Here is a 41691-nt window from a genome sequence, read left to right on the forward strand (position 1 = left end):
GGCACGCCTCCGCCGCGATGACGGACGCCGTGCGCGGGTGGGCGTCCAGCACGGCCAGCTCCCCCAGCAGTTCACCCGCCCCCCGGACGGCCAGCAGAGTCCGCTCACCGTTCTCACCGGTCAGGGTCACGATGGCGGAGCCGGACTCCAGCAGGAGGACGTGCGTCCCTGGATCCCCCTGTCGCAGAAGGACACTTCTGGCGGGCCGTGACCGCAATGGGGCCAGACCACGCAGCTTCGCCCACAAGACCTTGTCGAACATGGCGACGTGCGGCTGATACATAGCACCTCCGATGTGAGGAAGCGTCAGAGGCGGGATGCTCTCAAGAGACGAAGCAGCTGATCAACACACCGATTCCGGCCACCCCCAGGGTAATGACCGTCAGATCCACGGCCACCTTGATGATCCGGAACTTGCGGTGCGCGATAGCGGCCAGCCGCGCTACGTTCCGGGCGTCCGCCTGGTGCCGTCCTCCGGCGGCCTGCCACGCCGCGGCGGCCACGACGGCTTCAGGAACCTCATCGGGACATGGTCCGTCCATCCCCGTAAGCGCCGTACCACCCGGCAGGACGGGGCGCAGAGCCAGGAGCGCCGCGACGAGCGCGGCGGCCGCCCCCGCGCACATCACCGCCAGGGTCGTCCTCACCACCCAGCCGGCTTCCGCGGCCACCGGCATCGCCGCGACCACGACGGCCAGGAGGGCCACGTCCAAACCGCACAGCACGGTCGCCTTGGTGTCGGCCCGCTGCACCTCCACGAACAACTCGGCCGTCCTCGTACGCATCCTGCCCACCGCATCGCAAGACAGAGCGCCTTCAGCCCGCACAACCGATCCGGACACGTCACCCGCCACCTTTCCGCCACAACAGGACCAGCCCTGTCACGAGACCCCAAGGTGCCAGGAAGCCGGATGCGGAGGTGCCCAGCAGAGGGCACGACGGCAGGCAACTGCGCCACACACATACTGATCAGAATCCCGTCAGTTCTGATCAATATGCACGTACACCCAGCAGACGAAGAATCTGCTGGCGCACAGACAAGGGAAACATACTGATCAGGGTGCCTCCGGCAGGCGTGGTGGTCGCATGTGGTCGCACGCTGAGGGTGACGGATTCTTCTCCGCCTCCGGGAGGCGATCGCCATGCGTACCATCGCCGGCCGCGGCCGTGTCTACCGTCGCTGCGGTTGCCGGGACACCCACCGCCACCAAATCGGTGCCCACTGTCCCCATCTGCTCGCCGACAGCAAGCAAGGGACCTGGACCTTTGCCGTCGATGTACCCGCCCCGGGCCACCGTCGGACGACGGTGCGCCGAGGCGGTTTCGCTAGCCTGGACTCGGCCGAAGAGGCCTTGCGGCGGTTCCTCGAGGGTGAGGCCGGCGGGTTCGATGCCGACCCGAACCAGACCGTCACCGCCTATCTGGACGCGTGGCTGGCCGCGAAGGCGCTCGTGCTGAAGCCGACGACGATGGCCCGGTACCGCGACTACGTCCGCAACGACCTCGTCCCCGCATTCGGCACCCTCAGGCTCGACCAGCTCGCCCACCGACACATCTCGGCCTTCGTCACCAGGCAGCTCGCCGCCGGCCGCAGACGCACCACCCTCTACCGGTGCCTGGCCACCCTCTCCAGCGCCCTTGGCGACGCCGTCCGCCATCATCGCCTCCCCCACAACCCGGCCTCTCCCCCAGTCCTGCGCCGGCCGCCGTCGCCGGAGCGGCGGATCTGGACGGTGCACGAGGCGGCCCGCTTCCTCGCCCACTGCCACCAGGCCGACCCCGAGATGGCCGATCTGTTCGAGGTCCTCATCGGCACCGGCATGCGCAAGGGCGAAGCCCTCGGCCTGCATTGGGACGACGTCCACCTCGACCAGGGCGCGCTCTACGTACGCTGCACGCTCTCCGCCGTCGACAACAACCATCTCGTCATCACCACACCCAAGACCCGGTCGAGCAGAGGCTGGGTCGCCATCTCACCCCGCGTCGCCACCGCTCTCCGCCGCCGGGCACGATCAGCACCCCGAACCCGCGGCGACCCCAACGACCCGTTCGCGGGGCTGGTCTTCTGTCGTCCCAACGGTGGCCCGCTCGGGCCGCACCAAGTGCTCGACCGGCTCCGCCGACTGTCCAAGGAAGCCGGCGTCCCCCGGGTCACGGTCCACGACCTGCGCCACCTCGCCGCCACCATCACCATCACCGCCGGCGTCCCGCTCACCGTGGTCTCCAAAACGCTGCGGCACTCCACCCTGTCGACCACCGCGAACCTCTATAGCCACCTCACCCAACAGGCCGCACACCAGGCCGTTGACACCATCGACCACACCCTCACCATGGCGGCACGATCCGCTGGCCGCCCGCCCCGGCCGACATGGCTGCGACACCGCGCGACCACATCCACCGCCTCCGCCTCCGTGCAGCTCTCCACAAGCTCCGCTCCCCCGCAACGCCCGCCGCCAGTGCCACGGCGAACCAGCCCAGGCTCGGGCCTGCGACCACACTGCGACCACCACGACCCCGGACGCACGAAAGGCCGCCCTCTCATGAATGAGAGAACGGCCTCCGACCTGCGTTTCCGCGTGGTCGGGACGACAGGATTTGAACCTGCGACCCCTTGACCCTCAGGGGTTATAGGAACTACCCGCACATATCAGGCAGAAACAGGGCGTAGAAGGTGCGTCCCCGCGCGTGCTGTTCAGGGCCGCGAGCACCGTGTGGTCCCCAAATGGTCCCCAGGACGGTGGTGACAGCGTGGGTATATGCCTGCCGTAGACCAATAGGTTCCGGACGGATCGAGCCATGCACGATGCGTGTCGCGGTCCCCGCAGGTCGCGCACCCGTCGTTCGTGCTCGTCGGCATCACTCACGACCAGCATCGTCCTCGGCAGCAGCGTGGAACTCGCGACGACTGCACTGCGCCCCCAGGACGGGTACTCCTGGCTGCACGGCGGTGGGGCAACAAGGCCGACATCACCTCCAGCGGGGCCCGTCAAAATGATCACTGCTTGCTGCCGAATGTGAAGGAAGCTCCGGCGCACGGTGCACAGGGTCTTCCGGAGAGGCCACAGACCACAGTCGGCCGTCCATCTCCGCGAGAGGCTTGCCGATCCCAGGCAGAGCCGGTACGACCCGCGCGCTGACGAACTCTCCTTCTCGAGGGACGGGAAGGCCGAGCTGAAGGGCGATGTGCCGGTGTGCATCGTAGTCGCCCATGATGATGATTCCTTCGTCCCGAAGTAGTGAGCGGGATCCGCCATTCCCGCGGACGCGCTTCATGTAGTCCTTCTGCTGCACCACGGTGCGGACCGCATTGCGTCCGATTCGGCGTCCCTGGGCGCGCCGGAACAGTTCGTTGAGTCGACCCTGACCGGACCTATTCCCGAAGACCGCCTCGAGGTCGGTGTCGGGCATGTGCAGCAGGATGTTCTCCGAGAGCTCGGCGTCGCGCCAGAGCCAGAGGATCTTGTCGCGGTGCCCGGCTTTGAGCGTGGCTCTCAGGTCCCGGTTGCGCGCAGTGTTGAGCCACTCCTCTTTGACGCGCAGCAGGCCGACACTCCACCGGCTCAGGTGATCGTCAGCCCAGACCAGAAGGCAGATGTGACCCAGCGTCCCGTGATGGAACGTCCAGCCGCCGAACGTGAGGCTGAAACGGCAGTCAGCATCGACGCCGACGATGCTGAAGTCCATCGCATGACCGTCCACGAAGACAAACTCCCGCTGGATCGCAATGTTGACCAGGCTCCCGAGGTGCGCCCGCTCTGCCTTGGTCAGATGCTTCAAGTCGTAACGACCCGTAACCTCGCCGTTTAACACCTCATCGATGGCATCCCGCAGGACCCGCCCCATACGTGTACCGTCCGGGTCCAAATCCCGCACTGCACGGTAGGTCGCGATGAGCTCCTCATCGTCTGCACCCGCACTGGTGAGCCTTTCCAGCACCTCGGCCGCGTTGGCCAGCCGATCCTCGGGGTTGATCGCTAGAAGGTCCGTGACTAGCGCTTCGAGCTCGGGAGGGAAGCCAGAGGGCAGTTCCGGTTGGGGATGCGAGCGTCGATGGACCTCTGCTTCGCGTGGGGTGAGCGCGGCCACGGCGGGCGGAGCGCCGGTGGCCATGGCGTATAGCAGACAGCCCAGTGAGTACAGGTCGCTTCGGTGGTCGATGGCGACGTTATCGGAGAGCTCCTCGTACGAGCGGTAGGGAGGCAGAAGCCCGAAGGGATCGGGGGTGGCTCGTATGTACCGACCTGGGTCAACGCGCGGCAGGCGGCGGACGCACAGACCGGGATCGGTCACAAGTACCCGACCGTCACGGCGCAACATTACGGCTGAGGGGCTGAGGTCTAGGTGAAGCAGCCCGTTCCGATGGAGATCGGCGAGCATCCCCGCGATCTGGCCGCCGATTTCTCTGATCTTTTCCAGGGGAAGAGTGCCAGGTGCAAGGTTCAGCAGTTGCCCCAAGTCCTCGCCGTCGACAGCATCCGTCACAAGGTACGGACGACCATCGTGTAACCCGTAGCCGCTGACCCGCACCGCTCCCTGAATGTCGAGTGCGGCCAGACGCTCCGCATCGGCGAGGAAGTCCTCTTCTCCGGGCCCCGTGCCTGCCCTCGGTGTGTCGAAGAGCTTGAGAGCGACCTCCCGGCCATGTAGCTCATCCGTCGCCCGCCAAGTGGTTGACGTCGTTCCGACGTACCGCTGCCGGGTCAGCCGGTAGCGTCCCTCGACCACCATTCCCGACTTGTCGGCGGGGATGCCCGGATCACGGCTCGGCTTCTGTGCGGGCTCCTCGGAAACCACGGCCAAGGGATCCCCGTGCGGTCGGCCTACCCCCGCGGTGTTCTCGCTCGGCACCGCGATGGGGAACTCCTGTGCGGGCGCCCGGTCGGCCGCCGGTCCTCCGGAGCCAAGGGCGAACGCCTCGGCCAGATCGCCGGCGGAGGGTCTGCGGGTGGGATCGTATTCCATACAACGCCAAAGGGACCGCAGGAGCACCGAGCTGATCCCGGAGTTGGTCAGTGGGTCATTTTCCGAGATGTCGACCGTCGGATCGCTCCACCGTCCCGAGAGAAGGGCCAGCAGCAGCGCCCCGACCGCATACATATCGCTCTGCGGCGTGAGCGACTGCCCTTCGTCGTCCGCCTCCAGGTAGGTGTCACTGAGGGGCAGCACGTCGCGGTGAGCGCTGTCGACTCCGTCGACTGTCGCCGTCGCCCAGCCGACGAGCCGGACGTCGCGGTCGGTCACGAGAACGGACCGGGGGGAGAGCGAGCCGTGCACCAGCCCCCGGGAGTGGGCAAGGGCAACTGTTTCCGTCAGGCCCAGTCCGATTCGCAGGAACAGCTCCTCTGGGACCGTCCCCCTGTGTTCGTCGAGGACGGCGCGCAAGTTTGGTGCGGGCGGTGAGGACGGCGCGTCTGCGCGGCGGTGGACGCAACTCGTCGCGACCCACGGCAGCTCCCCTGCGGTGTTCGCCGCCGCGCCGAGGAGTGCGGGGACAAGCGTGCCCTGCATGCGCGTCAGGCACTCGGCTTCCGTCCGGACGAGGTCCAGCGCGGTTCCCGGGTCGCGGGTATACAGCATGACCGGCGCTCGGACCATGGCAACGGTGCCGTCCTCGTCCTCGGCCAGGTACATCGTCAGGTGGGGCCAACCGTGGGCACTGCGTGCACGGAGCCGGAACCGACCGAGCTGTACCGGGTCCTCCGGCAAGAGCTCTATCCAGCCGGCTGGCAGGGTTTCACCGGGGACGTCTTCGTACGCCTCGTCAGTCCCGGCAGCTGAGTCCCGGGACCCGGCGGAACCCCCGGTCTCGCCCCCGGGGACACGGCGCCGTTCCGGCCCGAGCGCCACCGGCTCGGAACCGGCGGACGGGATGCCGAGCCGCGTTAGCACCTGCTCGCGAAGCCAGCCGAAGGAGCGCCCGGTGTCGTCGATGGCGGCCGGGCCGTTCGGGTGCCCGACCCATGCCGGGAAGACCGGGGCGCGGCCGACGGCGGCCTCAATGCGTCGCGTCACGGCCTCGGCGGTGCGCAGCAGTTCCCTCGGGGAGACGGCGCTGAGGAGAACCTGCCGGGCGTCGTCCGTGAAGTCGAATCGCCGGTGGTGCGGCAGACGATCCGCCCCCTCGGCGTCGAGCTCGTGCATCAAGCCCCCCAGGAACACCTCCATGAGGTGGCCGATGTCTGTCGGTGGCCCGAGGGCGGCCTGCACCAGGCGCATCACGGGCGGTGTGGCGGGGACGACGGCCGCCATATGGACCGCGAGCCGATACGCGTCGGCGGACGCAGCCTCCCTGAATCGGAGTACCGCTTCGTCGGCGTCGCCGTCCCGGGCGTCGGCCACGGTCCGGTTGGAATCGAGACGGCTGGCGTCCCAGAGCGGGAGGAGCGCTGTGCCGCCGGGCGAGGCGACGAGCCACGCCCAGTCGGCGACGGCCGCAGGGGTCGGCGCGAGAACGGGGACGGGTACGGAGTCGAAGCGGACGAGGTGCGGCGGCAGGTCCGGGTCGGTGACGTGCCAGGCGCGGGTGGGGCCGCCGCGGCGATGGGTGGTGACCTGCCAGCGCCGTGCGCCGATGCCGGTGCTCGCCCAGAGTCGGGAAGGCAGTGCCTGGATGATCGCGGTGGGACCGCAACGTCCCCAGTGGTCCATCACCTGGCGCATCCCACCGTCCCGCCAGGCTTCGCCCACACCGTCGCTGACGACCAGCACGAGGGTGTTGCCGGTCGGGTCGCACAGGGCCCCCGGCGTCAAGAGCCGACCGCGATAGCGGTACGGGCTGGTCCGCAGGGACGGGGTGCCATTGCGCGTATCAAGTCCGTACACGCGCACGTCTCGGAAGGCCCCGGCACGTTCCATCAGCGCCCGGACATCAGCGGCGAGCCGCTGCCAGAGGACCATGGAGACGCCGTCGTCAACTACGAGGGCCAGGGACAGCCAACGGGTGCGCACCGCACGCGTGACGGTCTCGGGCACGCCCGTGTCAGCGATGGCAGCGACGGTCCGTGTGAGGTCGAGTTCCTGCTGGCGCCGATCGGGGAAGCGCTGCCGCAGCGGCCGGAGGGACTTGCCGAGCCGGAGCTGCCCGGCACCGAGGGTACTGCTGTCCGGGGTGCGGACTGCGACCGCCGGCGACAGGCCCGCGGGCGCCTGCGCGTCTTCGTCGAGATTGGGCTGCGCCGAGGCCAGCAGCGGGCGCGCGGATCGCTTCTTCGTGGGCTCCGCAGCGGTCGGCTCTGGTGCGGGCTCCGCGGTCTCGGCCGCCGGCACCATCGGCCCATCGTGGTGTGACTCTCCGTGCCGCTCCGAGGTCGCAGCGGCCACGCCAGCGGAGCGCGCCAGGGGCCTGGAGTCTCGAGGCAGTTTCCCGGCGAGCCACATGGCGTCGAGGAGTTCCTCGTGGGAGAGCTCCACCCCGCTCTCGGCCAGAACCTTCGTCACGCGCGAGATCACGGCGTCACACGGCCCCGCCGAGACGGTGCAGGACGCCTTGGAGAAGGGAAGCCGCGTCGAGGTTCACACCACCCTTGCGGAGAAAAACGGCGTTGAGCAGCTGATCGGTGGCCAGTTCGCCCTCGGCACGGCGTTCGAGGAACTCCCGCAGTAGGTCGTCGGTGTCGTCCAGGGCGTCGGGACCGAGGTGCGCGGCGACAATCTCCCGAAGCCGTCGCTCGTTGGGCTCGGGGAGATCGAGGCGGACGCAGCGCCGCAAGAAGGCGGGCGGGAATTCCCGTTCGCCGTTGCTGGTGATGACTACGACCGGGAACTCACTGCAGCGGACGCGGCCGCGCGTGACCGGGGTGGTCTCATCCAGGTCATCGGTCCGAACGTGTACCGGTACGTGGCTCGCCGGCAGCCGCGTGAGTTCGGAGATAGCGAACTCACCCTCCTCGAAAACGGTCAGCAAATCGTTGGGCAGGTCGACGTCACCCTTGTCCAGCTCATCGATGAGCAGCACGCGGGGGCGCTCCCGGGGCACAAGCGCATTGCCCAGAGGGCCGAGCCGGATGTACTGGCCGATGTCCGGTTCCGTGCCGTCCCCGTCCCCGTCCCCGTCCCGCCGTAGGGTCGCCTCGCGCAGCCGGCCGACGGCATCGTAGTGGTAAAGGGCGTCCTGAAGAGTTGAGCGGCTGTTCACCGGCCACTGCAGGACGCGGCCGAGCACGAGTTCGTGAGCGATGGCGTGGGCCAGCGAGGACTTGCCCGTGCCAGGCTGCCCGGTCACCAGGAGGGGCCGGCGCAGGTGGAGTGCCGCGTTCACCACCTCCACCTCGTCGGGGTCGATGAGGTACGGCCGCGGATCCGGAACCCTGTCACCGGTCAAGGTCTCCTGACGGTCGAAACGGCGCCACGGGGGTGCAGCGGGGAACGGCGCCTCACGGCGTTCCCCGTCTCCGCGGAACAGCCACCAGTCATCGCCTTCGCCGTTGGAGGATGAAAGCCGAGGGCTTGTACCAGCCAGGGGCTCTGAGGTGGTCATGACGCGTGCGATCCTCTCCAGGGGTCTCTCAGTTGAAGCGACTCAGTCCGTGGGAGACAGCCTTCCGGTTCCCACACGAGGGAGGGCCGTGCCCGCCGCTCCGCCGGGCAAGCCGCCGAGTCGCTCCGGAAGACCCGGACCCGCTCGGGAAGTCCCTCCAGATCGCCAGCGGGAGCCAGGCCCTCCAGTCTGCCTGCGTCCTCGTAGCCGGTGGCCTCACGGTCCCACAGCACAACCGGGACGCCCAGGACGAGACATGTCAGCAACCAGGACCGGCGCTCGTTGGCAGGGCCGTGGAGGACCACCCGCGCGGTATCACGATGCTTGGTCTTCAGCAGATTCACGAGCTGCCTGGCGTCGCCGGACGTCTGGCTGGTGACGAGCACTGACGCGCGTCCGTTCTTCCACCGGCGTACCTGATCACCTTCGCGTTGCGGCCTCTGGTCACTGAGTTCCGGGCAGCTCAGGGAAACGCGGTAGTCCCCTCCGATCGGCCACGCGGGAAGGATGTTGTCGAGCGCTCCGGGCTCCCATTCGTCGACTGCCAAGTCGAGCCCCGCCCGGTCGACCACGACGGTCACCCACGGCGCATGGTCGCCTTGCCCCGGCTCCTGGGTCACGGCGAAGACTGCTTCGCTCAGGCTGCTTGCCGCCTCTCGCGGGGTCTTGGGCTCTGACTCCGCCTCCTTCAGGACGCGGTACGAACCGTCGTCGCGGACAAGCAGAATTCGGACCCGGTACCGGTCGCCCCCTGCGGCGGGGTCGTGTGCCAACTCCATCACGACCCGCGACACCGGCGACGCTGCCCGCTTCGCCCACTGGGCGGCGTCCGCACGCCGCTCACCCAGGGCCCCGGCGTGGATACCGAGCCGCCGGGCGGTCTTCCCTGACCACGCGCGCAGGTCGTCGCCCAGTCCGTCGCCCATGGCCGCCGCCACGTACTCGACGAGCCGCAGTAGCGCCGGCACCGGCGGGGCGCCCTCGGGGCCGCTCACACCGTCGGACAGATCCTCCAAGCCCTCGACCACGCCGAAGACATCGTCCTCGCCGAGCTGCGGACGGGTGAGGATCTCCGGAAGTACGACGTACCTCAGCGCCTCACCGGCTGTTCGGGGCAGCAGCGCCGGCTGCTTCTCGCAGACCTGGCGCAGCAGGCCGATCAGGGCGTCGTACTCGTTCAAGGAGAGCAGCAACCCGCAGTCGAGTGCCCTGGCCCACGAGAACAGATGAGTCAGAGCGGCGCGGGCCGTCCCCTGCACACTGCTCCCGAGGGCTTCGCCGAGCGACGCGAGCGCCCGGGGATGCGCCATGAGAAGCGCAACGAGGTCGGCAGCAGTGGGCTCATAGCCCTCGGCCTCGTAGCCCAGTTCGCGCGCCAGGGCCCGGGCGTGATCGACACGGACGCCGGGATACGAGAACAACAGTGCGAGCAGCTTCTCCAGTTCACGCTCAGCGGGCGTGCGCTCGGCGACGGGCCTGGCCTCGGGCAGGGTCGCGCCGATCGCACTCAGCTCGGGAGACCGACCGGTTTGCTCCTCGACATGGGACGCAAAGCTGCCGTCTCCAGAGAAGGAGGACACGGGCAGGGCAATCAGCCGACGGGCTCCGTAGGCGTGGTCCTCCTCGGTCACGACGCCGACGAGATGACCGCCGCAGAAGATCGCCGCCCCTGAGGCCCCGCCCCAGGCGTTCCCGCCGTCGGTACGGGCGGTGGGGGCCGGTCCCTGGTCGAGGACGTAACGGTCCTTACCTCCGGAGAGGACCGGTAGGACACCGCGCAGGTGCTCCGGCGCCCTGGTCTCCCCTTTGGCGGCCCATGGATAGCCAAGACCCTCGTACGGCAGTGGCGCGGTGCCTGCTGGGCAGCCCCAACGGACGGAGCCGGGCGGATCGATCTCACGGTCAATGCGCAGCAGCGCGACGTCCAGTCCGTCCGGGTGGGCCCAGAGCAGTTCCGCGTCCACGCGCGTCGTCTCGCCGTCGAGATGGTGGCCTACGCGCACGGTGATGACCGGCCACAGCATTCCCGTGTCGCGGTCCTCCAACACGTGGCGGGCGGTCAGCACAAGCCGCGGAGCGATCAGATAGCCGGAGCCGACGGTGAGGCGCCCCTCGCCTGTGTCCCCGCTGCGGATCAGCGCCAGTCTGCGCGGATCCATGTCACTCCTCGTCCAGCGATCCGAACTCATCGTCGCCGATCTCAGGGCGCGCGCCTCCGAGGGCCCGGTCCTTGACCGACAGCCTCAACACCAGCTTGTGGGTACGGACGGTGGATTGCTCACCCCCCGCGCCGATAGCAACCACGCCGAAAGCGAGCTTGCCGTCTCCCTTGGCGGACCTGCGCAGTTCGAGCTGCAGCTCCAGCTCCGCCTCTTCGACACCGAAGGCGAACTGTTGGTTGGCGCCAAACCGCTGAGCCTCGTACAGCTCTTGGCGCAGCTCCTCGATGGCTGCGGCCAGACCGATAGTCGACACCCTCGCCCCGCCCCCGGTTCAAGACACTCAGAAAAACACTAGGTCGCGAGTACGGTACAACGCTCGCGAGACGCTTCAAACCTCGGTCATGGACAATGGCTTGTGGAAGGAGCCGTCCACCGCATACCACCGCCCGAGAAGAAGTCCACCGACCAGGAGAAGAGGTTGCGCGCCTTCCACCCGAGGAGATCCAGGCGGACCTCACAGTGCCGACGGTCTGTAACGACCTGGACGTTCACTCTGAGGCGCTGCCCCGGAGGTACTCAGCGAGGGGTCCGTCGAGCAGCACGCCGTCTCGCGCACCACATTGTATTGACCGCCCTCTGTGCATTCGGCCCTGAGGCAACGTTGCTTCCTTTCCCTGCTCTTCACCGCAGCCGACGCTGCGAGGCAGATCCGTGCACCGAGCACTGGTCCCCATTGCTGGTCCCCAAGGCAATGTCGCGATGCTCTCTTGCTTGTTGAGTGGAGAGGCTCGCCTCAACGTCGACGGGGCAGCGTGGCGCACGCCCAAGGGCCGCTGCCTGGTCAGGAGGCCGGTTCGCCAGGGCCGGTCACGGCGTGAGTTCTCGTGGCCCTGCGCCTGAGCTCTCGGATGGTGTCCTGCCATTGCCAGGAATCACTGCTGCACCACTCTGCGTCCTCTACCGACTGCCAGGCCGCCAGTTCGTCCAGGCGAGCGATCACCTCGGAGGGTTCGGTGTCGGGAATTCCGGTGCCGCGATCGAGTCGCCTTTTGATGTCGTGCAGTCGGTGAGCCGCACGGTAGTAGGACAGTTGGGTATCGCTGAGCCTGCGCAAGGCGTAGCCGCCGCACTTGCTGCACCAGTCGAAGTCGGTGCGCGCCATGAGGTCGGCGACCGTGAGGAGGTCGTCGCCGGCCACGACAGCGCGTTCGTGGGCGTGTCGGCACAGCGGCGAGTGTCCCTTGCCCTCGATCAGAGAGCTTGCGTTGGTGGTGTAGAGCTGGACTGCGGCCAAGGACCCCAAAGGGAGGCCGCTGCCGCTTCGCCACCGGTCGCTGCCGGGCTGCCGAAAAGGCGCGAGGCTGAGGCGGTCCTCGGTGAGCAGGCCGTGCCATACGGCCACGGGTAGCCCGCCAGGCTGTCCGGCGTCCAGGCTTCGCAGGTCGTGCGCGCCGCGTGCCAGGGCCAGCAGGCGAAGATTCAGGTTCCGGTCTTCGGTGGCATACGTCTGGCGAAGGCTCCGGCGTGTGCCCTCGGCAAGACCCAGTCCTTCGCCGAAATCCGGATCGTGGACGCCCTGGCCGCGACCGGGCAGCTGAGCCTCACGCGCCTCCAGCTCGGGACTGCGTTCCGGCTCCTCCGGGCCAAGCACGCTTCCGGGCAGGTCACGGGCCCCTGCGATGAGGACGCCCAGCCACCCCTTGGCCAGCCGCTTCTCGATAGTGTCCAGAGGCAGTACTTCCGCTCCCCCGCTCGCCGAGAAGACAAGGTAGAGCTCGTCGGTACCGGGCCCAAGTGTGCGCAGCGCACGGAGGTGATCGAGGGCGACCGGGCGCCGGTCGAAGACCGGGGTGTCATCGAAGACACCCGGCCGAACGATGCCCTGCCGCCTTCCCGGACCGCCGTCACGTTCGGGCAGATCCGGCGCCGCGGCAGCTGGACTGCACGGAAGGCTGCTCACCGGGCTCAGCAGCCGTTCGGCGACGAGATCAGGCACTTCCAGGGTGAGGACGCCGTTACCCCAGTCGGCATCAACTGTCCACGTGAGCAGCACACCGAGCGTCCACGTATCCAGCCCGTCCAGGAAATCCCGCACACCATGACGTAGCATGGCTTCGGATGCTTCCGGCATCTGCGCCGTCAGCCGGCATCTCGGTGCCCGGTCGGCCAGCGTCGCTGCCTCCTGGGCCTGTTCCTCCCAGGAGGCAATCAGGCGCGCTGCCTCGGCTCGGGCCTCGTCGTAACCCTTCCGATTGCTGCGAATGCCTCGCACGATCTCGTACGACAGGTACGCACGCGTCCCCGGCCCTTCCCAGGGCCGCCCGGCCGCGCTCTGCCACCGGTGCCACAGGTCCACCAGTGCCCTGGACACCCGGCTGTTGCCGCCGAGCACCGCGAAAGCCGGATCCGCGTGCGGAAGCTCGGGCATGGGGAGAGCCGTTGCGGCAGCAGCCACGACAAGCTCCTCCGGGTCTACAAACCGCGCCGCCTGCGCCCGAAGCGTCTCCAGATACAGCGTCTTGACCGCCAGTGACGGCTTCGCCCACTCCTCCAGCCAGGGAAAGTGAGCAACGACGGCCTGTGCCCGATGCAGGCTCCGTCCCGCGCCGCGCCAGTGGGCAAAAATCAGACCGCGCAGCTCCTCTGCATCCTCACGTGCCTCCCGCCGCGATATGCCGCCTTCCACCTCCTCCTCGTCATCATCGGGGTCGACATCCTGTTCAGTGCGAAGGAGTTCGGCGGCTTCCCGTGCCTCGCGGTCGGTCCAGCGTTCGTCCTCGTCCGGCTCCACGTAGGACTGCAACTGGTACAACAGCCCCGTTCCGCCGAGAGCCCCGAGGAACATGCCCAGTCCGGTACCCGGCCGGCCCCAGACACCCCATGCCGCGCATCGCGAGCACAACCGCCGCAACATCGCCGTCTCCAGCGGCACGTCGGCGGTCCTCACCTCGGGCGTGCGCAACTGTCCACACTGCCTTGACACGTGCAGATTGGCCGCCTTGCTCCTGGCCGAATACACGGTGACCAACGAGCCCTCGAACGGCCCGAGCGGAACATCAGCCAACGACAGCTCGATACCCACAAGTCCCCCCGACTCTGCTTCTCGACAACTCGAATCCCGCAACACCGCTACCCCTTCCAGGCACCAGAACAGCGCCTCGTCCAATCTTTGAAGGACGCCGTTTCATCACTTGCATGCTCTTCATCAACACCGACACTGCGAGGCCAATGCGTGCACCATGCACTGGTCCCCAGGTCTGGTCCCCCCGACCGACGAGGCGCTTTCCCCCCTTCCGCGCGCACGCAGGCAGACGTCGCCTGGCGCAGACAAGGAGATCGCAATGTCCGTCAACGAACGCAGACAATGATCAGGAGTAGCGCCGGTTTGGCCAACCGGCGATCCCGTGTTATGGCCGCCACGCATAGCCGCCGACCGGGCTACCCAAGTGACGAATGCAACAGGCGGCTTCCGAGCACTTGGCGGCACGTTCGAGCCGACCGAGAGCGCCCAGTCTCCGCCCGTATGCGGGGGACGTTTCTGATCACAGCAGCAAGTCACGCACAGGAGACCTGCCAGGCCCGTCCCCAAAGAGAGCAGAAAGGGGCGGCGAAAACTCAACGTTGAAGCGGAACTCCACCACGTCGTCGGCTCACCGACTGCCAAGCTCCTCCTACACCTGGCGAACGCGGCCCTCGACTGCCGCCACCGAGACAGAGCAGGCGCCTTCTAAGCGCCTGCCCTATCACGAAGGCTCCTCGCCTAGACCCAATACCGGTGCTTTAGTGCTTAATTCGTGGGTTTGGGGATGTTTTGGTGGGTTCGACGAGGGTGACGGCGGGGGTGGCCGGGCGAGGTGGGTTGTTGTGTTCGGTGCGTTTGAGTGCCCAGTTGGACATTTTGCGTTTGATCACTCGCGGGTTGGACCGTAACCGCCGTGGTTCCAGGAGGCGTTCGGTGATTTCACGCAGGGTCTGCTTCAGTGCCCGGGTGAGCCGGGAGGGGAGAATCCCGCCTGGCTGGTGGTCTGCCGGCGGACAACGCGCAAGGTGCGGGTGAAGGACATCCGGTCCGGATCCTCCCTCTCCTGCCGGGCGACCTGGTGCATGAGGTCGCGCAGGGCGTGGTGCACCAGGAGGAACCCGAAGATCTCCTGCTCGGCCCCGACCGGATACTGGGAGCGCAGGACGAATCCGGGTCCGCCCAGGTGGATCTTGATCTCGTCGAAGGTCGTCTCGATCTCCCAGCGCTCGGCGTAGAGCGCAGCGAGCTCCATGGCCGGTGCGGTGGCCGGGTCCAGGAGTGTGGTGACCAGCCGGTAAACGGCGCCCTCCCCACCTGGGTCCAAGGCGTATTCGATGACGCGAACCTGTGCCGGGTCGGCCCGCCGGTTCTTGTCCCGGGCGGCAACGATCTCCGACAGATACGAGCCATCGGGCAGCGCGGCCACCACGGGCAGGACCGCGTTGCTCCGGACCCGCCACAACAGGTCCGCGCCGGTCGACGCGGCGGCCCGCCACAGATCGAAGCCGAGGAAGCCCCGATCCGCCAGGAGCAGCATTCCTCTGGTCAGCGAGGGGAACAGACGGCGGGCCAGGGCCGTCTCATGCACCGCCAGTGGCGCGACGTCGGCGGCGAACACGGCGTGGGTGCCGCACTCGACCAGGGCCACGGCCCTGGCCTGCGGATACGCGCTCCTGCCCTGGCCACGCCCCGTTCCCGGCCGTCCGAAAAAGGCGGCGTTGGCCTGTGTATCGGGAAGGTCGAAGGTCGTCCCGTCCACCGACACCAACCGCAGACCCCGAAACCACGCTCCCGTCGTCGCCGGGAGCGCCACGGGCCGACAGACCCTGGCGAACAACGCCTTCATCGGTTCCGCCCCCAGCCGCAACCGGGCCCGTCCAATCGCCCCGCTGGTGGGCACCCGCCACGTCTTCGACCAGCGGCGTTCGCGTTCCAGGCCCTGGGTGAGGAGCCGTCCGACCTCCTCATACCCCTGCCCCGAGAACAGGCACATCGCCAGCACGAAATACATCACCACCCGAGCGGGAAGCAGACGCTGACGTTCCTCGGTGCGTCCACACTCCGCCACCACCTCATCCACCAACTCCGGCGGAAACGCACGCGTGAGCACTCCAAGGGCGATGCGATCCGAAAACCGATCGCCCTCAACTACCTTCAACTGTCCGGGCCTTGGCACACCAACTCAACGAGCCAGCACTATCAAAGTCACCGGTATTGCGCCTAGACCTGTAGAGCGTGAGTCCGCGATGGGTGCAGGAATCAGTGTTCGGTGAGGTCCCGGACGTCCCAGCCCGTGCCGATCACCGCCTCCAGGCACCGGGATGCAGGGTCGAAGTAGCGGATGCCCGCTTCCCTCGCGGCGTCGACCGCCGCGGCCGCCACGTGGTTCTCGGTTGCGCGGTAGAGGTTGCCGATGGCGAAGGCGCCGGAGTTGGTCGCGGCTATCGCGGATGAACTGCCGGTCGACCAGGCCGGCTGCGATGGGCGTCTCATGGCGAGGCCGGTGGCGCCGATTGCCTGGCAGGTCGTGAATGGTGCGAGCTGGGAGGCTGTAGTGGTGCCAGGAGGGGGGAACGCTCCGCGGCTTGTGCCCCTCAGCTCTCGCCTACTCTGGCCATGATCATTCCCAGGCCACCCGCCGGTCTGCCCAGCGCCGGCCGGGGGAATGAACCCGCCCCAAACGCCCCGCTGTCCGTGCTGCCTCCGGGGCCTGACGGCGATACTGCCCCGGTGTATCTACACGCGGGCTCGGCCAGAGTGGCGCAGGAGTTGCTCCGCGGTCAGTTCGACGCGGAGGGAGTCCTCGTCGAACCCATACATGCGGGTGGGGAGGTTCAGGTACTCCGACTTCGAGGGGTAATGGAAGTAGAGGATCTCTCCGCAGACCGGTGCCGCGTCTTTCAGGATGGTGTCCTGGCAGGTGCCGAGGACGGTGATGCCGTATTCGGTGGCGACGCTGCTGATGGCGCTGAGCACCTCCCGGCGATGCTCCTTGCCGAGCGAGTCGCCGAGCTCGTCCAGGATGAGTACCCGTCCCTGGGGATGAGGGGCTGCCAGCAGTGCCGCCAGTACGAGGTTGATGGAAAACAGCTTCTCCTGCGCGGTGTTGGTGACCGTGTCGTAGGAGAGCAGCGGCCCGTTGGGGTTGCGCCGCCACCGCGGGGTAACCGAGCAACGCCAGTGGTGGTCGGCTCCTGCCGGCGGGTCGATGCGGTACGTGAGATCGGCGCCGAATCCCTGGGAGCCGCGGTCGAGCCGGTTCAACGCGGTGGCGATGCTGTCGAGCGCGATGCTGACGCGCTGGATGATGACCGCCTGGGTGTTCTGCAGCTCCTCGCCAAGCTTGTCGACAGACGAGGCGATGAAGTCCTGTTCCCGCTGGCGGGCTTGCCTCAGGGCAGCAATCTCCGACTCCGCTGCGGCGTCGGCGTCCGCCGTGTCGTCGAGCCAGTCGGCGAGGGCGCGGAGGGTGGGCTGGGTACGCACGTCTGGGGCGGCCTCGTGCATCTCGGCAGCGCGGGCCAGGGCGTGGGTGGGGTAGCCCTTGGTGCGGGCTGCCACCCGCAGGACGGTACGGCAGACGTCGATCGTGCCGACGACAGCCTGACGGAGATCGGCGGCGCTGCGGAACTCAGCGGGCTGCCCTGCAGAGACAGCAGTTGACGGAGTAGGGGCTTCGGTGAGGAGTTCGGCATGGTCCTCGGGAAGCCAAATAGCCGGCCATCCCAGCTCTGTCCGGGCGGTCTCCTCGTCGCCGCCAAACAGGCCGATAGCGCGTGCGGTCTGCTCGGTGCCTGCGGAGCCGGTGAGGACCGTGAGACGTTCCTCCAACTCCTTGATCTCTTTGTCCGCGTCGGCGATGTCCCGGTCGAGCGCGAGGATGCGCTGCTCGCGGCCGGCGACGGCTGCCTTCGCCGTGGTGACGAGGTCCGCTGCGGTGTCGGTCCGTTTCTTGAGACCAGGCAGGGCGGCGCGGATCGCCGTGAGGGTGCGTAGCACCACATGGTGCTTCGCGATCGCGTCGGGCATGGACTCGACGGCTACGGCGCAGGCGAGTTGGGCCTCCGTGACGCCGATCCTCGTAGCGAGACCGGAGAGGAGGGAGTTCAGATCGGTCATCCTCCTGAGGGCGGCGTCCCGCAGACTGCGCAGGTGGGCGCATATCGCTTCACGGCCCAGCACCGGTTCGGAAAACGCGCCGACGACATGGACGCCGAGCCCGTGCATGGAGGCGTGCGGCGGTGCGCCTGTCCAGTCACCCTGACTCGACAGGGCGGTAAGGAAGCCGCGGGCGGAGTCGGGGGCGGAAAGAATACCGGCGGGCAGGGCGGGGCTGTCAGAGGAGTCCCCGCCGGCAATGCCGACGGCAGAAGAGGCCACCAGAACTGCTCCCGGATGGTCCCGGAGGGTCTCGACCGCCGCGCTGAGCGCACTTCGGGGTACACAGACGGCCTCCCGCCACGGGTGCAGGACCGCCTCCCACAAGTCCCGTGCGGAGGGGTCGACCTCGGTCCGGTCGTACAGTCCGGCCGCGTCGATGCCCGCGTGCCCCAGAGCCGTAATGAGCTCGCCGACCCTGCCCGCCTGCCCTTCTGTCGCCTTGGCAAGCTCCTGCTCAGCATGGGTGGCATCGCCTTCGGCGATGCGCTGGCCGACTCGTGCGTCCTCCTTCTCGTCGCGCAGGGTCGCGAGGCGCGCCGTCAAGGCGGTTACGGGTTCGCCTGCATGCCGGTCCGCCAATTCGCGCAGCCGGACGAGGTCTGCTTCGGCGTCGGTGAGGCCCCGCTCAGCTGTGAGTTCGTCCCTCTGGCAGGCGAGCCATGCCTCCTGCGCCTGCCGGTGCTCCTCGCTGGCGGCACGTACTGCTGACTCCAGCGCCCGGACGTCCTCGTAGGCGACGCGTTCCCCTCGAAGCGTTCCCCGGGTGCCGCGGGCCGACTCCAGGAGCGCGCAGTTAGCAGGGAGCAATGCTTCGGCGCTGCGCTGCCGTGCGACGGCGTCCAGCACGCACCGGGCCAGGCACGACCGCTGGTCCGCCAGGGCACTGCTCAGCTTGGCGCGCAGGTCTTCGCGCAGCGCCACGGCTTCGAGGAGCTGGTCCTCGCGGGCGAAATCCGTGTCGTGCTGGGTGAGCGCACGATCGTAGTCCTCCCGGCGGTCCGCCAGCTCACGACGTTGCTGCCCGTCGCGCTCCAGGACGCTCGACCGGCCCGAGAGCGTCAGCAGGGCCTCTCCGATGCGGTCCGGCGTGTATGTCGCCGCCTCCAGTTTGAGGAGCGAGGGCCGTGACCGCACCTGACCGCGCGAGGCGACGTAGGCGAGGACCTTCGGCGAACGTCCATACAGGTGCTGTGCGTACTCGCTGGAACCGAGCGGACGGCCGCCGAGCTGCCGGAAGAACTCCGGTGCCGCCCGGTGGCGTTCGCCGTCGTCGCCCTCCGTCAGCAGGTGGACGCCTGGCTGATGGCGGGCTTGGAGGTGCGGCCTTTCGCTGCTGATCTGGAGCCAGACGGTGTGCGGTCGGGTTTCTCCTGCCTCAGCGAACAGGCCCACCACGTAGCCTCGGTCCGCAGCCCCGACGAGCTGCGCGGACGCCCCGGCGACGATCGGTTCGAACAGCAGCGTGGCGGTGTTGGCGGTGCCGTTTCCGGTGGCCTGCCACTCCGGATCGCCGAGCAGCAGGGACACCGCTGCCAGGAAGCTCGTCTTGCCCGATTCGTTGGAGTCCTTTGGTCCACGGCCGGTGACGGCAACGAAGGTTCCCGGGATGAGCGCGACCGGGTCGCTGGTCAACCGTGCGATCCCGAATGTCTGGACGGCGACCAGCGGTCGGGCGCCTATGATCCCGGTGGGGGTGCCGGTTGTGGGGTCGGCCGTCATGGTGACTCCCGGTGCGTAGGGGCCGACTCTTCGGCTGCCCGACGTTCGAGGATGGCGCGGGCCAGGTGGCCATCCGGGCGTCCCGCGATGATCAAGTCCTCCCACAGGGCACTGACGCGTGCGGGGCTCAAGCGCTGGAGGGCCGGACCGGGGACGAAGTTGCCGGGGCCCGCAGTGTCCACCATCCCGGCAGCGCTGAGGGTGCGCAGTGCCTGCCGGATGGTGGTCTGGGCCAACGCGCGGTTGCGGGCCAGTTCGGTCACGGTGACCGGTTGCCTGCGGCTCTCCCACTGGTCGTGCGTGTGGCGTCCCAGCGCACGCGGTAGGGCGACGGTGTGCACTAGGACCAGCGCCAGGACGGCACGTTCCGCGCTGCTCAGCGTCCCCACCCCCGCGGCGCTCAACTCGGCAGCGACGGCGTCGCGGTAGCCGGTGGTCCAGGTGCCGCTGGGAGTGCGGATCAGACAGCGCCCCGTGCCGGCGAGGATCTCCTCGACCTGCGCCCTGGTACCGGGATCTGCGAGTGCGCCGACTTCACGGGCGGTGAGAGGGCCGTGCGCGGTCTCCAGAGCGGTGACCAGGGACTGTGCGACCTGGAGGCTGCTGGACGGGGGCGGCTGGTCTGGGGCGGTCAGGTTCGCCGGGGGAGATACCGGCGCCTCCGCGCGCGGTTGGTCGCTGTCGGAAACGAGCCGCGGCAGCAGGTGGTGCCCCCTTCGCAGCGCGGCCTTCACTGGTCCGGGTAGCGCAGCCACCGCCGGGCCCAGGTGCGACTGGGCGCCGGTGCCGGCGATCAGGCCGTGGCCGGGGAGCACCCGGTCGAGTGCGGCCGCGATCCTGTCGGCCCGGGCCCCCAGGTCAAGACAGGTCTGCGCGACCAGGTCGGCATCGAAGACGTGCCCCGGGTATGGCGGGAGCGACGGGTCGGGCCAGGCCGCTCGCAGGCACATCGCGAACACCAGTCTGATGACGCGGGAGAGCGGAGGAGGCAGCTGACCGCCCAGATGGTCCTCGTTCGGGGCGTTCCCCGCCGGCCATCCGAGGCGCACCGCCGCTTGCGCGTGGTCGGCATCGTGGAACTGGAGCACTGTCCTGCCCGCCAGTGCGGCGGCCTGTGCCGCCCCTTCTACCACTGCAGCATCGGTCGGACACTCGGCCTGGCCCTCAGCCCGGAGGGCTGCGAGCAGCAGGGCTGTCCGGTGCACGATCTCGTCCGTCATCCGTCGTCTCCCGATCCTGGGGAGAGGTGGAGGGTCACCTGGTGGAGGTAGGTGATCGTGGCGGTGCTGTCGACGCGCACCGGAACGGCCAGTTCCACGCGCACCGGAACCTCGGGGTCTTCGTCGCAGGCCAGCAGGTCCACCAGGGTGCGCGCGGCAGCGGGCCAGCCCTGGTCCTCCAAGACGGCGGTGACGTCAGTCTCGGTCAGTCCCGCCAGCAGGTCCTCCACCAACACCTGACGCCGGACAGCTTCGTGAGCTTCTGCCTCCTCCAGCGCGGCGAAGGGGTCCGACCGGCTGTCCCCCCGGGCCTCCGGCGGCGTCGGCCGGCCCTTGGGCGGTGATGACGGCGCGTACTCGGCAGCCGTGTCCACGATCGCCTGGCCGTCAACCCACGGCGGCGGAGCGTCCGAGACGAGCCGGTCGCCGAAGTGGCCCAGTTGCTCCACTCCGGCTGTCCGGGTGAGCTGGTGGTACTCGGCGGGAGTGAGCACGTCGAGGTTCAGGCTTCCGCCGCCGTTGTCCAGGATCTTTCCGACGGCGGCGAGCAGAGCCTGGCGGTAGAACTGAGCAGCCTCGATCAGGGCGGTTGCCGCGTCTTCGAGCACCAGGTGGCCGGAAAACGCGCGTGTGACCAGGCCGTTCAGTGCGACCACCTGCTCGGGGAAGTCGGTTCGGTCGTGCCGCCGCTGAGCGCGGATCAGCTCGCCCAGAGTCGCGTTCACCACCTGTCGCTGTAGGTCGAGCGCGAACACCAGCAGACCGTGTCGGCAGTCCTGCAGTGCCTCCAATGCCTTCACCGGGTCGGGATCAGCGAGCTCGAATAGTTCGCGGGTACGGTCCAGCAGTCCGACCAACTCGTCCACGCCGCCGTACAGCGACAGCCGTTCGGCCGCGAAGGCGCCTGCGAGACCGGCCGGGCGCACGACGTAGCGATCCTGGTGGGCCTTGAGCAGGTACGGTTCCAGGAAGCTCATGTCGATCAGCAGACCGAGGCGGGACTCGACCACGGGCACGGGCCAGCCTCGTCCCGCCGGGCCAAGTAGGTCCAGCAACTGGGCACGGGTGAGCCCGCTGAGGGCGGAGTGCTCGGCGAAAACCGCTACCACATCTCTCGCCAGTCGCACCGCGTCCGGGTCCTTGACGACCACCTCACGATGTGCTGCCAGTGGAGCCACGAACGCACGCCAGTTGGAGAGCCGGTCGGCTGGCGCGAGCATCGCCTCGTCATCCTCGGCGTCGTCCCAGGAGAGCTGAGTCTCGCTCACCGCGCAGTCTCCTGGCCGGGCCAGGACAGACGCCGCTGAGCGAACTGCTCCAGGACCGACGGGAGACCGGGGAGGACCGAGGTGTACTGGGTCTCCTGCTCCCGGGACTCCCCGCTCGCGGCGATGGCGAGGGCGAGTTCGCGGAGATCACCGTCCACCCGCTCGGCAAGCTCGGCGGCGAGAAGGCGGTCGCGCTCTCTCTCCTCCTCCGGCTTCTGGCGCTGTCGGTAGGGGCCTGCCTCCCACTCGTCCACACGCATCCCCACGGCGTGCACCGGCCTGCCCAGACGCCGCGACAGGTTGTCGACAATCGCGATGCCGTCGGCGTCCAGGTCGCACCAGGCAGCAACTGGAAGCGGCGACAGCCAGTCGAGGACCGCCACGAGCTGGTCCGTGGCGTACCCGCTGCCCCACACACAGAGCCAACGTGACGTCAGTTCCGGCAGACGGCGGCAGACCACTCCGAAGGTGTCCGAGTTTTCCACCACCAGCACGCCCACGGCATCGCAGACAGCATTCCCGAGCAGGCGCAGGCTGTTGGCGGGAAGACCGACCCATGGCTGGGCCACCGCCGCGTCGGCAGCCACTGAACCGATGTGCCATGACAGCGGGCCTTTGACGCGGAGCGCGGTGTCCTCCTCGTGCACCGCCTCCTCGAACTCCGACCCCACCAGGTTCGCAAACGCTGCCTGCTGCTGTGCAGTCCACCGTTTGGAGCCACCCAGCGCGAGCGCCGCAAGCTGCCTGAGGGTCACCTCGTCCTCCCCCTGGTCCCGGAGGAACCACCAGGAAGCACCTGCTCGAATCGCGGCCTCGTAGACGGACCACGCCCTCGCCGCCGTCCGGCTGCCTGCGGGCACCACGAGTCCGGCGGCCGAGTCTACCGCTGCCAGCAGTTCGCGCTCCGCAGACAACTGTTCCAGCGGCTCCATCACCTCCATGAGCTCGGCGCGGGCGCGTCGCGGTTCGCGGGTGCCGCGAAGCTCGGCGATGCGGTCCTCCGCCTGGAGTGACCACGCCTGGGACAGTCGCCACTGAGTGGGGGCACCGAGCGCCACCCACTCGTCCACCTCGCAGCGCAGCACTACACCGCCGCATCGCACCAGATCGGTCGCCACCTGCATGGCGTCCTCTCTGAACCGACCCACCACCGTGCTCCACGCGCGGCGCTCCGCCGCGAGCACCCACAGCAGGTCGGCAGAGGACAACACGGACGGGGGCTCGAACAGGTCGGCAGGACACCCCGGGACGAGGTCGACGGCGTACACCCGCAGGCGCCCGCGACGGTCACGAGGCAGCCGGTCCTCTCTGGACCGCCTGACAGGTACCGTGACTGCACTGACACCAGCCGGAAGGCCGCCGACACCAATCGAAATACGGCCGTACGCCTCGCCGAACAGCATTCCCTGTCCCGTGTGCTGCCCCACAAGATCCTTCTCCCCGTAGCTGCAGTGATCGTCCACGGCACCCAGGAGATCAGGGTGATCAGCGCACGATATGACGCCAAGGGTAGACAGTCAGTGACTGAATTTCACACGATCTGCATCGCTGGAACCCGCAAGGGGTTGCAGTCGTCGCATTCTGAGCAACATCTGACGTGGAGTCCGGAGCGGTGGCCGGTGCAGTGCGCACGCCCCCAGGGCAGGTGCTGAGCGACTGAGCGCAGTCGTTCGCCCGCTCCGCCACGGACGACCGGAACCGGCTGTGGAGCGACAACGGCGGCCCGGCGTCTACTCCCGGTCCAAAACCTGGTCCACGGCGAAAGTGATCCATAGCCTGATAGAGGCTCTGATCGCGGGGACCGCCGCCCGGGACCGGTGGGGCGGGAACTGGTCAGTGTGGACTCGGCTGGCCGTGCGCGCACCACGACTCTGCCGGGCCAGCGGTGGCCCGGGAGACTCTTGATGCCCTCGAGCAGGCCATGACCGAGGAAGAGCGCTCCGCTTCCAGGGCAGTTGCCCGTGTGGAGCGTGGTCCAGCGCCAGACCGCGAGTACACCGCCACACCGCAGGAGCCGGCCGGGGCTCAACGTCGGAACATTCTCAGTTTTTCTGTCCCGCCGCGAAGATCGACGGGACACCTGACCAGCCCCTCAGCTCAACTGACGATCCATCAGGACGAGCGTCAAATGAGCGTCGAGATACCTCCGCGAGCGTCATTTCAGCGTCAAGATATCGCCCGTAACGCGCATAGGGCACATCACGCACACCCGATAAAACCGCAGGTCAGCGGCCCTTTTCGGCAGGCTCAAGGATCGCGACGCACTCAACATGATGGGTCATGAGGACCAGCCCGTCTGAGGCCACGGTCGACACAGCAGCGCGGGGACCTTGTTGCCCGCTGTCCGAGGGTCTCGGTAGGAATATCGGAGTGCGATACGGAGGCAGGATGTCGGAATTTTCTGATACGGATCGGCTCTTGTGGGCGAAGACGTGGCGGCGGAGTCGTTGGTCGCCCGATGTGTCGCCTGGGGCTTTGTGGCATTCGTTGATCGCGCATGTGTGGGACAGCGGTCATACGGGCGGTTGGTTGTGGGATCACTTTCTCGCGCTTCAGGTCCAGCGGTTGCTTGGTGCGGACCTTGCCGAGGATGTTGAGTCGGCTCGTGTTCGGTTGGCGTGGCTGGCGGCGTTACATGATCTGGGGAAGGCGACGCCGTCTTTCGCCAGCCTGGATAGCGAGCGGCGAGCGGAACTGGTGGCTGCTGGGCTGACGGTGGATCTGTCCGTCAGGGGCTCACTTCCCCACAGTTGGCTGTCAGGGCGTTTGATCTTCGACATGTTGTGCGCCGAGGGGTGGGATGCCGAGGCTGCCGAGTTCGTGGCCTTGACGCTGGCTGGCCATCATGGGGTGTTCCCCCGGGTGGGTTGGCTGGATGAGGGCATCCGGACTAAGCGGCGGGGTACCGGTGCCTGGCTGCCGGCGCAGGATGCCGTGCACAGGGCAGCTGTAGAAGGCAGCGGAGCTGAGCTGTTTCTGGACAGGTGGTGCCAAAGTATGCCGTCGGTGCCGGCCCAGTTGGTGCAGGCTGGCGCGGTGACGCTGGCGGACTGGCTGGCCAGTAACGAGGATCTCTTCCCTTATGAAGGCCGTTTGCCGGACGGGTATATGAGGACCTCCGCCTCCCGCGTCCAGCGCGCAGGTGAGGTCATGGGGGTGCGGGCAGCTTGGAAGCCGGATCCAGAAAGCGCTCGGTTGCCGGTGCGTGCGCTCTACCGGTCTCGGTTCGGCATTGCTGAGCCGCGTTCCGTACAGGAGGCGATCTGTACGGTCGCCGGCTCGGTGGATAGTCCCGGGCTCCTGATCCTTGAAGCGCCCATGGGCGAAGGCAAGACAGAGGGCGCCCTGGCAGCGGTGGAAGTGCTAGCCGCCCGGCTGGGCGCTAACGGGGTGTTCTTCGGTCTGCCCACGCAGGCGACGGCGAATCAGATGTTCGGGCGGGTCGTGAAGTGGTTGGAGCGACAGGGGGCCGACACGACGGTGGCACTAGCGCATGGGAAGGCGGCGCAGCAGGAGGACTACCGGGCTCTTTTGAGTAGTGCTGTGGGGGCGGACGAGTGCACGGGGATGATCGCGTCGCAGTGGATCCAGGGCCGTTATCGGGCGCTGCTGGCCCCGGTGGTGGTGGCCACGGTCGATCAGTTGCTGCTGGCGGGCCTCGCGTCGCGCTACGTGTCGGTGCGGATTTTGGGTCTGGCGGGGAAGGTGGTGGTCCTGGACGAAGTGCACGCTTACGACGCATACATGTCCGGGCTGCTGAAGAGGGTCCTGGAGTGGCTCGGTGCGTGCGGTGTACCGGTGGTGTTGCTGTCGGCGACTCTGCCCACCAGGCAGCGGCAGGAGCTGCTCGATGCGTATGCAGGGCGGCGATTGGTACTGGCAAACGACGAGGCGTATCCGCGCCTGACATGGGCTGAGGCCCCCGGTAGCGGCCGACCAGGCTCGCGGCCGCAGGTCACTACCGCGACGACGGATCGCGGGCTGGCGTTGCAGGTGGAGATGCTGCCGGAGCCGGATGCCACTGCAGTCGTGGACTATGCCGCGGGCATGCTGTCGGAGGGCGGGTGCCTCCTGGTCATCCGCAACACGGTCGACCGTGCGCAGAAGCTGGCATCGCAACTGCGAGAGGTGCTCGGGAACGAGGCCGTCACGCTGATGCACGCACGGTATACGGTGGCCGACCGCCGGCGCCTGGAGACAAGGCTGATCGAACGGTTCGGGCCAGCCGGGACGCGGCCTGTGCCGCACGTGGTAGTTGCCACGCAAGTGGTCGAACAGTCCTTGGACGTGTCTTTCGACGGGCTCATCACGGACCTGTGCCCCATTGACCTGCTCTTCCAGCGCATTGGCCGGATGCACCGGCATCTGGTGGCCAACCGCCCGAGATTGCTCTCGGAGGCTCGGGTCGTCGTGACCGGCTACCGGGTGAGCGTCGACGCGCCACCTTCGGTCCCGGCCGGATCGCGCACCGTGTACGGGGATCACCTGTTGTGGCGAACAGCAGCGGTATTGCTGGACCGGGGAGTGCTGGAGATGCCAGATGCCATTCCAGAGCTGGTCAACCGTGTCTACGGCGAGGAAAGGTTGGGACCGGAATCCTGGCAGGAGCAGTTGGCTGATGCGGCGCGCCAGGATGAGGCAGATCGTGACCGGATGGCGACGCTGGCGACACAGGTGACTCTGCCCAGTCCGCGCGATGTGGAGACCCTGGCGGACCTCCACAGGGATGCCGCCTTCAGTGGTGAGGACGATGACGGCACGACGCAGGTCCAAGCGCTGGTGCGGCTCGGGAAGCCGTCGTTGGAGGTGATCCTGATGCGTGAGGGGGTCGCTGCAGGCACGGCCGCGACCGTCTCCGCTGGAGAAGTCTCAGTGGTGTCGCTGGGAAGCCTGCCGGATCCAGATGGAGTCGAGATGGTGCTGGACCAGGCTATCCGGTTGCCCGGGTGGTCGCAGGAGCTGACGGACGCCGCGCGCGCAGCTGCCTTCACTCTGGAGGCGTGGCGGGAATCGGCGTGGCTGGGCTCGGTCCGAGTGCTCCTCCTGCCAGCGGATGGCCAGCCCCTGCAGTTGGGGCGCAAGAGGGTCACTTACTCCTCGCAGGATGGCCTGCGGATCGCCTGATCGGTCTCCTCTCAGCCTGTTTTTGCAGTTCATCGCCCGTTGTCAGTGGGGTCCTGTAGGTATGTGAGTCCGCGCCAGGCACTTGAAAGACGCCTGGACGCAGGGTGATTCGTCATGCCTACGCGCTGGAGCGGTATGAAATTCAACCTGGTCGACGACGACTGGATCCCGGTCGTCTTCACCGACGGCACTTCTGCGGAGGTATCCCTGCGCAGCGTCCTGACACGCGCTGGGGAAATTCGGAGCCTGGCGCTGGACGCCCCTTCCCAAATTCCGCCGGTCATCCGGCTATTGCTGGCTGTACTGCATCGCGCGCTGCAAGGGCCCACTGGTGAGAAGCAGTGGGTCTCCTGGTGGGAGGCCGGGGCCTTCGACGCCGAGGTGATCGAGTCGTATCTCGGTGAGCACCAGTCAAGGTTCGGCCTGTTCGACGCGCAGGCGCCTTTCATGCAGGTGGGAGGGCTGGAGGCGCTCAACGGAAAGACGAAGACCCCAGCACTGCTGCTTCCGCATATCGCCAGTGGGAACAACGTGCCGCTGTTCTCGGCGGAACGCGATGACCGGCCGGCCACGTTGTCTCCGGCACATGCTGCACGGTGGCTGCTGCATGCCCATGCCTGGGACACCGCGGCGATCAAGACCGGAGCCGTGGGCGACGACCAGGCGGTCAACGGTAAGACCCTGTCCAACCCCGTCGGATCGCTCGGCCAGCTCGGCGTGGTCATGCCCATGGGACCTACGCTGTGGCATTCCCTGATGTGCAACCTTCTGCCTCTCACAAGCTCTGAGAGCGGGGGGACGGACTTGCCGGTGTGGGAGCGTCCCCCTCTGTCGGCACGGTGGTCGGAGCGGGCGCCGCAAGGACGGCTCGAGCTGTTCACCTGGCCTGCACGCCGCATCCGTCTGATCCCCAAACCCGACCCGGAGGCGCCGGGGCAGATCGTGGTGTGGCAGGTCGTGGTCTGTGCTGGGGACCGGCTCTCATTGGAGACCGGTCAGGACCTTCGAGCGTGGATGCGCAGTGAACCGCATTCGGCGTGGAAGCGCAGCTCGAACCTGGAGAAGAAGCGCAGCTTCCCCTTGGTGTACTGGCCCGTGCGCCACCAAGTTGAGCGGCAATTGTGGCGTGGGCTGGGCCCACTTCTGGCACGCGCGGAACCGACCACCGCATCAGCAGTCCGGGACGCGCCGACGTTCCAGGGCCCTGCGGTGCTATCTCAACTGGGCAGCAGAGCACGCATGACAGCCCTGAAAGGCATGCCTCTGAACGTTCTCGCGGTCGGCTTCGAGTACGGCAACCAGAGTGCGGTGATCAACGAGGCTTACGGGGACGTGCTCCCTCTGCCCGTGATCGTTCTTTCCGCCCAAAATGAGGACTGGCGCCACGCCGTGCTCGACGCGGTCAGGGCTACCGCCGCTGCTGTGCACGCGCTCGCGAAGCTGGCGGAGAACCTGGCAGTTGCCTCAGGGTGCCGCCCTTCCGAGGAGGGCCTGCTGGCCGGGCACCGGGAGCGCGCCCGAGAGACCGCGTACGCCGCCCTGGACACTCCATTCCGACGGTGGCTGTCCTCACTGGCCGAGAGCGACGCCGACATCGATCAAACCCTCGATCTATGGGCGAACGAGGCCCGGACCATCATCCGGGCCAGGTCCGGCACGCTCCTGAACGCCACCAGCCCGTCAGCGTGGCATGGCCATGAAACAGAGGACGGCCAGGTCATGGACGCGTCCCTCGCAGAAATCTATTTCCACAGTGCTCTGCACAGAGCACTGCACGAACTTTTCGCCTCTGAAGACGGACCGGACGACCTGGAGCCACCCACGCCATGACCACGACCACGACCAGCAACAAGAAGCCCTCCACCGAGCCACCTGCATGGCACAAACGCCTCGTCACCCAACTCCGGGCCATCGACCGGGACCCGGCACTTGCCGCCGCCTGTCGCCGAGGACGCAACAGGGAGCCCCTCGATGAGCTGGACATGCACCAGCCCATCTCCTACGTCCTGGAGGGCAACGAAAACACGCCGCTCGCCGAGTACGTGCCCTCATGGCAGCGCGACGACGTCATCGCGGCCGTTCACCACACCCTCGCCTTGTACGCATGCCACGCGCAGTCCAAGTCCGCCTCGGTGCACCGAGACGGCATCTCCCTCGGGGCAGCCGTCCGCAGGCTGCAGAACGCAATGCCGTCGAAGGACGGTGCGTCCAGGCGCTTTCGCGCTGCCCAAGGTGCCGACTCGATGACCGAGCTGACCAGTCACGTGCGCTTCCTCGTCTCGCTCATGCGCACCTACAACGTGGCTCTGGACTACGTCGCGCTGGCCGACGCCCTCGCGGGCTGGCACTTCCCCGCCCGGCGGCAGGGCCTCAAGCGCATCTGGGGCATGGACTTCCACCGCACCCCTCACAAGCCCACCGACGCAACCACCGAACCGATCAAGGAGTAGTGCCATGGCCTTCCTCGACATCCACATCCTTCAGAACGTGCCGCCCTCCAACATCAACCGGGACCAGGACGGCAGCCCCAAGACTGCCGTCTTCGGCGGAGTCAGGCGCGCACGCGTCTCCTCACAGGCGTGGAAGCGTGCCACCCGCACCGCGTTCGAGGCAGACGGAGCACTGGCCGGGGAGGACGCCGTCCGTACCAGGCAACTCCCCCAGATGATCGCGGACGAACTCGCGCAGAAGACACCGGCCCTCGCCGGCAAGGCGGATGCCATCGGCATGGCAGCGGCGTTCGCGATGTTCAAAGTCGCCGCGAAGAAACCCTCCACGAAGAAGGACTCCACCGGCGCACCGGCCGAAGACCGGCCCGTCACCGAATACCTCCTCTTCCTTGGCCGCACCCAGATCAGCACCGTCGTCAACGCCCTGACCACCAAGGCCGACGCGCTCGCCGCCGCGAAAACCGACAAGGCGATCGCGGACATCGTGGGTTCGCTGGGTCTGAAGGACCTCGGCGTGTCAGCCCACCCGGGGGCGGTGGCACTCTTCGGCCGGATGGTCGCCAATTCGCCGGACACCGGAGTGGACGCCGGCTGCCAGGTCGCGCACGCCATCTCCACCCACGAAGCGATCACCGAGTTCGACTACTTCACCGCCGTCGACGACTTGCAGAAGGAGGACAACAGAGGCGCCGGCATGATCGGGTCCCTGGAGTTCAACTCCGCGACCCTCTACCGCTACGCCACCCTCGACCTGCGCACCCTGCACGCCAACCTCGACAACGACCACGACAGCACCGTGAAGTCCGCCCTCGGCTTCGTACGCGCCTTCACCTCCAGCATGCCCACCGGCAAGGCCAACACCTTCGCCCACCACACCCGCCCCGAAGTCATCGTCCTCAGCCTGCGCGAAGACCGCCCCGTCAGCCACGTCGACGCCTTCGAACGCCCCATCGCCCGCAGCTCCGACGGCTACCTCACCGCCTCCGCCGAGGCCCTGTTCACGCACATCCACGACGCAGACAAACAGTGGGGCGATACCCCAGCCTGGTCCGCCGCCGTCTACCCCTCCGCGCTACGCAACACCGGCCCGAACCCGCCTGCACCCACTACGTGGAAGACCGCCCTCGACGAGGCTCAGAAGGCCATCACCTCGGCACTGCCCAAGGCTGCGACCACATGAGTGTCCTGACCCTGCGGCTCGCCGGCCCACTGCAGTCCTGGGGCATCGACAGCCGGCACACCATCCGCGCCACCCTCCCCTACCCAAGCAAGTCGGGCGTCATCGGGCTCCTGGCAGCCGCCTGCGGCGTCCCTCGAGACTGCAGCGCCTCGGAAACCACTGGCCTCACCCTCGCCGACCTCGCCCCGCTCCGCCTCGCAGTACGCGCGGACCAGCCCGGCGAACTCCTCGTGGACTACCACACCGTCAGCGGCGCCTCCCACGCCCCCACCGAGCCCGCCCAGCAACGCCTGCCCAAAGCCGACAACGGCCGACTGCAGGTCAAGGAATCCACCAAGATCACCCGACGCCACTACCTGAGCGACGCCGTCTTCACCGCCTACCTCGAAGGCGACGCCGAGACACTCGCCACGACGGCGCACGCCCTCCAGCGGCCCCGGTTTCCTCCCTTCCTCGGCCGCCGCTCCTGCCCGCCCAGCAAACCCCTTTTCATGGGGCTCCAACACCAGACCTGCCTCGACGACGCACTGCGCACCACGCCCTGGCAGGCCAGCGACCGGACGATCGCCCGCCACCACGCCCGGGGGCAGTCCAGCATCAGGCTGGACACCGTCATCGAAGATCTGGCAGGAACCGATGTCCTGCCCGACCAGCCGCTCGCGCCGACCACTCCCTTCCGGCGCCGGTACACCGAACGCCCCGTCCGGCACGGGCACATCACCCTGCCCCTGTCGACCCAGAAAGCTGCCCACGACCCCTTCGACCTGCTCGGCTGACAGGACCCGCCATGTACCTCACCCGCGCCTACATCAACCCCCGCCGCCAAGGCGCCATCAAACTCATCGGCAACCCACGAGCCCTCCACGCCCTCATCATGGGCTGCTTCCCCGACCAAACCCCCACCCCACCTGGCCAAACACCACCCCGAATCCTCTGGCGCCTCGACAGCGACGACACCCGCCGCCCCACCCTGTGGACCGTCTCGCCCACCCGCCCCGACTTCACCCAGCTCATCGAAGACGCCGGATGGCCCGCCGCCGAAACACCCCAATGGGAAACGAAGCCCTACACCCCTCTCCTCAACCACATCCAAAAAGGCCAGCGCTACGCCTTCCGCCTCACCGCCTCTCCCACACGCCGCACCGCCTCCCCCGGGCCCAACCAACGCGGCCGCCGCCTCCCCCACACCACCACGCACAACCAACTGCGCTGGCTCACCGAACGCGCCGAACGAAACGGCTTCACCATCCCCCCGGCCGGCAACCCCGACGACCTCGGACCCGACGGCGCAATCCCTCTGCAACTCCAGCTACGCCACCGCGGCAAGAACACCTTCACTAAAACCGACCACCAGGACAAACGCATCCGCGTCGCACTCACCACAGCCACCTACGAAGGAGCCCTCCACGTCACCGACCCCGACGCACTCCGCACCCTCCTCACCACCGGCATCGGCCAAGGCCGCGCCTACGGCTGCGGCCTCCTCACCCTCGCCCGCCTCCCAGAACCCACGCAAAGAAGCGGCAAAGCCATCCGATAGGCGCAGGTGGCGAAGGGTCCGCTCCGCGTACGCGGAGATGCTCCGCCGCCACGAACTTCTGGGGACGCATCGCGATCGTCCGCTCCGCGTACGCGGAGATGCTCCGATCGGGTGCGCACAGCAATCTCGTAATAGAGAGTCCGCTCCGCGTACGCGGAGATGCTCCGTGGTCCGGGTACGGCAGTATGCGGCCCCGGGTGTTCGCTCCGCGTACGCGGAGATGCTCCGAAGACCTGCGCGCCGACGGCCGGGTAGTCGCTGTCCGCTCCGCACATGCGGAGGTGTTCCGATGACCCCAACGTGAGAGGTCAGATATCAGAAGTCCGCTCCGTTGTTCCGTTCAAGGCCAAGATGGACAGCGGCCACCAGGGGTCCGCTCCGCGTACGCGGAGATGTTTCGACGGTCGTGCACTGGGTGCTGATCACCCGCCAGTCCGCTCCGAGTGCACGGAGATGCTCCAACGGCCGGCGGCGGCATCGGTCAGGCCATCTCGTCTGCTCCGCGTACGCGGAGATGCTCCGGCGTACCCAGTGGGGTGGGAACGGGAACTCGGGTCCGCTCCGCGCACGCGGAGATGCTCCGCAGATCGATTCGATCATGGAGGCGCGCGCCTTGTCCGCTCCGCGTACGCGGAAATGCTCCGGAGGGCGAGGTCATCCTGCTGCGCTGGTCCAGGTCCGCTCCGCGTACGCGGAGATGCTCCGGACAAGGTGACGGGCGCTTCCTCCGACAAGAGTCCGCTCCGCGTCGGCGGATATATTCGAATGACGGTCGCTAAGGGCAGCTCGTACCACCCGTCCGCTCCGCATCGGAGGTGTTCCCATGGTGATGCCTGTCGCGATGCTCGTCCTGATGTCCGCCCTCGGTGCGCATCCCGCCGGCGGGGTTGTTCGCTCCGCGTACGCGGAGATGCTCCGGCGCGTGCTTCCTCCAGCGACGGAAAGCCCTCTTCCGCTCCGCGTGGCGGAGATGTTCCGTACATCAACGAGATGACTGCTGCGCTGCGGGGGTCCGCTCCGCGTACGCAAGAATGTTCCGCTCGTACGGCCCGCAGCTTCCTTCTCCCGGCCGGTCCGCTCCGCGTACGGGGAGATGCTCCGCGATGCGAGGACTTCGTCTTGTCCCCGATTACGTCTGCTCCGCGTACGCGGAAATGTTCCGTGACCCCAGGTGATGCCCGTGCGGCTCTAGCCGTCCTCTCCGCGTACGCGGAGATGTTCCGGAACCTGACAGGCGTGGCGCGCACTTTCGCTCCGCCAGGCGGAGATGTTCCGATGGTCTCCTGGACGTACTCCAGGGCCGGGGAGTTCGCTCCGCGAACGCGGAGGTGTTCCGGGCCCCCGCGCCATCGTGGCCTTGCTGCCAGCGTACGCGGAGGTGCTCCGTCGTAGATCATGGCGCGGATGGCCACGTGCTGGTTCGCTTCGCGGTCACGGAGATGTTCCGATGGTGATGCCTGTCGCGATGCTCGTCCCAATGTTCGCTCCGCGTACGCGGAGGTGCTCCGAATGCCTGGTCCGGAACGCTCGACTGGAGCTGGTTCGCTCCGCGTACGCGGAGATGTTCCGTGGGGTGCCACGGTTGAGGACCGTGCGCGACTGTTCGCTCCGCGTACGCGGAGATGCTCCCCGCCATCCGCGTGCGTCAACGGGCCGTCCCGTCGCCCGCTCCGCGTACGCGGAGATGTTCCGCCCTGCGCCTGCTGCTCCAGTCCGGTAGCCCAGTCCGCTCCGCCTACATGGAGATGCTTCGTTCGTGAAGTTCAACTTCGACGAGATCAAACGGTCCGCTCCGCGTGCGTGGAGATGCTCCGAAGCCGGTCCGGTTCATCATCGAGAACGTTTAGTCCGCTCTGCGTACGCGGAGTTGTTCCGGGATGGTCCAGCACATCCAAGGTGCTGGCGCGGTCCGCTCCGCACACGCGGAAGTGCTCCGAACCCGATCACCGGGGAAAAGAATGTGTTTGAGTTCGCTCCGCGCCCGCGGAAATGCTCCGGCGTACCAGTGTGGTGGGCACGGGAACCCGAGGTCCGCTCCGCGTACGCAGAGATGATCTCAGCCATCCGCGTGCGTCAATGGGCCGTCCCGAGTCCGCTCCGCATACGCGGATATGCTCCGAGGAAGGCCGGGGGCACGGCCCGACTTTGGCGTACGCGGAGGTGTTCCGTACCAGGCGTCCGAGTCGCCGCCCTGGAGGTTGGCTCCGCGTACGCGGACATGTTTCGTGGGGTGCTACCTACATCGGTTGGACGCCGCTGTTCGCTCCGCATACGCGGAGGTGTTCCAGGGTGCGGGTAGCGCAGCCAGAGGATCTCCTCGTTGGTTCCGCGTACGCGGAGGTGTTCCGGCGTACTGGCGGCGGCGCGCCACGAAGGCCGGGTTCGCTGCGCGTACGCGCAGATGTTCCGATGAACGGCAGCCGCACGCGGTAGCGGTTCAGGTTCGCTCCGCCTACGCGAAGATGCTCCGTGGCAGAGCGCGGCAACCTGCGAGGCGAACTCGCCCGCTCCGCGTACGCGGAGATGTTCCGATCAAACCGGCCTGGCAGTTGATTCGGGTCGGATCCGCTCCGCGTACGCGGAGATATTCCGTGGGCCAGCTCGACCGCGCTCGCGCGGCCACCGGTTCGCTCCGCGTACGCGGAGATGCTCCGCAGACGAACTACACCTTCGGGCTGACCCGGATGTCCGCTCCGCGCACGCGGAAATGTTCCGTCGTAGCCCTCCTCCGCCTGCTCTTCCGTCGGGTTTGCTCCGCGCACGCGGAGATACTCCGTGGGGGCGACCTACATCGGTTGGACGGACGCCGCCGTCCGCTCCGCGTACGCGGAGGTGCACCGCCGGTCTTCTCCTGGCCCGTGTACAGGCGCAGGTCCGCTCCGCGTACGCGGAGATGCCCCGAAGCGTGAGCCCGTACGGGCCGAGCTGGTCGAGTCAGCTCCCCATAAGAGGAGATGCTCCGACCATTGCGAGCCTGCTCGCTTTCGTCATCGCGTCAGCTTCGCGTACGCGGAGGTGCTCCGTCCATAAGGTTGTCGAAGACCATCACCCCCGTGTTCGCTCCGCGTACGTGGAGATGCTCCGACCGGGATCGTGGACTCGACCAACCTGGTTATGCCCGCTCCGCGTATGTGGAGATGTTCCGTACCGGACAAAAGTTCAGCACACAGATCCTGGGTCCGCTCCCAGGGCTTCGGCGTAGTCGCTTGACGTCCGGTTCGTGATGATCTGCCGGTTCGGCGGGATTCCGGGAACGTGACAGGCACGGACTTCCAAGATCATGGAGTTCTCGACGCTCTGTGATCCGGGTGGAAGACCGTGCCTGCCGACGCATCATTGCCGATCCCGCCTGCCTTTGACCAACTCCGCCAGCAGCCCCAGGCCGTTCCCGGGGAGATCCCGGGCCTGCTGGAGCGACTGCACGAGGTGCCCGACCCGCGAGATCCGCGCGGTGTACGGCATGCTCTGGTCGTCGTGCTCGCGCTGACCGCGTGCGCGGTTTTGGCCGGAGCAACCTCCCTGCTCGCAGTCGGCGAGTGGATCGCTGACGCTCCGCCCTCTGTCCTGGAACACCTTGGCATACGACCTGATCTTGTTCTTTATCTACCAGGATCTTCCAGGCTTGCCGATGGCCTTGAGTGTCTCGGGGCGTTTGACGGTCTTGCCGACGTCGTAGCGGGGTGCCCGGTGTTTGTTCTTGGCGCCGGGTGGTCGTCCGGGGCCGGTGCCGCGGGGTTTGGGAACACGGGTCGGGCAGGTGAGGTGAGCGCGGATGTTCCGGAACCCCCGGCGGACCCGGGCCGGGGTGAGCCGGCTGGAGGCGGTGGGTTTCTCCCAGGGCCGGCGAAGGTCCGCGGCGAGAGGCCGGGCGAGCCGGAGCTGGGTGTGAGCGACGATCAGGATCCAGGTCCAGCGGTCCGCTGCCTGCGGGGTACGGAGTTTCGGGGTGGTCCAGCCGAGGGTCTGCTTCGCGAAGCGGAAGGTGTGCTCCAGATCGAAGCGGCGGAGAAAAGCCTGCCAAAAACGGTCCACATCGTCCGGGGTGGCACCGGCCTTCGAGGACCATAACCACACCGGCGGAGCGTCCCGGTCCTTCGACAGATGCTCGACCTTCAGGCGGATCAACGTGCCCTCGACCAAGGGGAGTTCACCGTCGTGGTCGAGCCACGAGGAGCGGTGGGTGAGCCGGGGGTGGACCCGGTCCCACGCCTGCGTTTCGGCCTTGCCGTAGTTGGTCGTGTCCGTGACCGTGGTGATCGCGGGCTCGGGCCAGGTCTCCGGCTTGGTGAAACGGAACTCCGGGCCGTGCTTGGGCGGCCGGCCGTTCGTCCCCGGCTGGCGGGGCGGCTTCGGCAGCCGCATGACGCGGTCGGACCGGACCCTGCCGACCAGCTCGACGGGCAGGTCACGCAGGACCCACGCCAGGCGGGTGACGTCATAACCGGCGTCGCTGACGATCACGATATGCGGGTCCCCGGTCTGCCACTGCCCCGAGGCAATCAGCCGCTCCACGACACTCCGCAGCTGGGCGGCGGTGATCGCGGTCGCGTCGTCCGCCGGGCCGAGCCGCACCGCGTCCAGAATCGCGGTCCAGGACGTGGCGCCCGGCTCCAGCACGGCCACGAAGGAGTAGGGCCAGCCCGGAATGAACTGCGATGCCGTCTTCGCCCGGCCGTAGACGTGGCAGAACAGGCGCTCCGCCGAGCACGGTGCGTCCGAACGAAGCCAGGGCGACACGTCGACCGCCAGGACCAAGCGCCCGCCATCGAAACGCGGCAGTGGCAGCCCGGCCAGCACTGTCCGCAGCCGGCCGGTGTCGAGCCGGCCGTGGTTCAGGCCGCCGTACATCGCGCCGTGCCCACGACGATGCTCGGGCAGCAATGTCAGGTCCACCGGGGACCTCACCGCACCGTCCGCACACAGCACCGCGTCCGCCAGCTCGAACAACTCATCGCGCCGAGCGGTCAGACACTCGTAGAACTCGCCCCGGAAGCGTGACGCCTCCGCGAACGCTTCCCTCCGGACAGCATCAGGCAGCAGACTCACCCTCACGGCCTTCGTCTTGGTCACGTGCACCTTGGTCGGAGCACATGATCAGACGAAGGCCGCCCCTGCGTCCGGAGAATCCCCAGGTGAGCGACTCAGTTCGAGACACCGTTCGAGGCCGGTAGATAAAGAACAAGCTGATCCGCTGTTCCCGAAGCGGTGCCGCCGAGTAGCCGGGGGGAATCTCACCCCCCGGCCCTCACAGAACCGTGCTTAACAGTCTCCCGTTACACGGCTCTTGTCGTCCTGATCGTCAGACCAACACGGCACTCTGGGACGGAGAGAGGCGCCAGTGCGCGAACATGCGGGGGTATCGCCGAGCGATCTCCTGCAACTTCGCAAGCGCCTTCCGCTTGGCCGCGAGCCGTTTGTACTTCTTGCGGATCCAGCGCAACAGGTAGGTGTTGATGCGCGCCAAAAGAGGGATCAGCTCCCAGGGCCGGAACCGGCCGTAGTAGTTGATCCAGCCCGCAACCTTGGGATTTACCCTGCGAGCGAGCTCCTGGAAGGTCAGATCGGTGCGGGTGTGAAGGTGCCAGCCCCGCACCTCCCTGCTGATCTTCTTCAGGGCGTCCTTGCTGATCGCCGGTTCGAAGGACAGGAAGAGGTTCCCGTGCCGACTCCGGTTCTTCCTGGCGCGGAACGTGTACCCGAGGAAGGTGAACGCCGTGTGCTCGTAGGAGCCCGGGCGCAATCCGTCCTTGCAGTAGACGATCCGGGTCTTGGCCGGGTGCAGGCGCAACCCGACCTCGGCCATCCTGTCCGCGAGCGCGGCCAGCACCTGGCGGGCCTGGCGCTCGGTGACGCAGTGCAGCACCGCGTCGTCCGCATAGCGTTCGAACCAGACGGACGAGAACTCCCGGTCCATCCAGGCATCGAACGCGTAGTGCAGGAACAGGTTCGCCAGGACGGGAGACACCGGGGCCCCTTGCGGGGTCCCGCGTTCCCGTTCCAGCAGGGAACCGTCGGGCATGGCGAGCGGCGCTTCGAGCCACCGCCGTACATACAAGTTCACCCAGACGGCGTCGGTGTGCGCTTCCACCGCCTTGACCAGCAGGTCCCAGGGCACGCTGTCGAAGAACTGGGCGATGTCGAACTCCACCACCCAATTCCGCTTCCAGCAGCGCTCCCGGCACCGTTCCACTGCGTCCAAAGCGGACCGTCCCGGCCGGTATCCGTAGCTGTCCGGATGGAAAACAGGTTCCACCCTTCGCATCAGATGCCGTGCCACCACGGTCTGGGCCACACGGTCGGCGACAGCGGGAATGCCAAGCATTCTCGTGCCCCCACCATGCGGCTTGGGAATGGCCACCGCACGCACCGGCGGCGGGAAGTAGGAGCCCGACGACATTCGGTTCCAGACCTTGTAAAGGTTGCTCTTCAGGTCTTTCTCGAAGTCTTCAATACTCCGTCCGTCCACGCCTGGTGCGCCTTTATTTGCCCTGACTTCCTCCCACGCCTCCTTGACTTCCCACTTCGAGATATCAAACGGTTTGGTCGATGACTTCAACTGGCCCATCGCACTCCTCCCGGACACCGTCCGGTTGATGTGATCAACTCAGCCACGAACGACCCGACCCCTTCGCTCCGCCCCCATTACAGGGGCCTCAGCGCTACTACGAGCCGGTCCGCCGGCGTGCTCTGCCTCGGTACTCAACCCCTCACAGTTGCGTCTGCTCGGGGCACTCCCTCTCGCCGCCGCAGTGCGGCGGGCAGCACCAGAGCGCGCCTTCTCCTGTTCCGTGCGAAAGCCGCAGACCGGGCTCACGTCGCCTGCATGCCGGACACCGCCTGGCCAATAAGCGGGCACCCGCCAGGCTCAGAAGCCGTATCTCAACCGAACGTGATCGTTTGATTTCCGCTGGTCAGGCATTGTTTCGGTCGGAGTGAGGGAGAGTCCCGACGTTCTGTTCCGCTGGTTCGGTGAGGGGTGTGCGGTGGCGTCGATTCCGGGGTTGCTGGAGGCGCGGGAATCGGCTGCTCGCGAGCGGGTCGAGGATCTGCGGGAGGCGGCGGCCCGGGCGGCTGCGGCGCTGGAGGCTGGAGGCTGGAGAGATCGAGCTGGACCGGCGGGTGATCGCGCGGGAGGAACTCGTCGAGGCCCTGGCCGTGTCCGCTGCCGGGACCACCGCCCTGACCGAGGCGGAGACGGAAGCGGAATCAGTGCCCGCTTCCGCGCCGTTGCCGGGAACGACAGTGCCGTCCTGGCGGGAAGGTCTGCCGGCGACGGCTCTCTCGCCGGACTACCAGCGGATCCTGGGCATGCTGGCGGACCGGCCGGGTCGGGAGCCGGTGAAGGCCAAGGAAATTGCGGTGGTGCTGGGGCTGGAGCCGACGCCGGCGAAGGTGGAGGGCGTGCGGTCGAAGGCGAGGCGACCGGCGGAGCGCGGGTGGCTGGTCCAGGAGGCGTCGGGGATGTTCAGCGCCGTCCGCGGGCCCGTGGCCGGGCCAGGCGGCGGCTCATCCGCGTGATCATCGACCACTGGATCATGGCCTCGCTGGTGGCGGTCAGGGTTTCGTAGTCACGGGCCAGACGGCGCGAATGCATCAGCCACGCGAACGTGCGCTCCACCACCCACCTGCGGGGCAGCACCACGAAGCCTTCCATGGCGTCGGTGCGTTTGACGACCTCCAGAGTGAGCGCGAGTTCCTGACGGCACCAGGAGACAAGGCCGCCGGTGTAACCGCCGTCGGCCCAGACCAGGGTGATCTCCCGGTGCAGTGACCGCAGCCGCTCCAGCAGTGGCACGGCCGCATCCCGGTCTCCCATGTTCGCGGCCGTCACCGCGACGACCAGCAGCAGGCCGAGCGTGTCGGTCACGATGTGCCGTTTGCGGCCCGGCACCTTCTTCCCGCCGTCGTACCCGCTCGAGGAAACCGGCACCGAGGCGGAGGCCCGCACCGACTGCGCGTCGATGATCCCCGCCGAAGGCTCCGCCTCCCGGCCCTCGCGCTCACGGACTCTCCCGCGCAGCCGGTCGTGGAACTCCGCGACCAGCCCGTGCTCCCGCCACCGGCGGAAGAAGGCATAGACCCGGCCCCAGGCCGGGAAGTCCGCGGGCATCGCACGCCAGGAAATCCCGCCCGCGACCAGGTAGCGGATCGCGTCGATCATCCAGCGGTGGCAGTAGCCCTCGGGCTGCCCGCCCTTGCCCTCCATCCAGGCCGGAGCCGGCAGCAACGGACGCACCGCCGCCCACTCCGCATCCGTCATGTCCGAGGGATACCGGCGCACCCGATCAGGGTGATCAGCCGCGTTCCCGTACACGTGCGCGAGGCAATCACACGATGGAGGGGACGAGTTGAAGGCAACGGGGTCGGGCGCGTACAACTGCGACAACAGGGCCTCCTGGAACCGCTCGGATGGGATCGCACCCCCGAGCTACCAAGAGGCCCTGCCTTCATGCCCCGCCCACCAAAAGATCACCCGACCAGGAACCCTGTTCGACCCGCACGTTCCAACACCGGTTGAGAAACGGCTTGTCATCCCAGAGTTCAGGTAACACCCCGGTTTTGATGTCGTCTGTTTTCCTTGCGACACGTCAGCAGCGATTCACTTACGTTCGTCTTCCCGGTCCCCACCTGACGCCTCTTACGACGCCTTTTCCTCATCGCTCACCACGACGGTCTTCAGCCAACGCAGCATGAGGCGGTTTGAAGCCTCCCCCCACAGGGCGACTCCGAAGGGCCACAAATCCTTCATCTTTCGCACAGCATCGCTATTGGAAGCTGTCCTACTACCAACTCCTTCTCGCGTTCAGGACGCAATGCCTGCGGAAACGACGGTACGGCGGCTGCTGGGCCGCATCGACGGCGACGCGTTGGACCAGGCGGTGGGTCACTGGCTGGCCGACCGGCGCACCGGCACCGACGGTCAATTGCGCGGTCTGGCGGTCGACGGCAAGAGCCTGCGCGGAGCGGCCAGGTCCAGGGGGCGGAAGATCCACCTGCTCGCCGCATGCGACCACGTCCGCGGCCTGGTCCTGGCCCAGCTCGACGTGGGCGAGAAGACCAACGAGATCACCTGCTTCCAGCCGCTGCTCGAGACCATCGCCGACCTGGCGGGCGTGGTCGTGACCAGCGACGCGATGCACACCCAGCGCGAGCACGCTCAGTACCTGCTCGGCCGGGACGCGCACTACATCGTGATCGTGAAAGGTAACCAGAAGAAGCTCCGCAAGCAGCTCAAGTCCCTTCCGTGGAAGCAGATTCCGCTGCAGTCACGCACCCGCGACGCCGGACACGGCCGGGGCGAGATCCGCCGGACCAAGGTCTGCACGGTGAACAACCTGCTCTTCCCTGGGGCCCGCCAGGCCGTCCAGC

The 41691-nt window shown here is 67.7% G+C and carries 26 protein-coding genes, 1 pseudogene and 1 CRISPR repeat array (1 of these 28 only partly in view); of the genes and pseudogenes, 10 read left to right on the forward strand and 17 right to left on the reverse strand.

The annotated features are described in order from the left end of the window. Positions 1-283, reverse strand: partial view of a Crp/Fnr family transcriptional regulator gene (locus tag ACZ7IB_RS33640; RefSeq protein ID WP_470917765.1) — the 5' portion only. 377 nt of this gene lie to the left of the window's left edge; only the first 283 of its 660 coding nucleotides appear in the window; the start codon lies at positions 281-283; its stop codon lies beyond the left edge, outside the window. A gap of 40 nt (positions 284-323) precedes the next feature. Further along, positions 324-785: a Pycsar system effector family protein gene (locus ACZ7IB_RS33645; RefSeq protein ID WP_470917767.1), complete on the reverse strand. Its 462-nt coding sequence runs from the start codon at positions 783-785 to the stop codon at positions 324-326. Positions 786-1142: 357 nt separating this feature from the next. Here ACZ7IB_RS33645 and ACZ7IB_RS33650 point away from each other — a divergent pair, with 357 nt between their 5' ends. Further along, entirely contained in the window at positions 1143-2615 is a 1473-nt protein-coding gene (locus tag ACZ7IB_RS33650; protein ID WP_470917769.1) for a tyrosine-type recombinase/integrase, read from the forward strand. A gap of 352 nt (positions 2616-2967) precedes the next feature. Here ACZ7IB_RS33650 and ACZ7IB_RS33655 read toward each other — a convergent pair whose 3' ends face one another. The 11 genes from ACZ7IB_RS33655 to ACZ7IB_RS33705 all read right to left on the reverse strand — a co-directional run bounded on the left by ACZ7IB_RS33655 (position 2968) and on the right by ACZ7IB_RS33705 (position 23239). Continuing rightward, positions 2968-7377 carry a NaeI family type II restriction endonuclease gene (locus ACZ7IB_RS33655; RefSeq protein WP_470917813.1) on the reverse strand — a complete coding sequence of 1470 codons (4410 nt, stop codon included), beginning with the start codon at positions 7375-7377 and terminating at the stop codon, positions 2968-2970. A gap of 76 nt (positions 7378-7453) precedes the next feature. Beyond that, positions 7454-8476 (reverse strand): AAA family ATPase, encoded by a 1023-nt coding sequence (locus ACZ7IB_RS33660; RefSeq protein WP_470917770.1) that lies wholly within the window; start codon positions 8474-8476, stop codon positions 7454-7456. Next, on the reverse strand, positions 8473-10635 hold the full coding sequence (locus ACZ7IB_RS33665) for a VMAP-C domain-containing protein (protein ID WP_470917772.1): 2163 nt from the start codon (positions 10633-10635) through the stop codon (positions 8473-8475). The genes ACZ7IB_RS33660 and ACZ7IB_RS33665 overlap by 4 nt, the downstream gene beginning before the upstream one ends. 1 nt (position 10636) lies before the next feature. Further along, entirely contained in the window at positions 10637-10951 is a 315-nt protein-coding gene (locus ACZ7IB_RS33670; RefSeq protein WP_470917774.1) for a trypco2 family protein, read from the reverse strand. A gap of 528 nt (positions 10952-11479) precedes the next feature. Beyond that, complete coding sequence (locus tag ACZ7IB_RS33675) at positions 11480-13600, reverse strand: hypothetical protein (protein ID WP_470917776.1); 2121 nt, start codon at positions 13598-13600, stop codon at positions 11480-11482. A gap of 1015 nt (positions 13601-14615) precedes the next feature. Beyond that, positions 14616-15836: an IS4 family transposase gene (locus tag ACZ7IB_RS33680; RefSeq protein WP_470917778.1), complete on the reverse strand. Its 1221-nt coding sequence runs from the start codon at positions 15834-15836 to the stop codon at positions 14616-14618. Between the two features lie 83 nt (positions 15837-15919). Beyond that, positions 15920-16153 carry a hypothetical protein gene (locus tag ACZ7IB_RS33685; RefSeq protein ID WP_470917780.1) on the reverse strand — a complete coding sequence of 78 codons (234 nt, stop codon included), beginning with the start codon at positions 16151-16153 and terminating at the stop codon, positions 15920-15922. Between the two features lie 243 nt (positions 16154-16396). Then, on the reverse strand, positions 16397-19540 hold the full coding sequence (locus tag ACZ7IB_RS33690; RefSeq protein WP_470917781.1) for a hypothetical protein: 3144 nt from the start codon (positions 19538-19540) through the stop codon (positions 16397-16399). Next, complete coding sequence (locus ACZ7IB_RS33695) at positions 19537-20760, reverse strand: hypothetical protein (protein ID WP_470917783.1); 1224 nt, start codon at positions 20758-20760, stop codon at positions 19537-19539. Before ACZ7IB_RS33695 ends, ACZ7IB_RS33690 begins: the two co-directional genes overlap by 4 nt. Beyond that, positions 20757-22028: a hypothetical protein gene (locus ACZ7IB_RS33700; protein WP_470917785.1), complete on the reverse strand. Its 1272-nt coding sequence runs from the start codon at positions 22026-22028 to the stop codon at positions 20757-20759. Before ACZ7IB_RS33700 ends, ACZ7IB_RS33695 begins: the two co-directional genes overlap by 4 nt. Beyond that, complete coding sequence (locus tag ACZ7IB_RS33705; RefSeq protein WP_470917787.1) at positions 22025-23239, reverse strand: Wadjet anti-phage system protein JetD domain-containing protein; 1215 nt, start codon at positions 23237-23239, stop codon at positions 22025-22027. Before ACZ7IB_RS33705 ends, ACZ7IB_RS33700 begins: the two co-directional genes overlap by 4 nt. A gap of 1177 nt (positions 23240-24416) precedes the next feature. On the opposite strand from ACZ7IB_RS33705, the gene cas3 reads away from it, so the two are divergent. The 6 genes from cas3 (at position 24417) to cas6e (ending at position 32322) form a co-directional block, all read left to right on the forward strand. Continuing rightward, positions 24417-27152: a CRISPR-associated helicase Cas3' gene (gene cas3 / locus ACZ7IB_RS33710; protein WP_470917789.1), complete on the forward strand. Its 2736-nt coding sequence runs from the start codon at positions 24417-24419 to the stop codon at positions 27150-27152. Positions 27153-27266: 114 nt separating this feature from the next. Further along, positions 27267-28982, forward strand: coding sequence for a type I-E CRISPR-associated protein Cse1/CasA (gene casA, locus ACZ7IB_RS33715; RefSeq protein ID WP_470917791.1), 1716 nt, complete (start codon positions 27267-27269; stop codon positions 28980-28982). Beyond that, positions 28979-29602 (forward strand): type I-E CRISPR-associated protein Cse2/CasB, encoded by a 624-nt coding sequence (casB, locus tag ACZ7IB_RS33720; protein ID WP_470917793.1) that lies wholly within the window; start codon positions 28979-28981, stop codon positions 29600-29602. The genes casA and casB overlap by 4 nt, the downstream gene beginning before the upstream one ends. 4 nt (positions 29603-29606) lie before the next feature. Next, the gene (gene cas7e / locus ACZ7IB_RS33725) at positions 29607-30782 is read left to right on the forward strand and encodes a type I-E CRISPR-associated protein Cas7/Cse4/CasC (RefSeq protein ID WP_470917794.1); all 1176 of its coding nucleotides are present in this window, start codon (positions 29607-29609) and stop codon (positions 30780-30782) included. Then, entirely contained in the window at positions 30779-31558 is a 780-nt protein-coding gene (gene cas5e, locus ACZ7IB_RS33730; RefSeq protein ID WP_470917796.1) for a type I-E CRISPR-associated protein Cas5/CasD, read from the forward strand. Before cas7e ends, cas5e begins: the two co-directional genes overlap by 4 nt. A gap of 11 nt (positions 31559-31569) precedes the next feature. Then, positions 31570-32322, forward strand: coding sequence for a type I-E CRISPR-associated protein Cas6/Cse3/CasE (cas6e, locus tag ACZ7IB_RS33735; protein ID WP_470917798.1), 753 nt, complete (start codon positions 31570-31572; stop codon positions 32320-32322). A gap of 16 nt (positions 32323-32338) precedes the next feature. Beyond that, positions 32339-32612: direct repeats of the CRISPR family, unit length 29 nt; unit sequence GTCCGCTCCGCGTACGCGGAGATGCTCCG. Positions 32613-35655: 3043 nt separating this feature from the next. Here the strand turns inward: cas6e and ACZ7IB_RS33740 are convergent. Further along, positions 35656-35784 carry a hypothetical protein gene (locus ACZ7IB_RS33740; protein ID WP_266798146.1) on the reverse strand — a complete coding sequence of 43 codons (129 nt, stop codon included), beginning with the start codon at positions 35782-35784 and terminating at the stop codon, positions 35656-35658. Here ACZ7IB_RS33740 and ACZ7IB_RS33745 point away from each other — a divergent pair. After that, a pseudogene (locus ACZ7IB_RS33745) lies at positions 35749-35844 on the forward strand (transposase family protein); the annotation flags it as partial. The gene ACZ7IB_RS33740 and the pseudogene ACZ7IB_RS33745 overlap by 36 nt on opposite strands. An 81-nt stretch (positions 35845-35925) precedes the next feature. Here ACZ7IB_RS33745 and ACZ7IB_RS33750 read toward each other — a convergent pair. Continuing rightward, positions 35926-37368, reverse strand: a complete 1443-nt coding sequence (locus ACZ7IB_RS33750) for an NF041680 family putative transposase (RefSeq protein ID WP_470917815.1) — start codon at positions 37366-37368, stop codon at positions 35926-35928. 253 nt (positions 37369-37621) lie between these two features. Then, positions 37622-38887 carry a group II intron reverse transcriptase/maturase gene (gene ltrA, locus ACZ7IB_RS33755; protein ID WP_266795125.1) on the reverse strand — a complete coding sequence of 422 codons (1266 nt, stop codon included), beginning with the start codon at positions 38885-38887 and terminating at the stop codon, positions 37622-37624. 554 nt (positions 38888-39441) lie between these two features. On the opposite strand from ltrA, the gene ACZ7IB_RS33760 reads away from it, so the two are divergent. Further along, a complete protein-coding gene (locus ACZ7IB_RS33760; protein ID WP_470917801.1) occupies positions 39442-39840 on the forward strand; it encodes a hypothetical protein in 399 nt (132 codons plus the stop codon). Here the strand turns inward: ACZ7IB_RS33760 and ACZ7IB_RS33765 are convergent. Then, complete coding sequence (locus tag ACZ7IB_RS33765) at positions 39788-40582, reverse strand: IS5 family transposase (protein ID WP_470917803.1); 795 nt, start codon at positions 40580-40582, stop codon at positions 39788-39790. The two genes, ACZ7IB_RS33760 and ACZ7IB_RS33765, sit on opposite strands and share 53 nt — an antisense overlap. A gap of 553 nt (positions 40583-41135) precedes the next feature. On the opposite strand from ACZ7IB_RS33765, the gene ACZ7IB_RS33770 reads away from it, so the two are divergent. Continuing rightward, on the forward strand, positions 41136-41691 hold a 556-nt coding region (locus ACZ7IB_RS33770), incomplete at its 3' end, for an ISAs1 family transposase (RefSeq protein ID WP_470917805.1).

This window comes from Streptomyces sp. NPDC037301 (assembly GCF_055602785.1).

Bases quoted from the DNA above. Each gene is read 5' to 3' on its own strand.
- cas5e (WP_470917796.1), top strand. From the start codon at position 30,779: ATGAGTGTCCTGACCCTGCGGCTCGCCGGCCCACTGCAGTCCTGGGGC.
- ACZ7IB_RS33685 (WP_470917780.1), bottom strand. From the start codon at position 16,153: ATGAGACGCCCATCGCAGCCGGCCTGGTCGACCGGCAGTTCATCCGCG.
- casB (WP_470917793.1), top strand. From the start codon at position 28,979: ATGACCACGACCACGACCAGCAACAAGAAGCCCTCCACCGAGCCACCT.
- cas6e (WP_470917798.1), top strand. From the start codon at position 31,570: ATGTACCTCACCCGCGCCTACATCAACCCCCGCCGCCAAGGCGCCATC.
- ACZ7IB_RS33695 (WP_470917783.1), bottom strand. From the start codon at position 20,760: ATGACGGACGAGATCGTGCACCGGACAGCCCTGCTGCTCGCAGCCCTC.
- casA (WP_470917791.1), top strand. From the start codon at position 27,267: ATGCCTACGCGCTGGAGCGGTATGAAATTCAACCTGGTCGACGACGAC.
- ACZ7IB_RS33690 (WP_470917781.1), bottom strand. From the start codon at position 19,540: ATGACGGCCGACCCCACAACCGGCACCCCCACCGGGATCATAGGCGCC.
- ACZ7IB_RS33650 (WP_470917769.1), top strand. From the start codon at position 1,143: ATGCGTACCATCGCCGGCCGCGGCCGTGTCTACCGTCGCTGCGGTTGC.
- ACZ7IB_RS33765 (WP_470917803.1), bottom strand. From the start codon at position 40,582: ATGACGGATGCGGAGTGGGCGGCGGTGCGTCCGTTGCTGCCGGCTCCG.
- ACZ7IB_RS33665 (WP_470917772.1), bottom strand. From the start codon at position 10,635: ATGGATCCGCGCAGACTGGCGCTGATCCGCAGCGGGGACACAGGCGAG.
- ACZ7IB_RS33740 (WP_266798146.1), bottom strand. From the start codon at position 35,784: ATGCCGTACACCGCGCGGATCTCGCGGGTCGGGCACCTCGTGCAGTCG.
- ACZ7IB_RS33660 (WP_470917770.1), bottom strand. From the start codon at position 8,476: ATGACCACCTCAGAGCCCCTGGCTGGTACAAGCCCTCGGCTTTCATCC.
- cas7e (WP_470917794.1), top strand. From the start codon at position 29,607: ATGGCCTTCCTCGACATCCACATCCTTCAGAACGTGCCGCCCTCCAAC.
- cas3 (WP_470917789.1), top strand. From the start codon at position 24,417: ATGTCGGAATTTTCTGATACGGATCGGCTCTTGTGGGCGAAGACGTGG.
- ACZ7IB_RS33655 (WP_470917813.1), bottom strand. From the start codon at position 7,377: ATGTGGCTCGCCGGGAAACTGCCTCGAGACTCCAGGCCCCTGGCGCGC.
- ltrA (WP_266795125.1), bottom strand. From the start codon at position 38,887: ATGGGCCAGTTGAAGTCATCGACCAAACCGTTTGATATCTCGAAGTGG.
- ACZ7IB_RS33645 (WP_470917767.1), bottom strand. From the start codon at position 785: ATGCGTACGAGGACGGCCGAGTTGTTCGTGGAGGTGCAGCGGGCCGAC.